We start from the raw sequence: 57,671 nt of genomic DNA on the forward strand, positions 1-57,671 counted from the left end.
TTGGATAAGAGCTTCGTTGGCGCATGAGAATCCTGGCGATAAGGGTGATCGCGTCCGCTTAAAGATAGGCGGACACCATCGCCCTTAATACGGGGATTCTGAAGGTGTGTTCGCTGGCCGCTTACGTAGAAACTCAGCGCCATTACGCTTGGTGGCGGAGTCGAAGAACGCGACGTAGGTGAACTTCGTTACGCGATCAATCGCCACGAACAGGTGCTGCTTGACGCTCTCAAGGCGTAACTCCGAGCTATCGATGTGCAGATAGCCCATCTCCGTTTTGTCGAACTTACCGCACTTGACTGCGGCTCCGCTTTTGGGTGCTGCATGTCGTCCAGGGGCATCATCATGCGCTGCCGGAACTCCACCACCATCGCCTCTCCAGAGGCTGTAAGCTTGGCGCTGCGCGGGTTGGTAGGCCCCATCCGAGCGTCCTGCGTAGTGGTTCGTGATAGCCACTTTGGCGACGCTCTTCACGTTCAGTCGGTAGCGGGCGGCGAGCTTTCGATTCGACTCTTTCGACGCTTGGAGCTCGGCTAGAATTCGTGGCGTCGTGCGGACTGAACCATGGATGCGTCCTTCCAAAATGCATCCTCCTCCTGGGGGGTTAAGGATGCACCATGACTATCTGGGACTGAACACCTAGCACTGTGTTCTTAGAACTCTTATCCCCATCCCGCGTCCTATCTAAAAAGGAAGCGTTGCTAAAATTGGATATTGATTAATGAGACGGAACCCTAACTTATACCGCCTTAAACAGAGACAGATGAAACCCTATCGGATATTTTTTTACAGTGCTGGCAGTACTTAAAAAGTTCTTCTGAGAAAAACTCTAGACTCTGGTTGAATCTATATTTCGGCAACTTGTCCATATCAACTACTGAGCTTAGCAGCCAAAAATATCTGCATTCATCAATATTGACTATATCCTTAATTTCATCTGGCTTCAGGTGGGGGAGCTGCACCAGCAGTCTTTTTGTATGACTTGAAGTACGTTCCATATAATGATTCAGGTATTGGATCCATGTACCGTTACGCTCCCCGAAAATTATTGGAGCTTGATCTGAACCCTGGATCATACTGAAAGCCGCACGAATTTCTTCTAGTTTCAAAGTGGCGACATCTAGCGTTAATCCTGTTTGTTGCGACACGCTACTTAAATTTCTTTTGCACTCTCTAACTATACCTTTAAAATGATCATCCAGGTATGGCTGAATGATGCTTCGATCTGAGACCTCTTTTGCATGAACTGCAAGCAGGTAGAATAAATAGCTAGCAATGACAGATGCTAAAATTGCTTCGACAATCAATCCAAATTCATACATGCCAGATATAGGGGCAGGAATAATGTTCAAGAATTGTTTTATTACTAGGGCGATAGATGCATAAATCACCAGTCGATTTGCTTCTGGCGATGCACTCCTCAAGAATTCCAATAGCTTCATTTTTGTCTTATCCGAGTTCCTAGCTCTGGTGGCGAGCTTGCTCTTACGCTTTAGAATTTTAGCGTGTAACTTTGAACTTTGGCAAGTTGCGGCTCATCCGCCATCTGGAAAATAGCTTCCATTCCCTTTTGCCTATACATGGTGTTGTACCCTCGACAAATGTGCTCTTTGCCTTCACGAGCCATGGCCTCCCATGCACGCTGGATCTTGCCTAGAAACATGTGAAGCCTTCGAGGAAGCCTAGCCACAGATATCTGGAATACAGGACAGAGCCAACGGGAATCGCCTCGATCAGACGATTCCCCGTCTCATGACGTGATCTATGCAGCTCAGTCGATGGAATCAACGATCAACTGACCTTCAGTCCCAACTGCTTCCTTGGTGATGAACTCTCGGATTATTGCTCGGTTAGCTGCACTAATGGAGGCCCAGCCGCTGAGCCATAGTTTATAGGCTTGCCAGGAGTAGCCAAGCCTCTTCTCCTTGCTCATAGTCATCATCGAACGCCTCACTGCCTTCAAGTAGATGTCACTGATTGAGCTATTTCCCACTTCGAACACACTACCTAAGTGAATAAGCCAACTCGCAAGGTGATCATACTGCTCCCATGCACCTGCTTCCAAAGTGAATTCTCGCTTCCGCTCCAAGAAATCACCAATGACTTCCACCACACGTGGTTCTTTCAGGCTAAATCCCTTCGCCGGCAACGAAGCGATGACACGGAAGAACGAATCCTCCAGCTTTATATAGGTGTCTGTAAAGCGTTTCCCACCTTCGATGACATTCGATATCGACTTTAAAGATTGCTCAGCAATATTCGAGGCCTCCTTGGCGCTGCGATTGAGTTCGGTGAAAAATCCCTTCACCTCCAGACCATCAACGACCCGGATGCCGAAGCTATGGAAATAGAAATCCTTGACAATCTGATCAACCTTTCTTCGTGACACAAAAAATAGGTTAGAGCCTATAACATGGTTATTCGCGAAAGCCTTATAGTCATTGATTATTCGCTTGAGATTGGTGTCACCCAGCGAGTAACCAATAATAACTACAGTGTTTTCGTGCAAAATAGTACTCAATTTTCTTGAGAAATATGAGTCACTACCCATGAAGCGAAAATAGTCATCGGATGTGACCACCATGTTTTCCGGTGAATCAATCGATCCGTGAACGTGGTAAACCTTTATTGGTGCAGAGGAACGGGGAATCGGCCTGCCAGGGGCAATGCTTTGAACCCTGTCGTTCCCCGCCAACGATTCAGACAGTTTATCGTAATTCGTTGTAACTACCCGAAACGCATATTTTTTATAGAATTTCTCTATCTCATGGACTGAATCGCCCTTGATGGAAAGAGATTCGATGATGCTCTTAATTTCGGTGTTGATGTTTTTGCTATGCCGGCTCAGCCTCAGCTCAATGACTTGAGCTGCTTCTTCAAGGCTCAGAGGCTTATCACCCATGGCTGGGAACAAAGTGGCCTTCAAGTCAGCACCATCAGGTAGGCCATCGCATACCTGCTCAAGCAAGTCCTGCCATCCCGGCGCTGCTTGGTCTGATATCGCTTTAGAGAATCCTGTTCCGGTGAATAAGCACAGACGCTGTGTAGCGGCGGCATAGGCGATCTCAAACATGCTGCTGTCCAAACTCAAACCTTTTCCCTCGCTCTGAAAGTCCCTTGGAGGGTGAATGACTCCGAAATCCAGAAAATGCCGGACGCTTACATCACCCTAGAAATGCGCCCCTGATGCTAGCATTGAGCCACTCTTGCGAGAAGATGCTGGGCTGCACGCGGTTTACGACCGCAACTGGCCTAGCCATGCTGCAGCCACTTCTGAATGTGATCTACCATGTGGAGGGCTTCCCAGTGAGCGACGGCGGTCGGATACGACTTGCCGGGAGTTCGGAGGATTACTGGGACGCCGATAATAGATTGGGGATTCGAGCTCGTAGGCTGACCAGCGGGCTGCTGACTGGCGGGATCAGCACAGGGCCGAGTTCAGTAAGGGCAAAGGGCAGGATGGGTTGTGCACCATGGTGCACCGTGAGATTTCTGCGGGAATTGCCAGTAACTGCTGGGTTCGGGGAGAATGGTAAGCTACACGGCTACACGCTTTCCGTGATTTCTGGCCAATCAGGGTTCGATTTCCTCTACCCGCTCCATACTTTTTGTTAGATTTCAACCAGTTAACCCCTCCCCCTTTCAGCCCCCATCTGACCCGATCGACTAGGCTCGTCCTGAAGCGACGCCTCAAGATCCGCCTCGCAACGTCACATCAATGCTCTGAGCGCACGTAATACCAAGGTTGCGTGGCACATTAATATCAGTAATCCTTCAGCCTAGGCGCTTCGAAAAGGCATGACTTTCTAGCGCTGAACCTATGGGATTGTCCCGCTAATGCCACTGACCTTGCCATTGACTGAGGCAGGGCATGTACAAGGCGCACGTTTGCGTTTGGGGAGTCAGAATCGATATGGCGACATGCACCGCACCGAGTAAGGGGCACCGCTCCGCAAGCGCGGCAGCCAATTGTCCTGCGTGTAGAAACCGCTATGGGGGCTATGGAGCACGCTCGTATTCCTCCCCCTCCTACTCCTCTCCGTCATCGTCATCACCCTCTTCATCTGGTGGCGGTGGGGGACGGACGTCACGTGCACTGCCCAGTGGGGTTCCGGAAATCTATCGTCGTCCGCTATCTGAGGTACCCAGCCTCGTCCGCAGCGAGGTTCCAGCTCCGGCACAGTCGAACGGGCAAACCTATGACGTGTTCATATCTCATGCGTCTGAGGACAAGGACGAGTTTGTCAGGCCGTTGGCCAATGCGTTGATTGCAGTTGGGCTCAAGGTATGGTTTGACGAAATGACACTTCGTATCGGGGACAGCTTGCGCCAAAAAATTGATAAGGGCTTGGTTAGTAGCCGCGTTGGACTTGTGGTTCTGTCCCCAGCGTTTATCAAGAAGGGATGGACGAACTACGAATTGGACGGGATCGTTACCCGCTCGGTGTCAGGCGAACAGATCTTGCTGCCGATTTGGCACAACATCACCAAGCAGCAGGTGATGGATTTCAGTTCTTCGATCGCGGACAAGGTGGCGCGCAGCACAGCGGTGCACACCATTGATGAGATCGCTGCTGAGATCGCAGATTTGCTGAAGTCTAATGATGCCCAAGCATCCTAGCGCCAACGCATCCACAGGGCAGGCTTGGAGACACCCGGATTTAATCAAGATCGATCGCGCTATGGAGCCCAGCCCTGAACAGCAGGCCCACTTGTGTTCTGTTCCGCACGGATAGAGCTCGTTAAGCCCTGCTGAATCCTGGATGGGCTGGTTATGCAGACCCTACCCGACTTCGAGACCGTCAGAACGTGATCACCCGCCTCGCCAACACCTGCGAACGCCCTTCCCTAGCTCTCACGAGGTGTCGCAGCAAAGGGCTGTGTCTGATCATCCTGAGCACGTTCCCGTTGCAGTGCATGAGTTCGTTGAGCATGCCGTAACCCATATGCAGCTTGAAACGTTCACTAAAGGACTTCACTGGACACTACCAGGCTGAGCTCCTCTGACTCGGCATGTCGAACGCCGTAATCAACCATAGCGTCTGCAAATGTCATAGAAGCAATCATTGGCTGATTTGGGGCCCGAACATACCCTGCACGTGTCAGTTCATCATAAGGAACGGATTGATTTGATTGAAATACTGAAGGCTAAGATCGGGCTGCTGCATGGGGCAGAGCTCGAAAAATTCGTGGGCCGACTGCTACCCACCGTCTCAAGCGATTATGAGAACCTCTCAGATACCTTGAATCTCTCAGGGCGAGTGACTCAAGGCCCTGCTGACCTGCTGTCCTACATCAAGGCCAACGGCAGGTATATCGCCGTACTGTGCACAGGACAAATCACTGGAACACAGGCAAAAGTGTTGGCTGACATCGAGAAACTCACGCGCGAAGACTGCCATATCCGCGACAAGATCGACCAAGTCGTCATATGCATAGCCGCCGCCGTTGGCACCGAGGAGGAAATCTATCGCAGTGCGTGTGCTAGCCACGGCTGGGCGTCAACGATCTACCCCCTAAGTCAGCTAGCCCACCTTGCCAATGAAAGCCCTGAGGTCACCCAAACGACGTGCGCGGTGGAGATTGCTGAGATTAGAAAGATGCTGGATGCCGAACGACACCAGGCCAACAGTGCAAATGCGGTCAGGTTGGCGAAACGCTTCTATGACTGCGGTGCCAGAGTCAATGCCCTAAGAGCGAGCCTTGCCATGTCGCCAAGCCGATTCATCGATCTGATTGATTACGACAGCGAGCACCGACTGGCGTATCTGGAGTCCGGTACGATCCAGATGAATGACATTGAAATCGCAAGCGCCTGTAACACGACAGGTGTTAGCGATGAGTGGCTGACCCATGGCGAGAGGGGCATGTTTGCGATCGAGTCCATCTCTACCTACCATTGGGAACAAATGCAGTGGCTGAGGGATGCATCACCAGCGTCGGTACATGTGCTCATCAATGGCACTACGCAACAGCTAGTGATACTTGCACACCTGCATTCGAAAAACTGGAAGATCTACAGTATCGCCTTCGATCTTAATTTTGCGGCTTGGTGGGGAGACCATCATCAGATCCCCGAAGTCTACGACATGCTTAAGCAGCTGGCTGATGACTACCAAGGGCGGATTTTTGGAAGGGTGATAGGCCCCGAAGAATATGCCAACATTCTCTCTGGGCAAACACACCCTGCACTGTTCATGCAGAAAACAACGGGTGGGGGCGCGCATTGGTTCGACGACATTCTTGACTACAAACACAAATATCCGATCGCGGAGAATTACGAAGGCTGGTACGGCACTTGGTTTACCTCAGCCCAAGATTTTTTCAAACGTTATGAAACCAAGATTGAGTCCATTAGAGCCGCGTCCCAGGAAACTATCTGAGCCGTTTTAACGCCACGACAAGGGTTGGTCATGCCGTTAAGACTGCAGCATGGTCACCGCGCCTCTCGTATCACCGCCATTCGCGATGCTATCTACCCAGGACTACGAAGTGGTATCGCCCTCTGCTCGAACGTCTGATGTCATCGCTTACGCCCCTCAATGATCCTGCTAGATCTGTGATTGCCCTGAGATTACCCAGTTGCTGAATCAGCGATACAGCTCAGTTCCAGCAGATACGAAAGTGCCTAAAAAAGGCGACCTGATCCGGCTCTCACCACGTGGCCGTCGACGCAACGATGACGCCCTGATTCGCATTGTGAACGTCAACTCGAATGAGCTTTTTGTGTCTCAGTCACAGACGTATCGGACGATCAAAGCGGACGAGTTCGCGGGGTACTCATGGAATGCAGGATTCGCATTGAACCCGAAGGAAGCATTGGGGGTCGAGCTCCCTCCGGCATTGGTATTTACCTCCTCTCAAGACGGTGCTGGTGGGGAAAGGACGGGGGCTGCCTCCGTCAGAAACCTGCGGGCGCAGGGTGTGCGCATAATCGAGCACTGCGTGTATGAGATTGATGGCTCTCCGAGGCTTGCGAGTCCTGGGACTTTGCAGCGGATTGTTCCGCTGGTTGAGTGATTCTGAGTTTTGGCGATAGCACTGCATTTCATTGCATCGTATGAAGGTGGTTATAGCAAAGATCGTTAGAAAGCAGCCCGAAACTAGAGATCAATGTAGCGATCTAGAATGATGTACCTCAGTAGTCCAGACCTGCCACATTGACACCTCTAAAAACCTTGATTCATATACTATTAACTCCGATTCAACAATGCCGACCAACTATAGGCGCGATATTGAAATCTTCGTGACCATCTATTATAACCTCTGGAATCAGCTTACGATAATACATATGTCTCCACAGCATACCAATAGCAAATTCTTGGGGTTCGCCCCATTCAAGATGCTGGTTTTCGTTTGTGACATAAATGTTTCCCACGGCATGGGTGACCACCCCTAGGTTCTTGGTGAAGACGTCCTGCATGGCTTTCATATCATTTCTTTCTCTGTGGAACCGCCTCAACATATCCGGCTTGTCCAGCGGATAAAGCTCATAATCTAAGTCATCAGTGTCTTTTAAGCCAAGCATCATCCTCAGATGGATCGCATGTGCTTCTTTCAAGAAAGTAATGTGCCCGTGCTTACAGCAAACATTCCATACAGCTAGCGTTGACTCATCATAAAGACCGCTCTCATTTCCAAGCACACCAACGTTATAAGACTCCGACCTACACCCTTGCTTTTTGCAAGTAATCTTGTTCAAGTCATGGGAATCGCTGAAATGGTTGATTAGATCGTAGAACTCATGCATGAACCTTTCTACAAGGGTATAATCATTTCGCACAATAACTATATTTTCGAAATGCTGCCCCGCCCTTTTAGACCAGTTGTAGCTACCCGTTATTACCGTGCACTCATCAATAATGCAAAACTTATTATGCATCAGATTCGGATAACGCTTAGTTTTAATTGGGTAAAAATTGATACCATCTAAACTCGTAGATAGGTTCTTCTTATTAATCACATCATCGTTAAATATAATATCAACCTGCACGCCATTATTGACTGCTTCCCGCAGGATCGACTCAAACGCGTCGCTGCTCAACCAAGCAACACAAATTCTGATGCTCTCGCGCGACTTACGCAGCTCTTCCTTGATCCGCTCCTGAATATTTTCAAAGTATGCCTCGGTGGAGATAGTTTCTGGCTTGCCATAATCACTGAAACTCACGATGACTTTTCCATGTGTCGTTCAAAAATATTATCTTGCTGAGAGGTATTACTTCGTACGTTGGAACATACGTGAAACTCTGCTTTCTAGATATCCTGCGCCTAATTAGGGTCACTTGATCGTACACTGGAGGTGGCTTTGGAGCACTCCGCCTCCAGCTAGCTGCCCGCCTTCGCGCCCGCATCCCAGCAGGCCTCGTGTAACCAGATCTACACCCGCGCGTCGATCTGTGCGCCGCCCCAAGCTGATCATCGGTCACACAACCCGGTGTTCAAAGCAGGTGCGAAAGACTCGACAGATCAAACCCAAATGGCGCAGCCTCCAGAAGCGATCCAACCGGATATCATTACCAATCCTACCCTGTTCGGTGCTTGGAACCAGAACCTAGAAGAAGCTTTCAGCCCGAGAGAAAGCATCCACCAGAGGCTCATAAGCATAATGGGTGCGTCGTTCACTATGGTGCACGGTGAGGATTTGGCTCAGACCCTAGAGATTCCGGGGAAGATAGAATCAACGGGGCACTACACGACTACACGCTTTTGGGCATTTCTGGCCAATAAAGGTTCGAATCCTGTCTCTCCGACCAGATTACTCAGCGATCAGCCCGCCCTCGTGCGGGCTTTTTCGTGCCCGCGATACGACAAACTGTACTGGCCAGCATTGCGCAGCGCTGCCGAGGCCAGCAGAATGCGCGCCTTTCGAACTTAGAGGTTGAAACACATGCGTAAGACTCTTGCCGCCCTGACTCTGGGCTTGTTGTGCGCGCAGGGCGCAATGGCCGGCGATGGCCAGACCGCCTTGGGTGGTGGTCTGGGTGGTGTACTGGGTAACGTGGTCGGGAAGCAGCTCGGCGGCAGCACCGGTGCTGCGATTGGTGCCGGCGTCGGCGGCGCAGCGGGTAGCGCCATGGCCGCCAAGAAAGGCAACAAGACCAAGGCGGCCATTGGTGGCGGCCTGGGTTCGGCCGGTGGCTCACTGGTCGGTGGCAAGCTCGGCGGCAGCACCGGCTCGGCGATCGGTGCCGGCCTGGGCGGCGCGGCGGGTGGTGCACTGGGTAACAACCTGGCCAATGATCATCGCAAGAAGCGCCACTGATCCAGGCCTGAAACAAAACAGCCCCCTGGACAGGGGGCTGCTTCTTACCACCGATTCAAGCCTTACAGCGCAGGCTCAGCCTGTACTGCAGCTGCCGCTTCCGGCTGCACCGGAACGTACAGCAGGCCCAGACGCGAGCTGCTCCATTCACGGGTCTTGTTGGTCAGCTCAAGGTTGTTGTTGAGCTTCTGGCCATAGGTCGGAATGATTTCCTTCAGCTTGGCCTGCCACTCAGGGGTCTTGATGCGGTCCTTGTAGGTCTTCTCCAGCACGCTGAGCATGATCGGCGCGGCAGTCGAAGCACCTGGCGATGCACCCAGCAGTGCGGCGATTGTGCCGTCCTGGGCGGCAACGACTTCGGTGCCGAACTGCAGAACGCCACCGTGCACAGGATCCTTCTTGATCACCTGAACGCGCTGACCGGCTTGCAGCAGTTTCCAGTCTTCGTTCTTGGCGTTCGGGAAGTACTCGCGCAGGGCTTGCATACGATCATCGAAGCTGAGCATCAGCTGACCCATCAGGTAGGTGCTCAGGTCGATGTTGTCGATACCGGCGTGGGTCATCGGCATGATGTTGTGAGTGGTCAGTGCGGCGAACATGTCCAGCAGCGAACCGTTCTTGAGAAACTTGGTCGAGAAGGTCGCGAACGGGCCGAACAGCAGTACTTCCTTGCCGTCGATCACACGGGTGTCCAGGTGTGGAACGGACATCGGCGGTGCACCTACCGAAGCCTTGCCGTACAGTTTGGCCTTGTGACGGGCAACGATGTCCTGGTTGTCGGTCATCAGGAACTGGCCACCGACCGGGAAGCCTGCATAGCCTTCGGCTTCAGGGATGCCGGACTTCTGCAGCAGCTTCAGGGCGCCGCCACCGGCACCGATGAAGACGAACTTGGCCTTCACGCTGCGCTCGACACCTTTGTTGGCCAGGTCAGCAACGACCACGGTCCAGGTGTTGTCAGCGTTGCGCACGATGTCGCGCACTTCATGCTGCACATGCAGCTTGACGTTGTCGTGCTTGGTCAACGAGGCGATCATCTGGCGGGTGATCTCGCCGAAGTTGACATCGGTACCGATCGACATGCGGGTCGCGGCGATCTTCTGGTCGGCGGCACGGCCTTCCATCACGATCGGCACCCACTTCTGGATCTGCGCATGGTCTTCGGAGTATTCCATGCCGCGGAACAGCGAGCTGTGCTGCAGGGCTTCATGACGCTTCTTGAGGAATTCGACGTTCTTGTCGCCCCAGACGAAGCTCATGTGCGGCACGTTGTTGATGAACGACTTGGGGTTGCTCAACACGTTCTGCTCGACCTGGTAGGCCCAGAACTGCTTGGAGATCTCGAACTGTTCGTTGACCCCGACCGCTTTGCTGATGTCGATCTTGCCGTCGGCACCTTCGCTGGTGTAATTCAGCTCGCAGAAGGCGGAGTGACCGGTACCGGCATTGTTCCAGGCGTTGGAGCTTTCTTCGGCGACCTTGTCCAGACGCTCGTAGATGTCGATCGACCAGGTGGGTTCCAGCTCATTGAGGTAAGTACCGAGACTTGCACTCATGATGCCGCCGCCGATCAGCAGCACGTCTACGCTTTTCTCTGGCTCGCTGGGCTTGGAGCAACCGATGACACTCAGGCACAGGAGCGTCAGCAGGATCTTTTTCATAATTCAATCCAATTGAGGTGAAGTAATTGGCAATGACCGCTCATCCCGTTGTGCACGCCCGGATTCTTGTTGTTGCTCGCGCAGACCAAAGCTTAGCGGGGCTCGGCGTTCAGGCAAGCGGCCTAGACGCGCGGGCGATGGTTGACGGCTGGGGTTGTTCGATGGATCGGGAACGGTCGTCACCCTGACGATGGGCGTTGTAACCTGCCGCCGGGTGCTTGCATGGCCTAGGCCTGACCGCCTTTAAGCACGAAACAGGCCAACTCATGCAAGACCAACGACTAATAGCTAGGACGAGTCGTCGCACCCCATCTTCAACGGTTTTTCTGGCGATAATCCGCCACATTGCCACCCAGGCGGCGTGCAATGTGGCGGATTTCCCCCCTCTCTTCAGGCGCTTAGCCGCGCGGTGACTTCGCCGAGCTGCCCCGACAGGCCATGCAGGCGATGCCCGGCCTGTTCGGTGTGTTGCACTGCCTGCTGATTGGCGGTGGCGATGCGGGTGATCTCCACCAGGTTGCGGGAAATGTCTTCAGCTACGCTGGTCTGCTCTTTGGCGGCCGTGGCGATCTGGCGATTCATGTCACGGATCGCCTCCACAGCCAGGGTGATGCGCTGCAGCATTTGCCCGGCACGCTGGACCTGCTCGGCGCCCTCCTCACTGCGCTGCTGACCGCTTTCGATGGCCTTGACCGCTTCCAGGGCGCCGGACTGCACGGCACTGATGATCTGGTTGATCTCGGCAATCGAGGCGGCTGTGCGCTGGGCCAGGCTGCGCACTTCATCAGCGACCACGGCAAAGCCGCGGCCGGCCTCTCCTGCCCGCGCCGCCTCGATGGCGGCGTTGAGCGCCAACAGGTTGGTCTGCTCGGCAATCCCGCGAATCACCTCCAATACCTTGCCGATCCTGGCGCTGTCGGCCTCCAGGTGGCGGATCACCGCCGCCGTGCCGGCAATCTCCTGATTGACCGTGGCAATGGTGTCGATGGTCGCCTGCATCACCTGTTCGCCCGCCTGCGCGCTGTGATCGGCATCATCGGCGGCCCGTGCCGCTTCGGCCGCATGACGCGCGACCTCCTGCGCTGTCGCAGACATTTCATGCATGGCCGTGGCCACCTGGTCGGTCCGCTGGAACTGGTCATCGGTACCGCGGGCCATGCTGCCGGCGATGCTGCGCAATTCGCCGCTGGCCGCTTCCAACTCGCCAGCGTTGTTCTGCAGGCGGGCGATGGTATCGGCAAGGAAGTCACGCACAGTATTGGCCGCTATCGCCAGACGGCCAAGCTCATCCTGGCGGTCACTGGCGACCCGTGCCTCGAAACGCCCCTGACTCAACTGCGCGACATACTCGATCAGGCCACGGATCGGCTCGATCAGGCTACGATTGATCAACCAGAGACTGAACAGGCCGATCAGCAAAGCCGAGCCGAACATCACCAGCAGCCCCAGCCACACGGTGCGTTGCGCCGACTGATTGATGGCCTGGGCGCGGGTCTGGGCATCGCTGCGCAGCTGGCTGACCAGTTCGCTCATCTGCTCACTGGTCGCCCGGTCCACCCCTTTGACCGCCTGATCTCCGGCTGCCGGATCAGCACCTGCCGCCAGGAACGCCTGACGCCCCCGCGCATAAGCCTGCCCCAACTGACGGTGGCTTTCCTTGAGCTGCTCGGCGCGGGTCTTGAGTGACCCTTCGTTGCTCTGGATCAACTGCTCGAGAATGCCCTGCACTTGCTGCTCACGGGCAAGAAACTGCTGCCAGTATTTGTCCAGTTCGGCGGGTTGCTTGCCGCGCAACAGCACGTTTTTCCACTCCTGGACCTGTACCTTGAACTGGAGATTGGCCTCATCAATCAACTGCGAGGCCTGCAATGGCCCGTCGATCAATTGCCCGTAGCCGCGCACGCTGGACGACAGCAATTGAAAGCACACCAGCGCAATCATCAGTATCGCCAACAGGCTGCCACCAAGTAACGCGAGGATTTGCACTCTGAGGGATTTACGCAACATCGGAAGGAATCTCGGAACAAGGAAAAAGAGAGCGACGCAACGCGGCATCGACCAGGCAAAGACGTCCCTGTCCTCGTTCAATGGCAGCTGGCACAGGCGAAAAAAAAGCTGCCATCATTCGATAGCAGCCAAGTTCGAGCCTTACGCAACAGCTGAGCTAGATAGTCTCAAGGCATTGCTACAGAAATGTGACAGCCTGTAAGGCGCTGTCACATTTCTGTAACGATGTTGAACTGCAAGGCCGCCAGCCGCGCATACAAGGGGCTCTGCGCGATCAATTGGTGATGGGTGCCTATAGCCACCAAGCGGCCCTGGTCGACCACCGCAATGCGATCGGCATGCTGCACCGTGGCCAGGCGATGGGCGATCACCAGGGTGGTACGTCCGCTCATCAAGGTCGGTAGCGCCTGCTGGATCAGGTGTTCGCTCTGGGCATCGAGGGCACTGGTGGCCTCGTCCAGCAGCAGGATCGGCGCATCCACCAGCAAGGCCCGGGCGATGGCCAGGCGTTGACGCTGGCCACCTGACAAGCCCAGGCCGGCATCGCCCAGGTGGGTCTGATAGCCCTGGGGCAGTTGCAGGATGAACTCATGGGCGTGAGCACTGCGCGCCGCGGCTTCTACCTGCGCAGTGCTGGCATCGGCTCGTCCGTAACGAATGTTGTCCTCGACGGTGCCGAAAAACAGTGCCGGGTTCTGCGCCACCAGGGCGAAGTGCCGGCGCAGATCCTGAGGGTCGAGCCGCCTCAGGTCCTGGCCGTCGAGCAGGATGCGGCCTTGCTGGGGGTCATAAAAGCGCAGCAGCAGGTCAAACAAGGTCGACTTGCCCGCGCCCGAAGGCCCGACCAAGGCCAGGGTTTCTCCCGGTTCGACGCTCAGGCTCAGCCCAACGATGGCCGCAGGCTCAGGCCGCGACGGGTAGGCAAAGCGTACATCCCGCAGTTCAAGGCGGCCGCTGACCCGCGCTACCGAGCGCTCCACCCCCTCTGAGGGGGCGGTGATTTCACTGCGTGCGGCCAGCAGTTCGGCAATCCGCTCCGCCGCCCCGGCGGCGCGCTGCAGTTCGCCGATCACCTCGCTGAGGGTGCCGAAGGCACCGCCGACGATCAGGCTATAGAAAACGAAGGCCGCCAGTTCGCCCGCGGAAATCCGTCCGGCAATGACATCCATGCCACCGACCCAGAGCATGACGCCCACGGCCCCGAGCACCAGCACAATCACCAGCGTGATCAGCCAGGCGCGCTGCAAGATACGCTTGCGCGCGACCGTAAAGGCCGCTTCCACCGTACGGCCGAAGCGTTGCTGATCGCTGGCCTGGTGGTTGTAAGCCTGCACTGTCTTGATCTGCCTCAGGGTTTCGGCCACATAACTGCCGACATCGGCCACCCGGTCCTGGCTCTGGCGCGACAGGCTGCGCACCCGCCGCCCGAAGATCAGGATGGGCGCCAGCACCAGGGGCAAGGCCAGCACTACGATACTGGTGAGTTTGGGGTTGGTGACGAACAACAGGACGATACCCCCCAGCACCATCAGGGCATTACGCAGGAACAACGATAACGACGAGCCGATCACCGACTGCAGCAAGGTGGTGTCGGCGGTAAGCCGCGACTGGATCTCGGAACTGCGGTTGCTCTCGAAAAAACCAGGGTGGAGGTAGATCAGGTGATCGAATACCTGTTGGCGGATATCGGCCACACAACGCTCGCCGATCCACGACACCAGATAAAAGCGGCTGAAGGTGCCAATGGCCAGGGCTATTACTAACAGCAGAAACAAACCAATGGACTGATTGAGCAAGTGCGGCGATTGGCTCATGAAGCCTTGGTCGACCAATAGCCGAATGCCCTGGCCCATCGACAGGGTGATTGCAGCGGTCGCTACCAGAGCCAGCAACGCCAACAGCGCCTGCTTGCTGTAGGGTCGGATGAAATGCCAGCCCAGTCGCACGGCCTGACGCTGTCGGGGGGAGAGCCTGTTGAACATCAAGAGTCCATCTGTCAGCTGTTTCCCGCAGCCTACACCGGACCGCTCATCCAGCGCCAAGGAACTCATGGCAATGAGCAGACGTCACCTCCTGAACCTGAGCACATAGGCGGATTAAGACCCAAGCGACTACCAACTAGACCGTTTCGGTCTAAAGTACCACTGGAGGTTTAGTTGGCTTTCTGGTGGACTGGAAAGATCGCACAGTGATAACCAAAGGAGCTGTCATAGGCCGGTCACAAGGCGACTCTAGTCTGAGCTTGCAACCTGATGAGGAGACAGGAAATGAGCTTGCAACAAGGCAATACCCAGGAAAAAGCCGCGCTGCCCCCGCAGACACCTGTCGGCGGTTCGATCATCGGCCCGGATGGTAAAGAGATCACCATCACCGAAGCGATGGTCCAGGAGGCCTGCCAAAAGCTGGAGCAAAGCCGCAAAGACCCCGCCAAGAAAGACTGAACCACCCGAATTCTTCAACCCGGCCCAAGCGCCGGGTTTTTATTGCCTGTGGTCAGACCAGCACGCCACCCAGGGCCCGGACCATCTGTGCCAGGTGTGGCGCCTCCCCGTGCAGGCGCACCGCCAGCCCTGCTATCTCGCGACGTGGCGGATAGTGCTTGCGCAAGGCATCGAAGGCAGCCTTCTGCTCAAGTGGGTCGCTGCTGAGACTGCGACGGAATTCGGCATCATCACGCCGTGGGTCGTACACAGCGCGGCACAGGGTGGCCAAGGCCCAGGCCGGATCAGATTCAGCCTGCAGACCGATCTCGGCCAGCCAGGGCTGGGGCAGCAGATCCGCCAGCTGCACCGGCGCAGGCTCGCCGCGCCAGGCACAGAAGGCCTGGTAGATCTGTGCAGTTCCGCGCTGCTTGCCGTCCAGGCTGTAGCCAGCGATGTGCGGGGTGGCCAGCACACAGAGGTCGGCCAGTTCCAGATCGACCTGCGGTTCGCCCTCCCAGACATCCAGCACCGCCAACACATCCTCGCGCTCCAGCAGCAGCTCACGCAATGCAGTGTTATCGATCACAGGTCCGCGGCTGGCGTTGATCAGCCAGGTGCCCTGGCGCAGGGCCGCCAGTTGCTCGCTACCGAGCAAGTGCCAGGTGGCTTGTTGGCCCTCACGGGTCAGAGGGGTATGCAGACTGATCACATCGCATTCAGCAAGCACCTGCTCCAGACTCACATAGTCGCCGCCCTCACGAGCCTGGCGTGGCGGATCACACACCAGCACCTGCCAACCCATCCCGCGCAGCACCTCTACCAGACGCCCGCCCACCTCACCCGCACCGACTACACCATAGGTACGGCGAGACAAGTCGGCGCCATCGAGCTCGGCCAGGGTCAGCAGGCTACCCAGCACGTAGTCGACCACCCCACGGGCATTGCAGCCCGGCGCACTGGACCACTGGATAGCGGCTTGGGCGAAGTAGTCCAGGGACAGGTGATCGGTACCGATGGTGCAGGTGCCGACGAAACGCACCTTGCTGCCCTCAAGCAGCGCCTGATCGACGCGGGTCACCGAGCGCACCAGGAGGACGTCAGCGTCCTTCACACTGGCTGCGTCAATGGCGCGCCCTGGATAGCGGCGGATTTCGCCAAAACCTGCAAAGAAGGCATCGAGCAGCGGAATATTCTCGTCGGCAACAATCAGCATGGCGCTCTCCTATCGGGGTGCGCAGTGTAGGCTTTTGCAGGGACGCTTATCCAGCCGGACACAAAAACGCCGGGCATATTTCCTGACCGATGCGTCAAAGCGTAGACTAGTCGGCTTTGCGCACCTTTTTTGTGGACACCTGCCTTGTGACACCCATGACCGCCGACACCCATTACCCTCCCCTGTCCCGCTCTGCTCGCGTGCGCACCGAACTGCGCAGCCTGTTGCTGCTGGCAACGCCGATCATCATTGCCCAACTGGCCACCACCGCCATGGGCTTCGTTGATGCGGTGATGGCCGGCCGGGTCAGCCCGCGCGACCTGGCGGCGGTGGCATTGGGCAACTCGATCTGGATTCCGGTATTCCTGCTGATGACCGGCATCCTGCTGGCCACCACCCCCAAGGTGGCCCAACGCTTCGGCGCCGGTCAACATGGCGAAATCGGTCCACTGGTACGCCAGGCCTTGTGGCTGGCAGTGGGTGTCAGTCTGATTGCCAGTGGCATGCTGATCAGCGCCGAGCCGGTGCTGCAGGTGATGAACGTCGATCCGCAACTGGTCGGGCCGAGCATGGGCTACCTGCAAGGCATTGCCTTCGGTTTTCCCGGCATCGCCCTCTACTACGTGCTGCGCTGCTACAGCGACGGCCTCGGCCGCACCCGCCCAAGCATGGTCATTGGCTGCCTGGGCTTGCTGCTGAATATCCCGCTGAACTACATACTGATCTACGGCCACTTCGGCCTGCCCGCCCTGGGCGGCGTTGGCTGCGGCTGGGCCAGCGGTATCGTCATGTGGTTCATGGCCCTGAGCATGGCCGCCTGGACCCGCTGGGCCCCGGCCTACCAGAACAGCCGGGTGTTGGTACGTTTTGAACGCCCGCAATGGCCGGTCATCAAACGCCTGATGGGCGTTGGCCTGCCAATCGGCATCGCCGTGTTCGCCGAGTCGAGCATCTTCGCGGTGATCGCCCTGCTGATCGGCAGTCTCGGCCCGACCGTGGTGGCCGGCCACCAGATCGCCCTGAACATCAGCTCGCTGCTGTTCATGATTCCGTATTCACTTGGGATGGCGGTGACAGTGCGGGTAGGCCAGGCAGTCGGTGCTGGAGAGCCGCGCCAGGCGCGCTTTGCCGCCCTGGTCGGGTTGGGCGCCGCTCTGGTGTTTGCCTGCTTCTCGGCCGGCCTGATTCTGCTGATGCGCGAGCCGATCGCCTCGATCTACACCCCGGACACGACGGTTATCCAGATTGCCGCGATGCTGATCGTGTATGCCGCGCTCTATCAGTTCTCCGACGCCATCCAGGTGATCGCGGCGGGCGCCCTGCGGGGTTACCAGGACACCCGGGTGACCATGATCCTGACCCTGTTCGCTTACTGGGGCATTGGCCTGCCGGTGGGGTATGTGCTGGGCTTGACCGACTACTTCGGCCCTGCCAGCGGCCCCAACGGTTTGTGGGAAGGCCTGATCGCCGGATTGACCTGCGCGGCCTTGATGTTGTCGATTCGCCTGGCGCGCAGCAGTGGTAAACACATTCGCCGGGCGCAACGCGCTTAGTCGAGCTTCTTGCGGATCCAGTACAGGTAGGTGCCAGCGTCTTCCTGTTGCTGGACCAGTTCGTGACCGAGGAACACGCAGAACTTGGGGATATCGCGACGGGTCGACGGATCGGTGGCGATAACCTTGAGCAGGCCACCGGCGGCCAAGTCGCGCACGTGCTGGTGCAGCATCATCACCGGCTCCGGGCAGTTGAGGCCGGTGGCGTCGAGAATGGCGTCTGGGGTGAAGTCGGTCATGTAGAACTCCGGAAACAATCAGCTATTGTCGCTCCCTCACCGTTGTGCGGGCAATAATCAACAGTTGTGGGAGCGGATTTATCCGCGAAGAACTGCATAGCAGTTTCGTCTTTGGGGCCGCGCTGTGGCCCTTCGCGGATAAATCCGCTCCCACAGGTGGTCACCGCGGTTTCAGGTCCAGGCGCCGCAGATGACAGGTCACCTCTTCCCGATCGTGATACAACTGCTTGCAACCAATCGACACCTTGACCTTGCGCGCCTTGAACCCCTCCTCAATCCGTTCCAGCAAGCGCCGCACCTCGGCATAGCGCTGCTTCATCGGTAGCTTGAGGTTGACCACCGCCTCACGGCACAGGCCCTCTCCCAACCAGGTTTCCAGCAAGGCCGCACTGCGCGCCGGCTTCTCGACGATGTCGCAGACCATCCAATCCACTGTCTGCTTGGGCTTGTAAGTAAAACCATCAGCCATCAGGTGCTGAACCAGACCGGTATCCATCAGGCTTTCGGCCATGGGCCCGTTATCGATAGCGGTCACCAGCATGCCACGCTTGACCAACTGGTAGGTCCAGCCACCCGGTGCCGCGCCCAGGTCAACGCCGGTCATGTCGTCGGATAGCCGGGCATCCCACTGGTCGCGAGGAATGAAATGATGCCAGGCCTCCTCCAGCTTGAGGGTCGAGCGGCTCGGCGCTTCACGCGGAAACTTTAGGCGTGGAATGCCCATCGGCCACATGGCCGAATTGTCCGCAGCGGCAATCCCGGCAAACACCCGCCGCCCACTGACAAAGGTCAGCAGCAGACGCGGCTTGCTCGGGTCCTCCACCAGGCGCCCAGCCTTGGTCAAGGCCTTGCGCAACGGCACCTCGAACTTGCGGCAGAATGTCGAAAGCTCCTTGCCGTCATTGGTGTCCATCACCTCCAGCCACACACTGCCACACACCGGATAATCGCCCAGGGACTCAAGCAGCACACTGATACGGTCAGTTTCCGGCAGTTCAACGAAGTTGCCACGAGCCCACTGCCGGGGAAAGATCAGTTGGGCAAAGCGCAGTTCGCGCATCAGGCGTTGAGCGCCTTCGCCATCGTTGCAGATAAATTCGGCACAGGCGCTCTGCGGCTTGGCCTTGGCATAGCCGGCGACGTCCAGCCGGGCGGCATGCTCGGCGATTTCGGCACAGACTTCGCTCTCGAAGCCGGGCCGGCAATGCATAAACAGGGTATTCATCTTCACTCCAGGACGGTTGGCGGCCAATCACCCCAACCCTGACCGGACGCAATGCACTGCGCCGGTAAATCGGCGAATGATAAAGCAAGTTCGGAACCGGCGACATGCCCCGCCGGTCCAGTACTTGGTCAGGTGTGCCAAACAGGTCTAACCTGACCGTTCAGCCAGGTCCGTGCCGTGCGGACCGTCACAGAGGCAGTGAACCGGCGACAGCAGGGAAGATCGCCGAACACCTGCGCAGAAGGAGTTGGTAATGCCCTCGCTCGATAGCCTGAAAACCCTCAAGACGCTAATGGTCGCTGACCGTCCCTATTACTACTTCAGCCTGACCGAGGCCGCCAAGCGTCTCGGCGACTTGCAGCGCTTGCCCATGTCGCTGAAGGTGCTGCTGGAAAACCTGCTGCGCTGGGAGGACGACAAGACGGTCACCCGCGCCGACCTTGGCGCATTGGCCGACTGGCTCAAGGAGCGCCGCTCCGACCGCGAGATCCAGTACCGCCCGGCACGGGTGCTGATGCAGGATTTTACCGGGGTCCCCGCGGTGGTCGACCTGGCCGCCATGCGCGCGGCCATGGCCAAGGCCGGCGGTGATCCGCAGCGGATCAATCCGCTGTCGCCAGTAGATCTGGTCATCGACCACTCGGTGATGGTCGACCGCTACGCCAGCCAAGAGGCCTTCGCGCAGAACGTCGACATTGAAATGCAGCGCAACGGCGAACGCTACGCCTTCCTGCGCTGGGGCCAGAATGCCTTCGATAACTTCAGCGTGGTACCTCCGGGCACCGGCATCTGCCACCAGGTCAACCTGGAGTACCTGGGACGCACCGTGTGGACCCGCGAAGAGGACGGTCGCACCTACGCCTTCCCCGACACCCTGGTCGGCACCGACTCGCACACCACCATGATCAACGGCCTGGGGGTGCTCGGCTGGGGGGTCGGCGGTATCGAAGCGGAAGCTGCGATGCTCGGCCAGCCGGTGTCGATGCTGATCCCCGAAGTCATTGGCTTCAAGCTGACTGGCAAGCTGCGCGAAGGCATCACCGCCACCGACCTGGTGTTGACCGTCACGCAGATGCTGCGCAAAAAAGGCGTGGTGGGCAAATTCGTCGAGTTCTACGGCGACGGCCTGGCTGACCTGCCGCTGGCCGACCGCGCCACCATCGCCAACATGGCACCGGAATATGGTGCCACCTGCGGCTTCTTCCCGGTCGACCAGGTGACCTTGGATTACCTGCGCCTGTCGGGCCGACCCGAAGACACCGTCAAGCTGGTTGAAGCCTACTGCAAGGAACAGGGGCTGTGGCGCCTGCCCGGTCAGGAGCCGGTGTTCACCGACACCCTGGCCCTGGACATGCATGAGGTGGAGGCCAGCCTGGCCGGTCCCAAGCGTCCCCAGGACCGGGTCGCCCTGTCCCAGGTCAGCCAGGCCTTTGACAGCTTCCTCAGCTTGCAGCTACGTGCCTCGAACAAGGACGTCGGCCGCCTGGAAAGTGAAGGCGGTGGCGGCGTAGCCGTGGGCAATGCCGACCAGGCCGGTGAAGTCAGCTATGAATATGAAGGCCAGACTCATCTGCTGCGCGACGGCGCCGTGGTGATCGCCGCGATTACCTCCTGCACCAACACCTCCAACCCCAGCGTGATGATGGCCGCCGGCCTGGTGGCGAAAAAAGCTGTCGAGAAAGGCCTGAAGCGCAAACCTTGGGTCAAGAGCTCACTGGCCCCCGGTTCCAAGGTGGTGACCGACTACTACAAGGCGGCTGGCCTGACGCCTTATCTGGATGAATTGGGCTTTGATTTGGTCGGCTACGGCTGCACCACGTGCATCGGTAACTCCGGGCCGCTGGACGACGCCATCGAGAAAGCCATCACCGGCGCCGACCTCACCGTCGCCTCGGTACTGTCGGGTAACCGCAACTTCGAAGGCCGGGTGCACCCGCTGGTGAAAACCAACTGGCTGGCGTCTCCACCGTTGGTGGTGGCCTATGCCCTGGCCGGAAGCTTGCGCCTGGACTTGAGCTGCGAAGCACTGGGCAGCGGCAAGGATGGCCAGCCGGTGTACCTGCGTGACATCTGGCCAAGCCAGCAGGAAATCGCCGCGGCGGTCGCCAGTGTCGATACGGCGATGTTCCACAAGGAATACGCCGAAGTCTTCGCCGGCGACGCCCAATGGCAAGCGATTGCAGTACCGCAGGCGGCCACCTATGTCTGGCAGGACGATTCCACCTATATCCAGCACCCGCCGTTCTTTGATGACATCACTGGCCCCTTGCCGGTCATCGAAGACATTCACGGCGCCCGGGTGCTGGCCCTGCTCGGCGACTCGGTGACCACCGACCACATCTCCCCTGCCGGCAACATCAAGGCCGACAGCCCGGCCGGGCGTTATCTGCGCGACAAAGGCGTGGAACCGCGCGACTTCAACTCCTACGGCTCGCGCCGGGGCAACCATGAAGTGATGATGCGCGGCACCTTCGCCAATATTCGCATCCGTAACGAGATACTCGGTGGCGAAGAAGGTGGCAACACTCTCTATGCTCCTACCGGCGAGAAGATGGCGATCTACGACGCGGCCATGCGCTACCAGGCCGACCACACGCCGCTGGTAGTGATTGCCGGCCAGGAGTACGGCACCGGCTCCAGCCGCGACTGGGCGGCCAAAGGCACCAACCTGCTGGGGATCAAGGCGGTGCTGGCGGAAAGCTTCGAGCGTATTCACCGCTCCAACCTGGTGGGCATGGGTGTGTTGCCGCTGCAGTTCATGGCCGGGCAGACCCGCAAGAGCCTGGGCCTCGATGGCAGCGAGCGCATCGATATACTCGGTTTGAGCAACGCCCGGATCCAGCCACACATGAACCTGAGCCTGAACGTCACCCGCCAGGATGGCCGTCAGGAACAGATTGAGGTGCTGTGCCGGATCGACACCCTCAATGAGGTGGAGTACTTCAAGTCGGGCGGTATCCTGCACTACGTGCTGCGGCAATTGATCGCAGCGTGAAGCACAGGCCCGTTCGAGGTGAAGGTCCGTTGCAGGCGGCAATACTGCAACTGAGCGTGTCCTGGGCAACGCCTGGGGAGTCGTAGACTTCACGTTTTCAGCGAATAATGGAATCTACATGCCTGCCTCCCAATGGATCGGACTGGCCCTGCTGGGCCTTGGTTACGTCTTCTCCCTCGTCCATGGCAACCTGGGCCTGCTTGCCCTACCCAGTCTGATTGCCCTGCTTTGCGCCGGATTGCTGGTCAACCGGCGAGCGCGCTGGCAGCAACTGTTCGGTCATGCCCTGTTCGTATTGCTGGCCCTGGCACTGGCGTTGCATTGGCTGCCGGGCTTCCAGGGTGCCAAGGTCATCGGCAAAGCGGTGTTCAGCGAAGGCGCGGTACCCTTTTCCATGTACCTGAACCTGGACAAGCCATTGATCGGCTTCTGGCTGCTACTGGCCTGTCCCTGGGTGTTGGCGATGGGCGGCAAGCGCCTCCTGCCGAGCCTGGCCTGGACGCTGCCGGCGGTGATTACCGTTTGCCTGGGCGGTGCCTGGCTGCTGGGCATGATTGCCTGGGCACCGAAATGGCCGGGGCAAGCCTGGCTCTGGGTGCTGAACAACCTGTTGCTGGTCAGCCTGACCGAAGAACTGCTATTTCGTGGTTACATCCAGGGCGGACTTCAACGCTTACTCAAGCATCAACACCTAGCCCTGCTCTTGGCCGCTGGCCTGTTCGGCCTCGCGCACCTGGGTGCTGGCTGGCAGTGGGGGCTGTTGGCCTCCCTGGCTGGCATCGGTTATGGTCTGGCCTACCGCTACGGTGGCTTGTTCGCTGCGGTACTCTGCCATTTCGGCCTGAACCTGGCTCATTTCGCCGGCTTTACCTATCCGATGCTGATACCTGGGTGAACCAGCGGTCACTCGCTGACTTTTGCAAAAATTCATTCAATAAACCCTCCACGCTGCCGATACCCCTCGAAAGCCTTGCGGATTGAACAGCTTATGCGTAATAACCAGCCGATTACCCAGCGCGAACGGACGTTTCCTGCTCAACAACGCTTGATCTCGACCACTGATACCAAGGGTGTCATCACCTATTGCAACGATGCCTTCGTCGAGATCAGTGGCTTTTCCCGCGAGGAGCTGATGCGCGCGCCGCACAACCTGGTGCGCCACCCCGACGTCCCACCTGCAGTGTTTGCGCATATGTGGAGCACGCTCAAGCAAGGTTTGCCATGGATGGGCATCGTCAAGAACCGTTGCAAGAGCGGCGACCACTACTGGGTCAACGCCTACGTCACCCCGGTGTTCGAGAACAACCAGGTGGTCGGCTTTGAGTCGGTACGGGTCAAACCCACTGCCGAACAGGTACGTCGGGCCGAGGCCCTGTACCAGCGCATCAACCAGGACCGGCCGGCGATCCCACGTCGCGACAAGTGGCTGCCCGTGGTGCAGGACTGGCTACCCTTCATTCTGGTCAGCCAGGTCGGCTTCCTGATCGGTAGCTGGCTTGGCCACTCCTGGGGCTTCGCCCTGGCGGCGGCTCTGTCGGTGCCACTCGGCCTGCTGGGCCTGACCTGGCAGCAACGCGGTCTCAAGCGCTTGCTGCGCCTGGCCGAGCAGTCCACCTCCGATCCGTTGATCGCGCAGATGTACACCGATAGCCGCGGCGTCCAGGCGCGCCTGGAAATGGCCATGCTCAGCCAGGATGCGCGGCTGAAGACCTGCCTGACCCGTCTACAGGACACTGCAGAGCACCTCAACGAGCAGGCCCGGCAGTCCGACACCCTGGCCCACAACAGCTCCTCGGGCCTGGAGCGTCAGCGGGTCGAGACCGAACAGGTCGCCGCCGCGGTCAACCAGATGGCCGCCACGACCCAGGAAGTGGCCAACCACGTGCAGCGCACCGCCGACGCCACCCAGGAAGCCAATCGCCTGACCGGTCGCGGCCGCGACATCGCTGGCGAAACCCGCGAAGCCATCCAGCGCCTCTCGGCGGCTGTCGGCGAAACCGGCTTGACCGTGACCCAACTGGCGCGCGACAGCGACGAAATCGGCGGTGTGGTCGATGTCATCAAGGGCATCGCCGATCAGACCAACCTGCTGGCGCTCAACGCTGCCATTGAAGCAGCGCGAGCTGGGGAGATGGGCCGCGGCTTTGCCGTGGTGGCCGATGAGGTTCGCCAACTGGCCCAGCGCACCAGCGAATCGACTGGCCAGATTCACAGCCTGATCGCCAAGCTGCAGCAAACCGCCAACAATGCCGTGCAGACCATGGAATCGGGTCATCGCCAGGCTGAGGAAGGCGTGGCGCGAGTACTGGAAGCGGACCAGGCCCTGGTCGGTATCAGCGAAGCGGTGGCCAACATCACCGACATGGCCACCCAGATCGCCGCGGCCACCGAAGAGCAGACGGCTGTGGCCGACGAGATCAGCCGCAACATCAGCACCATCGCCGAGCTGGCTGACCAGACGTCCGAGCAGGCCCAGCATTCGGCCTTGCTCAGCGAAGAGTTGACCCGCACCGCCACCACCCAGTACTCGCTGGTCGAGCGCTTTAACCGCTGAAAAGTCGGCGCATCCGCTTGCGGATGCGCCGACTCCGCCTTACCAGTCGAGCGTCAGCCGGCTTTCGAAAAAGCGCTCTTCACCGCTCAGCGGATCTGTGAACCGCAGGCTCTGCGCCAATAACTTCAGCGGTTTGCTGTAGTCATCCTGCTCCTGCACCACCTGCGGATAAAAGGGATCGTTGCAGATACTCGCGCCCAGCGCAGTCATGTGCACGCGTAACTGGTGCGTCTTGCCGGTGATCGGCGACAACCCGTAGCGCCATAGTTCACCGTTCTTCTCCAACACCTGGGCCAGCGTTTCGCTATTGCATGGTCCGTCGACTTCCTGCATGCGAAAGAACGGCTCGCCACTAGCCATGCGACTCTTGTGCCGCAACGGAAACTGCAACTGCGCCAATGCAGGAGCAATAGCCTGGTAGTGCTTGTCGATCTGGCGGTTGGGGAACAGCGATTGATAGGCCGATCGGCTCTGCGGGTTGGCAGAAAGCAACACCAACCCGGCGGTGTGGCGATCGATACGATGCAAAGGGACCAGGTTCGGGTTATCCAGGCGGCGAATCAGCCGACGCAACAAGGTGTGTTCAACATACTCGCCAGTAGGCGTGACGGGTAGAAAGTGCGGTTTGTCAGCCACCACCAGATGCTCGTCGACATGCAGGATCTGCTCTTCGAACGGGATAGGTTTCTCGTTGGGTACTTCACGAAAATAGTGGATGCGCAGCCCCGGTTTGTAGGCCAGCGCCACGCTGATCGGCTCACCCTGGGCATCCAGCACGCGTCCACGGGCAATCCGGTCAAGCCACTGCTCGCGTCCGACGGCCTTGAAATGCTCACTCAGACAGTCGAGCACGGTCGCCCAGTTGCCAGGAGGCAGGCAGACCGTGCTGGCTTGATGCTGGGCCGGATCGAAAGGGGCAATGGCCATGGGAACGCTCGTGACAGATAGACCGCGCATTATCCCGCAAGCCTGGCGCCTCAGCCAGTCTGGGTTGCAGCGGCCTCGGTGAACTCCTTGAGCCAGCGCAACACCTCAACCGCCTCCCAGCGACCGGGGTCGTAGAGTGCATACAACAAACCCTGATATCCAACCACATCCAGCGGACGGTGGTAGCCGGCACGCTGGAACAGTGCTTCGATCTCGGCGAAACAGGTGTTGAAATGCAGTTTGTTGAAGGGCGTCTTGCCCTCCAGTACCAGACCATCGAGGCGCAACTCGAGCACCGCCTCGCTCACCATGGCGGTGGGCATGCGATTGACGGTGTATTTCAGTTGTTCGACATTAACCATGGTTTGGATCCTCGAGGCAAACCTCACCTCAATACTGTATTTATATACAGCATATTCAGAGTTGTCGAATGCGTCAATCAAACAGCGCTCAGACCAGCCCGGAAAGGTAACCGGTACCCTTGCGGATGGTCAGCAATTGCCGTCGCTCAGGTGTTGCGGCAAGTCCCAGATGCACCCATTGGTCGTACTCCAGAATCAGCTGATCGAACATCAACGGGCTGTCCGCTACCCGCTGCGCCAACGCAAGTGGCGCCATTCCCGGTGCATTGATGTCCGCGGCCAATCCCTGGACATGAGCACTCTTAAGCGAACCACCAATGGCGCGGTTCAATTCAACGGAGCGGTAGCCGCTACTGACCAATACCGGTTTGTCGATCAACAAGCGTACTTGTTCCAGAAAAGTGCACAGGCGACGAAGATTGATGAGGGTTTCGGCGCTTGGCGTGTTGTCGATATTCAGACGCGCAGCGCTCTCCGATATCGTCATTTCGGCCAGTGTGAAATGTTCGCTCAGGTGCATGATCTGCTCCTTGGTATGAGTAAAAGCACCCAAGGATTGTCCACGCCCTCACCCTGCAGCGCACAACCGGAAATCTCTCCGCCTAAGCGGATACTTCAACGCAGAAAGGCCACCACTTGCTCGGCGTCAAACGGCCACTTCAACTCCGCGCCGCTGTCACAACGGCGCAGTACCGGAATCAGCAGACCGTAGCGCTCCAGCGTGGACTCGTCATCGGCGATATCCACCAGTTCAACCAGCAGGCCATGCTCGACGAAAGGCATCAACAGGGCTTCGGCCACTTCACACAGGTGGCAACCCAGGGTGCCGAACAATTGGCATTCAGGAAGCATTTATGGGTACCGGCAAGAGAAAGAAGGGATCATTATTCTAGGTCTGCAGTCAGGGGCCGTCGAGCGCGGAACACCAGAGCCCAAACGCTGGCGAAAGACTGACCCGGATCAGCGCAAGGCCAGCGGACATGACTCATGCTTACTGGTTTTTTGCTGCTTTCCTACATGGAGTGTTTTGTGTTTGCCAACCTATTGATCATTCTGGCCTCGTCGCTGGTCGTTATTGCCTTCTTCAGACGCCTGAAGCTGCCGCCTGTCCTGGGCTACCTGTGTGTTGGCCTGTTTGTCGGCCCCACCGCACTCAACTGGGTCAATGAAAGCGAAGAACTGCCGGACCTTGCGGAAATGGGCGTGGTGTTCCTGCTGTTCTCCCTGGGCCTGGAGTTTTCGCTGTCAAAAATGCTCGCCCTGCGCAATGTGGTGTTTGGCCTGGGCAGCCTGCAGGTGATCGGCTCGGCGACGCTGCTGGCCGGGTTGCTTGCCCTGATGGGCATGCCCGCGAACGCGGCGCTATTGCTGGGCGCAGGCCTGGCGTTGTCATCCACGGCAATCGTCAGCAAAGAACTGACCAGCCTCGGGGAGATTTTCAGCAGCCACGGGCAGAACGCCATTGGCGTGCTGCTGTTCCAGGACGTGGTAGCCGTGTTGCTGCTGACCCTGGTCCCAGTGTTTGCTGGCGAAGGTGGCCAAGCCTGGTACTGGGCCTTGCCGTTGACCCTGGGCAAAACCGTCATTCTATTTGTTGGCCTGCTGCTGGCCAGCCGCTGGTTACTCCCGCGCCTGTTCCATGAAGTGGCCAGCTCCCATTCGGCAGAGCTGTTCGTACTGCTGGCACTGGTCATCGTCTTGTTGACCGCCTGGCTGACGCACTTGCTCGGCCTGTCACCGGCGCTGGGCGCATTCCTGGCCGGTATGTTGTTGGGTGAGAGCAACTATCGCCATCAGATCGAAGCGGACATCCGCCCGTTCCGGGACATTCTCCTGGGGCTTTTTTTCGTCAGTATCGGCATGCTCATCGACCTGCAACTGTTCGCCAGCCATGGCCTGGAAATTCTCGCCTTGACCCTGGGCCTGCTGCTGGTCAAAGGTTGCGTGGTCGCAGCGCTGGTCCGGCTGCGTGGCAGCGATGCCGAAACTGCCTGGCGCAGCGGCCTGGCCTTGGCCCAGGGCGGCGAGTTCTGTTTCGCCCTGATGGCACAGATGCAGCAAACCCATCTGCTGCCAGAAGCCATTGGCAATCTGTTGCTGGCCGCCACCTTCTGCTCGATGCTGGTCACCCCTCTGCTGCTGCGTGCCGCACCCAGCATCGCCGCCCACCTGCACCGCAAGCCCAACGAGGAAATCCACCTGGAGGCAATCGAGGCGCAAAGCGCGGCAATGAACGGCCATGTACTGATCTGCGGTTATGGCCGGGTTGGACAATCGATCGGGCGTTTCCTGCGCCGTGAAAACATCCCCTTCATTGCCTTGGATGATGACCCTGTCCGGGTTCAAGAAGCCGCTGCAGGCGAAAGTTGCGTACATTACGGTGACTCACGCCGGGGCGAACTGCTCAGTGCCACCGGCCTTGAACGTGCGCGTCTGCTGGTGATTGCCGTGGACAAGACCGACATCGCCATGAGCGTGCTCAAAGCGGCTCGCGAGCGTCACGCCCAGGTGCAGATTCTGGTGCGTACCCGCGATGACAGCCAGCGTGAAGAGCTGCGCAGCGCCGGCGCAACCGCTGTTGTACCGGAGCTGCTCGAATCGAGTCTGATGCTGGCTTCCCATGCGCTGGTGATGCTTGGCCTGCCAATGGACCACGTGCAAGCGCGTATCAATGAAGTGCGCCAGACCCGCTACCGCATGCTCCAAGCGTTCTACCATGGCGCCCAGACTAGCCCTGTAGACAGCGAAGGCCTGCCCAAGGCCATGATGCATGCGGTCAACCTTGGCGCCGAGGCCTACGCTTGCGGACGCCCGCTGGCCGAACTGAGCCTGGAGCAGCTGGGTGTCGAGCTGCAGGCAGTGCAGCGCAACGGCGAAGAACTTGTCGTGACCGCCGACACCTGCCTGCATGCCGGCGACGCGGTGCTGCTCAGCGGCCCGCTATCCGCCCTTGCAGTCTGTGAAGCGCGATTGGTCGGCGGGCGCTAGTCAATCCTGGCTGGTGGCGCCGATCTTGTGGATCGACAGGTCGGCGCCGTAGTACTCCTGCTCCTGGCTCAAGCGCAGGCCGAGCAGCATTTTGATTACACCATACACAGCAAAACCGCCGAGTAGTGCCAGCAGCACCCCGGCCAGGCTGCCGATCACCTGGCTGATCAGGCTGACGCCGCCCAGACCACCCAACGCTGTCTGGCCGAAAATCCCACAGGCAATACCACCCCACACGCCGCACAAACCATGCAGTGGCCAGACACCCAGTACATCGTCGATTTTCCAGGTGTTCTGCGCCGCAATAAAGCACCAGACAAACAGGGCACCAGCAATCGCCCCAGTGGCCAGCGCCCCGACCGGGTGCATCAGATCCGAGCCCGCACACACAGCCACCAGCCCAGCCAGTGGACCGTTGTGTAGAAAGCCCGGGTCATTGCGCCCGACCAACAAGGCTGCCACCGTGCCGCCGACCATGGCCATCAACGAGTTGACTGCGACCAGGCCGCTGACGCCTTGCAGGGTCTGGGCGCTCATGACATTGAAGCCGAACCAGCCGACGATCAGAATCCACGAGCCCAGGGCCAGAAAGGGAATGTTCGAAGGGGCGAACGCCACCAGCTTGCCGTCGCGATAGCGACCATTGCGCGGCCCGAGCAGCAGAACTGCCGTCAAGGCCAGCCATCCGCCCATGGCATGCACCACCACGGAGCCGGCAAAGTCATGGAAGCTGGCGCCAAACTGCGCCTTCAACCAGGCCTGGAGGCCCAGATTGCCATTCCAGACAATACCTTCGAAGAAGGGGTAGACGAAGGCAACGATCAGTACTGTGGCACACAACTGCGGGGCGAAGCGGGCCCGCTCGGCGATACCACCAGAAATGATTGCCGGAATCGCCGCGGCAAATGTCAGCAGGAAAAAGAACTTCACCAGACTGTAACCGTGCTCACCACTGAGCACCGCCGCTGGCTGCAGGAAACTCACGCCATAGGAAATCCAGTAGCCAACGAAAAAGTACGCCAGGGTTGATACGGCAAAATCGCTAAGGATCTTGGACAGTGCATTGACCTGGTTCTTGTGCCGTACGGTACCCACTTCAAGGAAAGCAAACCCGGCGTGCATGGCCAGGACCATGACAGCGCCCAGCAGAATGAAGAGTGTGTTGGAGCCGTGAACAAGAGTGTCCACCGCACTTTGCAGATTTTCCATGGGATCGGCAGGCCTTTCGAAAAGCACCAAGACAGCGCGCAGGGACTCCTTTTTGCACCAGCCTGGATCATTTGAACGCCACCTCCCTGGCTGACCCTGCTGATTCCTGGAGTTTTTCCTTGGGTTTGTCGTGGATTGGGTTAAGGTTTATAGGTCCGCTTGACGTCAGCGCGCGGATTTAGCGCAGGCACCGGACTTGAGCGCACTATGGGACAGCAAAACCTGTACCAGTATTTTTCACTGAACCTTCGCCAGCGCTCGCGACTCGAAATAGCTACACACCATTAGGGAGAGCCCCATGACCAGCAAATCGGCAAAGACTGCTCAAGACGTATTGATGGCTGACTTCCAGGCTTTGGTTCGTGACACCGAAAAACTGCTGGAGCACACCGCTACCCTGGCCGGCGATCAGGCCGACGAGTTACGTAGCCAGATCCATGACAGCCTGGTTCGTGCCCGGGAAACCCTGCAGCAAACCCAGGATACTGTCCGTGAACGCGGCCAGGAAGCCCTGAGCGCGACTGAAAACTATGTGCAGAGCAACCCTTGGCAATCGATCGGGATCGCCGCCGGGGTCGGTTTCCTGATCGGCTTGCTGGCTAGTCGGCGCTGAGGTTCTGGGCATGGAAAGCGAATCGATCGGCGCCAATGGCGCGTCGGGCAAACGCCTGGGCGCCGCCGTACTCGGCCTGCTCCACGGTCATGTCGAGCTGTTCGGCATTGAGCTGCAGGAACAGAAAGCGCGCACCCTGAGCCTGCTGTTGTTTGCCGGCTTGGCGCTGGTGTTTGCCCTGCTGTTGCTGGTCGCCGTTTCGGGGCTGGTGCTGGTGCTGCTGTGGGACAGCTATCGCCTGGCCGGGGTCATCGGCCTGTGTGTGTTCTATGGCTTGGCGGCACTGTTCTGTGGGCTGCGCCTCAAAGCTGCGGTGTACGACGAATCGTCACCCTTCAGTTCGACCCTCGAAGAACTAGCCAAGGATCGGGAGCGTCTGTTGCCATGAGCCTGCCTGAAATACCGAACACTACCAGCCGGCGTGAATTGCGCAAGGCGCTGGTGCGTCTGCGCCTGGAAATGCACCGCCAGGAAATCCGCCATGAGTCTGGACAGTTGCTCAATCCCCTGACCCGTCTGCGCGCCATGGGCGATAGCCTGCAAGGTGGGCTGGGGATCAAGCATGCGCCGTTGTGGGGAATCGGTGCGGTGGTGGTGCTGGGCTTTCTGACCGGCAAGGGCGCCAAAAGCGGCGGCCTGAGTCGGATGATCCGCTTGGGCAGCAGCCTGCTACCGTTGCTCAAGCTGGTCATGCAGGGGGCTGCCAACAAGCGCTGAGGATCTGGGTAAGCATTCCATTAGATAGACTTGCAGCTGTTGCGCCGACACGGGAAGCTAGGCACCTGCCCCCTGTATCGGAGAACTGGCCTTGGACTGGCACACCCTGCTTACCCGCGAACGTCTCGGCAAGACCCTGCACAGCCCTGAAGAGCTGGGCCGCAGCCCCTTCCACAAGGACCATGACCGGATCATTTTCTCCGGCGCCTTCCGTCGCCTGGGGCGCAAGACCCAGGTGCACCCGGTATCCAGCAACGATCATATCCACACACGCCTGACCCATTCGCTGGAAGTCAGCTGTGTCGGCCGCTCACTGGGCATGCGTGTCGGTGAAACCCTGCGCGAAAAACTGCCCCAATGGTGCGAGCCGAGCGATCTTGGCATGGTCGTGCAATCGGCTTGCCTGGCCCACGATATCGGCAATCCGCCCTTCGGCCACTCCGGTGAAGATGCCATCCGCCACTGGTTCCAGCAGGCCGCCGGGCGCGGCTGGCTCGACGCCATGACGGACGCCGAGCGTGCCGACTTTCTCAATTTCGAAGGCAACGCCCAAGGCTTTCGGGTACTGACCCAACTGGAGTACCACCAGTTCGATGGGGGCACGCGCTTGACCTACGCAACCCTCGGCACGTACCTGAAGTACCCCTGGACTGCCCGTCATGCCGACGCGCTGGGCTACAAGAAACACAAATTTGGCTGCTATCAGAGCGAACTGCCACTGCTCGAGCAGATTGCCCGCAAACTCGGCCTGCCACAAATTGAGGAACAACGCTGGGCCCGGCACCCCCTGGTGTACCTGATGGAAGCCGCCGACGACATCTGCTACGCCCTGATCGACCTCGAAGACGGCCTGGAAATGGACCTGCTCGACTATCCGGAGGTGGAGTCGCTATTGCTGAGCCTGGTAGGTGACGACCTGCCGGAAACCTATCGCCAACTCGGGCCGGGCGATTCGCGCCGGCGCAAGCTGGCCATTCTGCGCGGCAAAGCCATCGAGCACCTGACCAACGCCGCCGCCCGCGCCTTTGTCGAACAACAGGATGCGTTACTGTCGGGGCAACTGCATGGCGATCTGGTCGAGCACATGCACGGCCCGGCCAAACGCTGCGTCCTGCAGGCCAAGGATATGGCACGCAAAAAAATATTCCAGGACAAACGCAAGACGCTCCATGAGATCGGCGCCTATACCACCCTCGAAATCCTGCTCAACTCCTTCTGCGGCGCAGCACTTGAGCAACACGGTGGCCGCACGCCGTCGTTCAAGAGCCGGCGCATCCTCGACCTGCTCGGTAACAATGCCCCCAATCCTTGCGCGCCGCTGCATACGTCGTTCCTGCGCATGATCGACTTCATTGCCGGCATGACAGACAGCTATGCCAGTGAAATGGCGCGGGAAATGACGGGGCACTCAAGCCCGGTTTGACCGGGCAACCCGTTAGCAAGGTGTGGGAACCCATAGCGGTATCAAACCTGGCTACTTGTTCTCGCACCTCGCTGTAGGAGAAAAAATACAAAATGCAGAAATATTAAACAAACTAACCAAACAGAAACACAAAGTTACCAATAGCGGCCTATACAGCAATAGTATGAAACAAGACTTGTAGTCCTCCCCTTAACTTAAGGTCGGAAATTTCCTATATAGCACTAACCTCCCTTTGTGTTCATGTGCGACCTGTTCTATCTACGTTAATGTGCCTACTTCATCTCTGGCACCTTATCTGGAACGTTCAACATGCACTCTGTATTCATCATCGACGATCACCCGGTCATCCGCCTGGCGGTACGCATGCTCCTGGAGAATGAAGGCTATCGCGTGGCCGGAGAGTCGGACAATGGCGTCGACGCCATGCAAATGGTCCGCGAATGCCTGCCGGACCTGGTCATCCTCGATATCAGCATCCCACGGCTCGATGGCCTGGAAGTGCTGTCGCGCTTCCACGCCATGTCCATTCCGCTAAAAATCCTGGTACTTACCGCACAATCGCCCGCGCTGTTTGCCGTTCGCTGCATGCACTCCGGCGCCGCCGGTTATGTATGCAAACAGGAAGACCTGAGCGAACTGCTCAGCGCAATCAAGGCGGTGTTGTCGGGTTACAATTACTTCCCCAGTCAAGCCATCAATAATCTGCACCCTCATGGTGATGAACACTGCGAGCTGGAGCTGTTCAAGCAAGTCAATGATCGGGAGTTGATGGTACTGCAACTCTTTGCCCAAGGCAGGAGCAATAAGGAAATCGCCCAGGGCATGTTTCTCAGCAACAAGACTGTCAGCACCTACAAGAAGCGCTTGATGCAGAAGCTCAAGGCCAAGTCGCTGGTCGAACTCATTGAAATGGCCAAACGCAATGCTCTGGTTTGAGCCGGGCCATGCCTAGCCGCATCCGCTTTTGTTGCCTGTGCAGCGTCCTGGCCTGCCTGTGCCTGCTATCGACGGCACGCGCCGACGTAGTTCAGGCCAGCCAGTACACGTTGCTCAGCCGTTCCCAGCCGGCGAGCATGAACCTCTCGCTGAGCGCAGCGCAACGACGCTGGATCGAACGCAAAGGGCAATTGCTGCTGGGTACTTCGGCACCGGATTATCCGCCCTTCGACATGACCGCCAGCGGTCGCGACTACGAGGGCCTGACCGCGGACGTTGCTGGCATACTGGGGAACACCCTGGGCTTGCCGATTCAGGTACGACGCTTTGCCAGCCGCCAGGACGCGGTGAGGGCCCTGACTCTGGGGCAGATAGACCTGCTCGGCAGCGCCAATGGTTTCGAGGCCGCCACACCGGGTGTGGTGCTTTCCAGACCCTACGCGGTAGATCAACCGGTTCTGGTGACCCGTGAGAACGAAAAACGCCCCCTTGATACCGGCCTGGCTGGCATGCGCCTGAGCATGGTGTACCACTACCTGCCGCTTGCAGAGGTGCGGGCCAACTACCCCAAGGCAACGATCCAGGCCTACCCCTCCTACCAGAATGCCCTCAATGCTGTCGCGTTCGATCAGGCCGATGTTTTTCTCGGCGATACCATTTCCACTCATTACCTGATCAACCAGGGCCATCTGCAGAACGTCAAGATGGCTAACTTTGGCAAACACGAGCCGGTCGGCTTCAGCTTCGCCGTACAGCAAAGCAACCTCCCCCTGCTGCAATTGATCAATGCCACACTCGACAACCTCTCAAGCAATACCCGAGAAAACATCTTCAAACGTTGGAGTGCCGGCAGCGACGTACTGCTGACTGACCGCAAACTGCAGCTCTCACAACACGAAGAACGCTGGCTGAGCAAGCACCCGGTAGTACGGGTAGTGGTCAACGAAACCGCAGCACCGCTGACATTCTTCGATAACGCCGGTAATTTTCGCGGAATTGCCGCCGACCTGCTCGAGCTGATTCGCTTGCGCACCGGCTTGCGCTTTGAAGTACAGCGCGCCAGTGGTATCAGTGACATGATCGATCGCTTGAACCATGACCGGGCCGATGTGATTGCCGCCATCTCTCCCAGCAAGCGCCGGGAAAGCACCCTGATCATCAGTCGCCCATACCTGGAAAACTCCTACGTGCTGGTGACCCGAACGGGAGCGGACCAACCTGCCTCCCTGGAGCAATTGCCGGGCCGACGCGTAGCCCTGACCCGCGACAGCCCTCTGCTCGACAGCTTGCGTGCACGCGTGGCCGGCATCGAGTTGGTGGAGACCGAAAGCACCGCTCAATCCACCTCGTTGCTCGCCAGCGGCCGGGTCGACGCTGCCATCACTGCGTTGATCAGCGCCAACTTCAGCCTGGCGTCCCAGCATGGGCTGGCCATTCGTGCCTCGGTTGGCGCCGAACCCGCGACCTTTTCCATGGCTACCGCCCGGCACGCCCAGGAACTGGCGTCGATCCTGGACAAGGCACTACTGAGTATCGCGCCGGAAGAGCTGGGCATCATCAACAGCCGTTGGCGTGGCTACAGCACCGACACCGACGCCTACTGGAGCAAGTACCATCAGCTGGTCCTGCAAGTCGTACTGGGCACCGGCGTGCTACTTTTGTTGTCACTGGCCTGGAATGCCTGGATGCGCCGCCAGATCAAGCAACGCGAGGCCGCCGAGCGCGCCCTTGGTGACCAGCTCGAATTCATGCGCGCGCTGCTCAACGGCACGCCTCACCCCATATACGTGCGTGATCGCGAAGGGTTGCTGCAAAGTTGCAACGACAGCTACCTGGAGGCGGTTCAGTTGCAGCTTGATGAAGTTCTGGGTATGCGCCTGCAGGATGGCGCGCTGGGTGACAGCTGCTATGCCAGCCAGATCCAGGCCGACTACCAACAGGTGATGCGCGAGGGCGTGCCACTGATCGTAGACCGCCCGCTGCTGCTCAACAACAGGGCAATGACCATTTACCACTGGATCCTGCCCTACCGAAACTCGCTGGGAGAAGTCCAGGGCATCATCGGCGGCTGGATCGATATCAGCGAACGGCGCCAACTGATTCAGGACCTGAGACAAGCCAAACAGCAGGCCGATGACGCCAACCGGGCCAAGAGCACCTTCCTGGCAACCATCAGCCATGAGATCCGCACCCCGATGAACGCCATCCTCGGCATGCTCGAACTGACCCTCGAGAAAGCCACTCGAGGCCAACTGGACCGAACGGCAGTCAAGGTGGCCTACAGTTCGGCCAAGGACCTGCTGGCCTTGATCGGCGACATACTCGACATCGCCCGCATCGAATCCGGGCACCTGACCCTGGCGCCGGAACGCGTCAGTCTGGCGGAACTGGTCGAGTCTGTCGGGCGGGTATTCGATGGCCTGGCACGCCAGAAAGACCTGCACCTGATGATCCGCATCGCACCCAGCGCACGTGTCGACGTACGATTGGATCCACTGCGCGTCAAACAAATTCTTTCGAACCTGGTCAGCAATGCCATCAAGTTCACCGAGCGGGGGCAGATCATCATCAACCTGACCCTGGAACCTGGCCCCGAGCCGGACCTTGCCAATCTCGAATTGACCGTACAGGACAGCGGCATCGGCATTCGCGAACAGGACCAACAACGCCTGTTCCTGCCCTTCGCCCAAGCCAACCCCGACAGCAAGCTGGCGCGCAGCGGTACGGGCCTGGGCCTGGCGATCAGTCGCGACCTGTGCCAACTCATGGGCGGTAGCCTGACCTTGCACAGTGTGTTTGGCCAGGGCACCTGCGTGCATATCCGCATGCCGCTGACGCTCATGACCAGCCAGCCCCGAGTACCCGCTTCGATCCCCGAACCCTGCATAGCCGTTGCCGCGCTGAATGTACTGGTGGTCGATGACCATCCCGCCAATCTGTTGCTACTGACCCAGCAACTGAACTACCTGGGGTTGCAGCACCGCAGTGTCGACAATGGCCTGGAGGGCCTGGAGCTGTGGCGGCGAGAGGCATTCGACGTGCTGATCCTCGACTGCAACATGCCAGGCATGAATGGCTACCAACTCGCACAGGCAGTGCGCGCTGACGAAAGCGAACTGCAATGGCCACGCAGCACCATCCTTGGCTACACCGCCAATGCCCAGCCCGAAGTCCGTGAACAATGCCAGCAGGCCGGCATGGATGACTGCCTGCTCAAGCCAATCAGCCTCAAGGCCCTGGGACAGCGCCTCGCCAGGGTACAACCACTGCCCCTGCGCACTTCTCCCACCCATTCGAGCCTATTCGACCTGCAGGGCCTGGAGCCTGTGGTGGGTAACAGCGCCGCCGATCTGCAAGCATTGCTAAAGCAGCTTCAGCATAGTTTTAGTAAGGACCGGCTAGCCCTGGAGGAGCTCGACCCAACGCTACAATCCCAGCAGTTGCAGGACGAAGCCCATCGCATTCTCGGCGCTGCCCGGATTATTCAGGCCAGCACCCTGATCGATGCCTGCCAACAGCTGGAATCAGGCTGCCAGGCGAACGCGCCAACACCCATGCTCGAATTTCACCAGCAACAGGTGGTGGCGGCCTTGGCGGCAGTGGAGCAGGCACTGGAACAACACTTGCACCAAGGTGGCTCAGCCAGCGCTACGGCACAGGCAGGCTGAAAACAAAACGGCGGCCACTGGGGCCGCCGTTTCATCTAGCATCAGGCAACCGGATTGATCGGCTGTTCTGGATGCCAGGCGTCCAGCAGCGGGCTAACCTCGACGCGGGTCAACTCGTTGCGAGCTTTGAGCCAGCTTTCAACGGTAGCGCGTTGTTCTTCGCTGACCGAGCCACGCTTGGCCAGGCAAACCAGACCGAAGTCGTCGCCACCAACATAGTCCAGGCCATTGGCGTCCATGGCTTCGGTCAGGAAGGCATCGAGGAAGGCATCAACGGCTTCGTCGGTCAGGTCTTCCTTGAAGTCCAGGTTCAACTCAAAACCCAGCTCCTGGAATTCATCCACACAGAGTTTTTTGCGCAGACGGCGGGAACGGTTAGTGGCCATGAAACAATCCTCTTGAGTAATAACGCGGCGCACTTTACCAGTTTCGCCGCAGGGCTGCCGGAATAAAAGCCGACAAGCCACCCTGTCGCACTGCCCCACAGGCCTGCGCCTTGGGGCATAATGCGCGCTATATTTTCGTACCGGGGCCTTCATCTTTCCTTGCTCCGTTTTTTTCACCCCTCGCTTGCAGGGTTTTATTGCACATGATCAGATCTTTACGCCCTCTTCTGCTTGCCGGCCTGCTCCTGCCCGTTGCGTTGCCTTCCCAGGCCGCGGCCGTCAACACCACGCTGCCAGCCAAAGTCCAGCAAGCGCTGAAAACCAATAAATTGCAGGACTCGGCGCTGTCGCTGGTGATGCTGCCGCTCAACGGTCCAGGCACGCCAACCGTGTTCAACGCCGATGTGTCGGTCAATCCAGCCTCGACCATGAAGCTGGTCACCACCTATGCGGCGCTGGAGCTGCTCGGCCCGACCCACCAGTGGAAGACCGAGTTCTACAGCGATGGCCCGCTACGTAACGGCACTCTGCAGGGCAACCTCTACCTCAAGGGCGGCGGTGACCCGAAGCTGAACATGGAAAAACTCTGGCTGTTGATGCGCGACCTGCGCGCCAATGGCGTGCAAACCATCAGCGGCGACCTGGTGCTCGACCGCAGCCATTTCGTCCAACCCGTACTCCCCCAGTTCAATGATGACGGTGGTGACGAAAACAAACCCTTCCTGGTCAAGCCCGACTCGTTGTTGATCAACCTCAAGGCCCTGCGCTTTGTCGCCCGCAACGACAGTGGCAAGGTGCTGGTATCGGTTGAACCACCGATTGCCAACATCCGCATCGATAACCAGGTCAAGGCGGTCAACAGCAAGCAATGCACAGGCGACGTGCGCTACAACCCGGTGCCCCAGGCTGACGGCGTCACCGTCGTGGTCAGCGGCCAGCTGGGTGATGGCTGCAACTCGCAGACCTACCTGTCGCTGCTCGACCACCCGAGCTATGCCGCAGGCGCGGTACGGGCCATATGGAACGAGCTGGGTGGCACCATCCAGGGCCGCGACCGGATCGACAGCGTACCGAAAAGTGCCCGCCTGCTGGCACGCGCTTTCTCGCCGGACCTGGTCGAGATCATTCGCGACATCAACAAATACAGTAACAACACCATGGCCCAACAGTTGTTCCTGAGCCTGGGCGCGCAGTTCCGCACCGATGCCGATGGCGACGACGCCCGAGCGGCGCAACGCGTGGTACGCCAATGGCTGGCGAAAAAGGGCATCACTGCACCGCACCTGATCATGGAGAACGGCTCCGGATTGTCCCGCGCCGAACGGGTCAGCACCCGGGAAATGGCTGCCTTGCTGCAAGCTGCCTGGAAAAGCCCCTACGCCGCCGAATTCATCAGTTCAATGCCGCTGGTAGGCATGGATGGCACCATGCGCAAGCGGCTCAAGCGCACCGCCATGACCGGTGAGGCCCATATCAAGACCGGCACCCTGAATACCGTCCGCGCCATTGCCGGGTACAGTCGCGACAGCAACGGTAACACCTGGGCCGTAGCGGCGATCCTCAACGACCCGAAACCCTGGGGTGCCTCAGCCGTGCTCGACCAAGTGCTGCTGGACCTGTATCGCCAGCCGAAACTGGTCAACAGCACCGCGGCCGTTGCGCCCTGAGCGCTCAGGGCAGTTCTGCCTCGACCCGGTCGCGGCCTGCCTGTTTGGCCGCATAGACGCCAGAGTCGGCGCGTAGCAACAAGGCATCGGCGCCCTCCCCCGGGCGCCAGCCGGCCACGCCAAAACTTGCAGTGACCTTCCCGACGCCCTCCACCAGCACACTGCGCACCCCCTGCCACAACTCCATGGCCAGCGAGTGCGCCTGATCGGTGTTACTGCCGGGGCACAACACCATGAACTCTTCCCCTCCCAGACGACAGAACACATCGGTACGCCGCAGGCGGTGACTGATCCGCTGGCACAGACAGCGCAACACATGGTCACCCACGGCATGCCCGAACTGGTCGTTGATTCGCTTGAAATGGTCGATATCCAGCATGATTACCGCCAGGTCCAGTTGCTCGCGCTGGGCGCGCTCAAGCTCGGCCTTCAAACGCTCCTGGAAATAGCGCCGGTTATGGATACCGGTCAGCGAGTCGGTCACCGACAGCGCCCGTAGCTCTTCTTCGACACGTTTCAGATCGGAGATATCCGTCAAGTAGCCGTGCCACAGCGTGCTGCCATCCTCGTCCGGCTCAGGGGTCGCTTCCCCCCGTACCCAGCGCTGGCCTGCCAGTGGCAGCAGCACCCGATACTCTTCACGCCAGGGTGTCAGGTGCTCAGCTGAGTAGCGGATCGAGCTGCGCACACGCAGGAGGTCATCCGGATGGATGCGCTCAAATACCGCGGTAGCATCCTGGCGCAACAGCTCAAGCTCGATCTCATAGATATCACGCAAGCCTTCACTGGCGTAGCTGAAGCAAGAACTGCCATCCGCACGCAGGCGAAACTGATAGATACCGCCAGGCACCTCGGCACTGAGCTTCTCCAGCAAGCGGTCACGGGCCGCCAAGGCTTCATGCACCCGTTTGCGCTCAGTGACATCGATACAGATCGCCAGGTGGCCGACCCACAAGCCATGTTCATCGAGCACTGCCGTCACCAGCATGTTGGCCAGCAAATGGCTGCCGTCCTTGCGCCGCAGCGTCCACTCGCCCGCCTCGTTGCCGCCCTCTTGGACGGTTTGCGCGAACATCGCCTGGGCTGGAGTGACTTCGCGACCATAACGCTGGCTCAAGTCATGGGCCCGCTGTTGCAGCTCATGGGGCCAGACCAGCGCCTCGAGCGTGAGGCTGCCCACTGCTTCGCCACTGCTGTAGCCGAGCATGCGTTCGGCCCCAGCGTTGAACGTGCTGATTACGCCACGCAGGCTGGTGGCGATAATCGCGACCTGAGTCGCGGCATCCAGCACGCTGCGCAGCTGGTTGTGGGTATCACGCAAGGATTGCTCACTGATGCGCAGCTCGCCAGTGCGCTGCTCGACCAGCGTCAAGGCGCGCTGGCGCTGACTGAACAGACTGAACAGCAAGGCACTGAGCAACACACTGAGCAGCCCGCCGAGAGACATCACAGCGGTGACTGCCGAAGACCGGTTGGCCTGCATGAAAGCCAGGCTTGGACGGATATCGAGCTGATAGTCATGATCGGCCAGGTGCAACAGATAACTGGCAGCCAGAGGCGAGGACGTACCCTGATTGTCCGACTGGAATAGCACCTCGTGCTGGCCGTCCGGCCCGGTCAGGTCGCGAATACGCACCACCAGGTTGTCCTGAACAGCAGTGGGCAAACCCTCGGCCATCAGCTGGCGCATGCTGATCACCGCCATGACATAGCCTTGCGGTTCAGGGCCGGGATCGCGTGGCGCGAACACCGGTGCCACCATCAACACACCGCGGTCATACGCAGGTTCCACATCCACAAGGTTCAACGGCGCAGATACGGCCATGCTGCCAGGTTTGGCGGCACGCTGCAGGGTATCCTGTCGCGGGGCTTGGGAAAGCAGGTCCAGACCAAGCGGTTGGCGCTGAAGGCTCAATGCCTGGGTAAACAGCACCGGGTAGTACACCGGGCGCACGGGGGATGCGTGCAAACTGCCATTATCGGTCAGTTGCTGAATTTCGTAGGGATGGCCAAGGACCTGGCTCGCGCGCTGCTCGAACGCATGGCGTGTCGGCCCCGGCACCCGCGGCGCCCAGGAATAGGCCTGGGTGCGATACAGCAAGGGCCGCGCATAACCGTTGAACTCTTCGCGGGTGATCTCAATGGCAAAGACGAAAAACCGGCGCAGCCCATCCAGGCGCTGCACCTGATCCTCGAAGCGTTCTTCGATACGACTGTAACGCTCACTGGCCAGCAACTCGAAGCGTTGGCGCAACTGTTGCTGGTACAACGCGTAGGTTGCCAGCGCCAACACAGCGGTCAACAGTCCGCCGGCCACCAATGCCACAAGGGCAGCCAGCCAGGCGGGCACTTCTTCGCTGACAAAGCCGAGCACTTTTGGACGGACGCCATGCATCGACATAGTAGATAACACTCATAACGCCAGCATGCAGCGTTTCCCAAGCCCTCTCTCAGTTATAGCTATTAGCCACTAATGAAGCAATCTGCCGCCTGAGAGAGGATTGCACTCAACGCGCTTGAAGGCGCCATGCCCGATGAATCTTGCTGTTGCGAGCAAAGTCCGGATCCAGGGTCTGCGCAGTGATTTCCTCTACCGCATAACGCTCAGCCAGACGTTCGTCGAGCTGGAACTTGCGGAAGTTGTTGGAGAAATACAGCACGCCGCCTGGCGCCAGCCGTGCTATTGCCAGATCGAGCAACTCGACATGATCACGCTGGACGTCGAATACACCTTCCATGCGCTTGGAGTTGGAGAAGGTCGGTGGATCGATAAAGATCAGCTCGAACTCGTCACGACACGCTTGCAGCCAGGCCATGACATCACCCTGCTCCAGCCGGTTCTTGTCAGAGAAACCATTGAGCGACAGGTTGCGCCGCGCCCAGTCCAGATAGGTACGTGACAAGTCAACGCTGGTGGTGCTGCGCGCGCCCCCCTTGGCCGCGTGAACACTGGCGGTCGCGGTGTAGCAGAACAGATTGAGGAAGCGCTTGCCGGCCGCCTCGCGCTGGATGCGCATGCGCATCGGCCGGTGGTCGAGGAACAGGCCGGTGTCCAGGTAATCGGTCAGGTTGACCAGCAACTTGACGCCACCTTCGCTGACTTCCAGGAACTGACCCTGAGTGCTCTGGCGCTCGTACTGGCGGGTACCGCTCTGACGCTCGCGACGCTTGACCACCACGCGGCTCTGGTCGATGCCCAGTGCTTGGGGAATCGCGGCCAGGGCATCGAACAGGCGGGCCTGGGCCTTCTCCGGATCAACCGAACGGGGTGCGGCGTACTCCTGGACGTGTACCCAGTCCTGATACAAGTCGATGGCCAGGGCGTACTCAGGCATGTCGGCGTCATACAGGCGGTAGCAACTGACCTGTTCGCGCTTGGCCCACTTGCCCAGTTGCTTGAGGTTCTTCTGCAGGCGATTGGCGAACATCTGCCCGCCTTCGCTCAAGCGCGCCGGCTCGCTGGCGACGGCTGCAGGTGAACGCTGATCTTCATTGCCTTGGGCATCACGCTCAGGCTGACGGCGTTCGCCGGTCACGAACTGGTCAGGCTGGACCTTGATCAGCAGCAGCTTGCACGGCAGAGCGCCGTTCCAGAAAGCGTACTGTTTGTGGCTACGAATGCCCATGCGCTTGCCCAGGTCCGGGGCGCCAGTAAACACCGCCGCTTCCCAGTTCAGGCACGACTGACGCAGGCGCTCGCCGAGGTTCTGATAGAGATACAGCAGACTGGCTTCATCACCCAGACGCTCACCATAGGGCGGGTTGCAGATCACCAGGCCCTTCTGGTTCTGGTCTGGACGTGGCTCGAAACTGCCCACCTCGCCCTGGTAGATTTTCACCCAGTCGCTCAGGCCGGCACGCTCGACGTTGTTGCGACCCGGCTGGATCAGTCGTGGATCGGCCTCGTAGCCACGAATCCACAACGGTGGACGGGCAAGGCCGGCCTGCGCCCGCGCCTGCGCTTCGTCATGCAGCTTGCGCCACAGCGCCGGCACGTGGCCAAGCCAGGCACTGAAACCCCAGCGTTCACGCTTGAGGTTGGGAGCGATATCAGCGGCGATCATCGCCGCTTCCACCAGGAAGGTACCCACACCGCACATCGGGTCAGCCAGCGCCCCGCCTTCGGCGGCAATGCGCGGCCAGCCGGCACGAATCAGCACGGCGGCGGCAAGGTTTTCCTTGAGCGGCGCAGCGCCCTGCTGCAGGCGGTAACCGCGCTGGTGCAGACTGTGACCGGACAGGTCCAGGGACAGGATCGCTTCACCGCGATCCAGACGCAGGTGCACGCGCAAATCCGGATTGAGCTTGTCAACCGACGGACGCTCGCCATCGCGGGTACGCAGCTTGTCGACGATGGCATCCTTGACCTTCAGCGCACCAAAATGGGTGTTGTCGATACCCGAGCCATGGCCACTGAACTCCACAGCCAGCGAACCGCTGGCCTCCAGGTGGTCCTGCCATTCGACATCGTGCACACCATCGTACAAGTCGTCGGCGTTCTTCATGTTGAAGCGCTTGAGCACCAGCAGCACACGGTTGCCCAGGCGCGACCAAAGACACAACCGGTAGGCGGTTTCCATGTCGGCCGAGCCGCGAATCGCCGAGGTGTGTTCGCGCACCTCTTCAAGGCCCAGGCCTCGAGCCTCTTCGGCGAGCAGTCCTTCAAGGCCTTTAGGGCAGGTTAGGTAGAGTTCGAAACGGTCCGACATGAGGTATCCAGTGCCTTGAGCAATAAGTGGAGGGCAAGCGCATCGCCCTTCCGATGTTTAATCGAACGCCTTTCCAGCAAGCGTTCGAATGGCACCGCGATGGGTACCGGGCCACCCGGGCAACCCGATCTTTTGCCAAGGGCAGAAAGATGTTGGATCGCCGGGCAGAATGAAAATTTCACGACTGGCAGAGGGAAAAATGACCCTTCGTCGTATTGACTGCCTTGTTACAAATTATCACCCGGCAATAGCCAAGTGACTTCAATTCTTATCAAACCCTGATCATAGCGGGCTTTGCGTCAAATCCTGCTCAGACGCATTTATTTACTTATCCTGTGACCCTAGGAAAGGTTACGTCCTTATGACAAAACGATCATTCACACTGTGTCGCGCATTGGTTAGAACTCATCTCAGGTTGTCACCGCAATGGGACAGCACTTTCGCTCGCGACGCCGGCAGCGAGCGCAAACCGGCAGAACGATTCTGCCCGGCCTCCTAGAGGCCGACGGGACATTACAGTCAACAAGTGAGGGCAACACCCTATGAGAAGACTTAAGCGTGATCCGTTGGAACGAGCATTTTCACGTGGCTACCAATATGGGGTCACCGGCAAATCCCGCGAGCTTTGCCCCTTTACTCTACCGTCTGTACGCCAGGCATGGATCAATGGCTGGCGCGAAGGACGCGGCGACAACTGGGACGGTATGACCGGCACTGCGGGTATTCATAGACTCAACGAACTTCACGCCGTTGGCTGAACGAGGATCTGAATTCATTTACCATGCGCGCCCCATCCGGGCGGCGGGCTAAGGCCCAGGGGCCCCTTCAAGGGGCCCTTTTTTATGCTTGCAGTTCAGCGTGGCATGGCGGCGATGGCGTCCACGGCTTCGCGGATCAGCGCAGGCCCCTTGTAGATGAAACCCGAATAGATCTGCACCAGACTGGCACCGGCGGCGATCTTCTGTGCCGCATGCTTGCCCTCGGTGATGCCACCGGCAGCAATGATCGGCAACTTGCCGCCCAGCTCAGCGGCCAGCACCTTGACGATATGCGTGCTCTTTTCCAGCACCGGCGCACCCGACAGGCCACCGGCCTCGTCGCCATGGGGCAGGCCTTCGACACCCTCACGGCCCAGCGTGGTATTGGTGGCAATCACTGCATCCATGCCTGACTCGATCAGCGCCGCAGCCACCAACGCGGTCTCTTCGTCGCTCATGTCCGGAGCGATCTTGATCGCCAGCGGTACGTGCTTGCCATGCTGCGCAGCCAACTGCCCGCGGCGCTCGGCCAGGGCATCGAGCAACTGCTTGAGCGAATCGCCGAACTGCAGGCTACGCAGGCCCGGGGTGTTGGGCGAGCTGACGTTGACGGTGATGTAGCTGGCGTGGTCGTAGACTTTGTCCAGACAAATCAGGTAGTCGTCCACAGCACGCTCGACCGGGGTGTCGAAGTTCTTGCCAATGTTGATACCCAACACGCCGCGGTACTTCGCCGCCTGCACCCGGTTCAGCAGGTTATCGACGCCCAGGTTATTGAAGCCCATGCGGTTGATGATTGCTTCGGCTTGCGGCAGGCGGAACAGGCGCGGTTTGGGGTTGCCCGGCTGCGCACGGGGCGTGACCGTGCCGATCTCGACAAAGCCGAAGCCCAGTTGGGCAAAACCATCGATGGCCGCACCGTTCTTGTCCAAGCCTGCCGCCAGGCCCACCGGGTTGGCGAACTCCAGCCCCATAACAGTGACCGGCAAGGAGGCCGGGGCCTTGGTCAGCAGCCCGTTCAGGCCCAGGCGGCCACCGGCGCCGATCAGGTCCAGGGACAGATCATGGGAGGTCTCCGGGGAGAGCTTGAACAGCAGCTGGCGGGCCAGGGTATACATGGGCGGGCTTAGCTCGACGTGAGTGAGGGGGCGATTATATAGGTGGCATCGTCCGGGGGACAGCGCCGCCTTGGCATATGCGTTGCTTTATTGACCCTAGACCCCGGCCACGCAAGCGGCACGGCCTGCCCTTCGATACAGGCACGACACTGTGAACAACGAAATCCCCACGACTCCGCTGGCCTGGGTCAACGGCAGCGATGCGCCGGAAAAGCACAGCTTGAACATCGGCTTCATGGCCCTGAGCGACTGCGCCTCGGTGGTGGTGGCCGCGACCCAAGGCTTTGCCCAGCCTTACGGCCTGAGCCTGAACCTCAAGCGCCAGAGCTCCTGGGCCGGCCTACGCGACAAGCTGGTCAGCGGCGAGCTGGACGCCGCCCATAGCCTGTATGGGCTGATCTATGCCGTGCACCTGGGCATTGGCGGCACCGGCGCCACCGCCATGGCAGTGCTGATGGGGCTGAACCAGAATGCCCAAGGCATCAACCTGTCGTCGGCGTTGCAGCGCCAGGGCGTGACCAGTCCCGAGGCACTGGAGCGCTTCGTGCACCAAAGCAGGTCAAAACTCACCTTTGCCCAGACCTTTCCCACAGGCACCCATGCCATGTGGCTGTATTACTGGCTGGCCAGCCAGGGCATCCATCCCTTGCACGACGTCAACAGCGTGGTGGTGCCACCGGCGCAGATGCTCGCCCATCTGCAGGCCGGGCGCATCGACGGTTTCTGTGTCGGTGAGCCCTGGTCGGCCGGTGCCGTCGACCAGGGCCATGGTTTCACCCTGGCCACCAGCCAGTCGATCTGGCCGGACCATCCGGAGAAAGTCCTGGGTTGTACCCAAGCTTTTGTCGAGCAGTATCCCAATACCGCCCGCGCCCTGGTGATGGCAATCCTGGCGGCCAGCCGGTTCATCGAGCAATGCCCGGACAACCGCCGCAGCACCGCGCAACTGCTCAGCGGCAAGGCGTACCTGGACACGCCGGTGACCAGCATCGAACCGCGCCTGCTCGGTGATTACCACGACGGTCTCGGCAATCACTGGCACGACCCTCACGCCCTGCGGATGCACGACCAGGGCCGTGCCAACCTGCCTTACCTGTCCGACGGCATGTGGTTCATGACCCAGTTTCGCCGCTGGGGCCTGCTGCGCGACGACCCCGACTACCTGGCCGTGGCGCGCCAGGTCCAGCAACTGACGCTCTACCGCGACGCCGCCAACGCCCTCAGCGTACCCTGTAATGAACAGAACATGCGCAGCAGCCAGTTGATCGACGGCACCTGCTGGGATGGCAGCGATCCCGCCGGCTATGCCCGCAGCTTTGCCCTGCACGCGCTGGCCACAGCACCTGCCGCCCTCGCCCGCCGCTGACAAGGAGACGCCAAGATGCTGCGAATCCTGCTGATCGACGACACTGAGAAGAAAGTCGGACGCCTCAAGGCCGCGCTGGTCGAGGCCGGTTTCGAGGTCATAGAAGAGTCCGGGCTGACCATCGACCTGCCGGCACGCGTCGAAACGGTGCGTCCGGACGTGGTACTGATCGATACCGAGTCACCGGGCCGAGATGTCATGGAGCAAGTGGTGCTGGTCAGCCGCGACCGGCCACGCCCGATCGTCATGTTCACCGACGAACACGACCCTGGGGTGATGCGCCAGGCAATCCAGGCCGGGGTCAGCGCTTACATCGTCGAAGGCATTCATGCGGCGCGGTTGCAGCCGATCCTCGACGTGGCCATGGCCCGCTTCGAAAGCGACCAGGCGCTCAAGGCGCAACTGCAGGCCCGCGACCAGCAGCTGGCTGAACGCAAGCGCATCGAACTGGCCAAGGGGCTGCTGATGAAGATGAAGGACTGCAACGAAGAACAGGCCTACACCCTGATGCGCCGCCAGGCCATGAGCAAGCAGCAGAAGCTGATCCAGGTGGCCGAACAGATCATTGCCATGAGCGACTTGCTCGGCTGAAGCAACTCTGGCCCGGCTCTTGCTAAACCTTCTGTACAGGTAGCCAACGGCGGTTGCCCCTTCACGACAAAGACGTCGCACCCCCACTCGCCCAGGTGAGTCGGGTGGCGACGTCTTTTTTGTTTCTGCCCTTTGAGGGCGCGACCTGCAGTGCAATGTTCAACGAGGTGTTCGATGAATACGAGTTTCTGGAAGTCCGGGCATATCCCCACGCTGTTCGCCGCCTTTCTGTACTTCGACCTCAGTTTCATGGTCTGGTACCTGCTCGGCCCTCTGGCGGTGCAGATTGCCAGCGACCTGCAGCTGACCACCCAGCAGCGTGGCCTGATGGTCGCCACGCCGATCCTGGCCGGCGCCATCCTGCGCTTCGTCATGGGCATACTGGTAGATCGCCTGTCACCGAAAACCGCTGGCCTGATTGGCCAGGTGATCGTCATCATTGCCCTGTTCTGCGCCTGGAACCTGGGCATACACAGCTATGAGCAGGCGTTGCTGCTGGGTGTGTTCCTCGGGGTCGCCGGCGCCTCCTTTGCCGTCTCCCTGCCGCTGGCCTCACAGTGGTACCCGGCCCAGCACCAAGGCAAGGCCATGGGCATTGCCGGTGCCGGCAACTCCGGCACAGTGTTCGCAGCATTGCTGGCACCGGTCCTAGCCGCCAGTTTCGGCTGGAACAATGTCTTCGGTTTTGCCGTGATCCCCCTGATGCTGACCCTGGCGCTGTTCGCCCTGCTGGCGCGCAATGCCCCACAACGGCCCAAGCCCAAGGCCATGGCCGATTACCTCAAGGCCCTGGGTGATCGCGACAGCTGGTGGTTCATGTTCTTCTACAGCGTCACCTTTGGCGGCTTCATCGGCCTGGCCAGCGCCCTGCCCGGCTACTTCAACGACCAGTACGGCCTGAATCCGGTCACTGCGGGCTACTACACCGCCGCCTGCGTACTCGCCGGCAGCCTGATGCGCCCGTTGGGCGGTGCTCTGGCGGATCGCTTCGGTGGCATCCGCACCCTGCTGGTGATGTACACCGTGGCCGCCATCTGCATTGCCGCGGTCGGCTTCAATCTGCCCAGTTCGGTGGCGGCACTGACCTTGTTCGTCAGCGCCATGCTCGGTCTTGGCGCAGGCAATGGCGCGGTGTTCCAACTGGTACCGCAACGCTTTCGCCAGGAAATCGGAGTCATGACGGGCCTGATCGGCATGGCCGGTGGTATCGGTGGTTTCTTCCTGGCCGCAGGCCTTGGCGCAATCAAACAGCACAGCGGCGACTATCAACTGGGGCTTTGGCTGTTCGCCAGCCTGGGCGTGCTGGCCTGGTTCGGCCTGCACGGCGTCAAGCAACGCTGGCGCACCACCTGGGGCTCGGCTGCCGTGACTGCGGCGCGGGTCTGAGACAGCGCCATGAGCCTACACCTGAGCTTCGCCCAAGCCAGCGCTACCGGACCACGCGAAGAGAACCAGGATGCCTTGCGCCTGGTCACGCCCAACCCGGAACTGGCCGCCAGCAAAGGCTACCTGTTCGCCATCGCCGACGGCGTAAGCCAATGTGCCGATGGCGGCCTGGCGGCGCGCGCGAGCTTGCAGGCGCTGGCCCTGGACTATTACGCCACGCCACCTACCTGGGGCGTGGCCCAGGCTCTGGACCGCCTGCTGCTGGCCCAGAACCGATGGCTGCGTGCCAACGGCGGTGGTCAGCCACTGCTGACCACCCTCAGTGCCCTGGTGCTGCGCGGTCGGCGCTTCACCCTCGCGCATGTCGGCGACTGCCGGATCTATCGCTGGGCCGCCGGGCAGTTGCAGCGCATCAGCGAGGATCATGTCTGGGATCAACCAGGCATGCAGCATGTGCTTAAACGCGCCCTGGGCCTGGATCAGCACCTGCAGGTCGACTACCTGGAAGGCGACCTGCACGCCGGCGAGTGTTTCGTCCTGCTCAGCGATGGTGTCTGGGCCAGCCTCAGCGAATCACAGATCAGGGCAGTGTTACGCGAACAGATCGACCTGCAGGATGCGGCGCAAACGTTGGTCAGTTGCGCCCATCACAGCGGCAGCCAGGACAACGCCAGCGCCTTGCTGGTGCGGATCGACCAGTTGGGCGCGAGCAACCTCGGCGACTCCCTGGCGCAATTGCAACAGTGGCCGCTGCCCGGCGCCCTGCGTAACGGCCAATTGATCGACGGCTGGACGGTCGGGCAAGTGCTCGGCCAGAGCCGGCAGTCCCTGCTGTACCGGGTCCACGACAACCAGCAAAACGCCTGGCTGCTGAAAACCCTGCCCGAGCAGCGCAAGGATGAACCTGGCGCGCTGCAAAGCCTGCTGCTCGAAGAATGGTTCCTGCGTCGGGTTGCCGGGCGCTACTTCCCCGAAGTACACCCCGCCAGCCAACGCCAGCACCTGTATTACCTGATGCGTGAATACCCGGGCCAGACCTTGGCGCAACTGTTCGCCCGCACAGGCCCCCTGCCGCTGGCGCAGTGGCAATCGCTTGCCCAGCAATTGCTGCAGGCAGTAGGCCTGCTGCACCGGCGCAACATCCTGCATCGAGACATCAAACCCGAAAACCTGCACCTGGGGGATGACGGCCAACTGCGTTTGCTGGATTTTGGCCTGGCTTTCTGCCCAGGGCTCTCCGAGGACCGCGCCCACGAGCTCCCAGGCACGCCGTCGTTCATAGCCCCGGAGGCCTTTGACGGCGAGCCGCCCAGTGCCCGGCAGGACTTGTACAGCGTCGGCGTTACGCTGTTCTACCTGCTTACCGGCCACTACCCCTATGGCGAAATCGAAGCATTCCAACGCCCACGCTTTATCCAGCCGACCAGTGCCGCGCGCTATCGCCCGGACTTGCCCGAGTGGCTGGAACACAACTTGACTCAGGCGCTGGTCGCCGACCCGCAGCAACGTTTTGAAACCGCCGAGCAATGGCTGTTGCTGCTTGAGCAAGGCGACCGCCAGCAGCTGAGCGTACGCCCGCGCCCACTGCTCGAACGTGAACCCCTGAAGGTCTGGCGCGGCCTGGCACTGCTGTCATTGTTACTCAACCTGATCCTGCTGATCTGCCTGCTCAAAGGCTGACAGCGCCCTTGCCGATGAGGAATATCCGATGAATGCGAAAGTCTGGCTGATTGGTGCGGGCCCCGGCGACCCCGAGCTGTTGACCCTCAAGGCCGTACGCGCCCTGGGTGAAGCCGAAGTGGTACTGATCGATGACCTGGTCAACCCGCTGATCCTCGCACACTGCCCTCAGGCGCGGGTGATTGCCGTCGGTAAACGCGGCGGTTGCCGCTCCACCCCCCAAGCCTTCATCCAGCGCCTGATGCTGCGCTATGCCCGTCAAGGTCGTTGCGTGGCCCGACTCAAGGGCGGCGATCCGTGCATCTTCGGGCGCGGCGGCGAAGAAGCCGCCTGGTTGCAGGCCCAGGGTGTCGAAACTGAACTGGTCAATGGCATTACCGCCGGCCTTGCCGGGGCGACCCAATGCGGAATTTCCCTGACCTTGCGCGGCGTGAGCCGTGGCGTGACCCTGGTCACCGCGCATACCCAGGATGACAGCCCGCTGAACTGGCAGGGGCTCGCTCAGGGCGGGACCACCCTGGTGGTGTACATGGGCGTGAGCAAACTCGGCGAAGTCCAACAGGGGCTGCTGGCCGGTGGCCTGGCGGCCGATACACCGGTAGCGATGATCGAGAACGCTTCCCTGCCCCAGCAGCGCGAACAGCGCAGCACGCTGATACAGCTAGGCGAAGACGCCGCCCGCTTCAAGCTATGCAGCCCGGCGATCCTGGTGATTGGCGAAGTGGCGGCCCGAGAGGCACCAGGCAGCATGCTGCTGCAGATACCGGCCTGAATCGCAGGCAAAGAAAAGCCCGGCCTAGGCCGGGCTTTTCAGTAGAGCGTCAGACCAATTACTTGGCTTGGGCTTCTACTTGTGCTTCTACGCGACGGTTAACAGCACGACCAGCGTCGGTGGCGTTGTCAGCAACCGGACGGGTTTCACCGTAGCCTACCGACTCAACGCGGCCCGACTCAACACCGTACTCGTTGGTCAGAACCTGCTTGACGGCGTTTGCACGACGCTCGGACAGCTTCTGGTTGTAAGCGTCAGGACCGACGGAGTCGGTGTGACCTTCAACGGTGGTGGTGGTCTGTGGGTACTGCTTCATGAAGTCAGCCAGGTTTTTGATGTCACCGTAGCTGTTCTGCTTGACGACCGACTTGTCGAAGTCGAACTTGACGTCCAGCTCAACACGTACGACTTCGGCAACAGCCGGGCAGCCGTCAGCGTCAACGGTAACGTTGGCTGGGGTGTCAGGGCACTTGTCGACGTTGTCGCAAACGCCGTCGTTGTCGCTGTCGGCGCAGATTTCAGCAACTGGAGCTGGAGCAGGGGCAACCTTGCCACCGCTGCCACCGAAGTTCAGGCCCAGACCAACGGTAGGACCCCACTCGGTGTTGCCGTTGTCGATGTTGTACATGGCTTCGACGCCGGCACGGGCGAAGAACATGTCGGTGATGTACCACTTGGCGCCAGCGCCAACGTTGGCGAAGGTGGAATGGTCACGGCCGCTACGGGTGGCCTGGCCCAGGCTCTCGTGCGCGAAACCGGCGGAAACGTAAGGACGCACTGCGTCGCCTACGGTGCCCAGGTGGTAAGTAGCGTCGAGCTTGGCTTTAGAGCCCTTGATGTCTTTGTTAAAGACTTCGCCACGAGCGTTGTGAGTTTCGTTGTAGCCCAGGTCCAGCGACAGGTCGTCGGTCAGGAAGTAACCGAGGCGAACACCAGGGTTGGTGCCGTCGTTCTTGAAATTGCGCTCGCTATCGTAGTACTGCTTGGTGACGTTGCCTTCGATTTCAACCGCGCCTTGGCCTTGTGCCAGAGCGCCGAACGAAGTTACGGCTACAAGAGAACCAATGGCCAAGCCCAAGGTGTTTTTCAATTTCATCCGTTAAATCCCCATCTGGTGATAGTTAAGCAGTCCCACCAAAATCCGGGGGACAACTCGACGGCAAGTCTAGCAGAACTTGCCGGTACGTTAGAGATATTTGCGTGCCACTAAGTTTCAGCAAGGCCCGCAAATTTCTCACGTAGCTTGTCTAGCGCACGCTTGTACCGCATTTTCGTTGCGCTCAGACCCATATGCATGATATCGGCGATTTCCTGGAATTCCAGTTCTGCGACAAATCGTAGCACTAGAATTTCACGGTCAATCGGGTTCACATGCACTAACCACTTATCTAGCCCACCTTTCTCTTCCGGTTTCGGCGCCTTCTCTTCCGAGGCTTCCTCAAGTGGATCAAGACTCAAGGCATCCATCAGTCGACGCTTGCGCCGCTCCTTGCGGTACTGGGTGATGCATTCGTTATAGGTGATGCTGTAAAGCCAGGTCTTGAACTTCGATTTACCCTCGAAGTTCTTCAGGCCATAGAGCACCTTGAGCATCACCTCCTGACAGACATCATCAGCGTCCCGATCGTTCCCCAAATAACGTGCACAGACGTTAAAAAGAGTCCGCTGGTAGCGGCGCATGAGTTCCTCATACGCGCGAGTAACATGAAACAGCTCCTCATGCGAACGCGCCACCAACTCCTCATCAGTGAGCTCGCGGGGGTCGTAACGCATGGGCAGCGAGTGAACTTTATTCAAAACGAATCTGGCCGACAGTCAGGTCAATGTCGCCGCTTACCCCTGCCTGGGGCAATTTTGCGGCGGCATACATTAGCAGGATTACCCGGTTAGCGGCTATTGACTCGCTGCTCGAGGAGAATCCGGTTGGACAACGAGACCAGCTCGCCGTCGTCGGTCAGCAGGGTCGTCTTGACCGTGCCGATCTCCTCGATCTGCCCTTCGACCTCTCCAACCTGCACGTGTTGGCCCACTTGATAGAGCTCTCGCACATAGATCCCGGCCAGAATCTGCCCGGCAATTTCGCGGCTGCCCAGGCCCATCGCCAGGGCAACGGCCAGACCAACGGTAATCAATCCGATGACGATTACATGGTTGAGCAGGTCGGTCTTGACCTCGAGCTGGCTGATTGCCACCGAAATACTGATGATGATGACCAGACCCTGGGCAATACGTCCAACACCGGCGGCATACTCCAGGCCGATGCCTTCGGCGGCACCACGCACCAGGCCGTTGACCAACTGTGCCAGCAGCACACCCGCGAGCAGCACCAGTGCTGCACCGAACACTTTCGGCAGATACAGGGCGAGCATGTCCAGGGTTGCCGAAACCCGCTCAAGGCCCAGGGATTCAGCAGCCGAGACGAGGAAGATCAACAACACGAACCAGTAGACGATCTTGCCGATCAAGGTCGAAATCGGCACCTGGATACCGACCCGGTCAAGCATCTTGGTCAAGCCGGTGCCGCCCATCAGGCGGTCCAGCCCAAGCTTGGCCAACAGTTTGGAGAGCAAGGTGTCGAGCAGCTTGGCCACGACAAAACCGAGCAGCACCACAACCAGGGCGCCAAACAGATTGGGGATGAAGTTCGCCACTTTGGTCCACAACGCGGTCATCGCGGTGAGCAAGCTCTGGGTCCAGAGATTAAGTTCCATATTCAATCGGCCTTATCAGCTTTACGAGCGGTAGCGCTACGGCGGACCGGCGCAATGTGCGCCGAACCATTGTTGACGGCGATCATCAACGCCTGGCTCCAGCGGCCAAGCAGGCTGAACAGATCGCCCGCGCCAACCTGACGGTTGGCGGTTTTCAGGACGCGCCCAAGGCAGGCGTTGTCGTCACGGTCCTGACCGGACGGCGAAGCCTTGAGCAGGTCCCGCAGGGATTCTTCAAACGGATCGTGCATGGGCACCTCGCGCAATATCTGTCAAAGACGAGGTCGTCTGGATGCGGGTCACATGAACCCGGCGGACAGTTAATGACTGGATGTTCACAAAATGCACCGAATTACACCCAACGCAGGCGGCGGAACAGCCACAACTGCCCCATCGCCAGACTCAGCACCAGCAGGCTGGCGAAGAGAAACCCATAGGGGCTTTCGGCACCGGGAATACCGCCGACGTTGATACCCAGCAGTCCGGTGACGAAACTCATGGGCAGGAAAATGCAGGTGATGATGCCGAACCGGAACATGGTCCGGTTCATCCGCTCGGCACGCCGGCGGTCCTCGCTCTCCAGCACCAGGGCAGCCCGCTCACGGGTCAGCTCCAGCTCTTCAAGGTAGCGGATCAGGCTGTTGTTCAGCTCGTTCCAGTAATCGCCATCGTCTTCGGCGAACCAGCTCCACTTGTTGCGCGCCAACTGCGCGTAGAGCTCGCGCTGTGGAGCGAGAAAGCGTCGTAGACCGGCGGCGCGGCGGCGAATCTGCTGCAAGGAGCCCTGCTCCGGCGCGTACCGTTGCTCGGCTTCGAGCTTTTCTTCTTCCAGATCAACCACTTCCGAGAGGTCGCTGAGCAGCGCCTGGACCTTCTCGGTCAGCAATTGTGCCATGCTCAGCAACAGTTCGGAGGCGGTTTTCGGACCACGGCCATCGGCCAGTTGCTGCAGCAGCTCGTCACTGGCGCGTAACGGCCGCAGACGTAGGGAAATCACCCGTTGCGCCTGGGCGCAGATACGTACCGAGACCATGTCTTCGGGCTCTGCGCCCGGATTGAGGTTGACCCCGCGCAGAAACAGCAGCATCTGCTGTTCTGGCAAGGCCAGCAGCCGTGGGCGGGTGTTTTCTTCGAGGAGCAGGTCGCAGGCGAACTCGCTCAGGCCACTGTCGCGGCGCAGCCAAGTCCGGGTTTGCGGATGACTGCGATCCCAGTGCAGCCAGAGGCTCTGCTCAGGCTGCAGCTGCAGGCCATCCAGTTCAGTTCGAGCAATCGAACGCGCACCACCTTTACCATCGAGCACCAGGGCATGAACCAGCCCCCACTGCGCGTTTTCTTCCTCGAACATTCCTGCTCCACTTCGCGACTTCAGTGCTTATTCCGGCATTTTAAGCGGAGTTGGCGAGACAATCACACCATTGTTGTCGGCATAGACATATTCGCCCGGACGGAAAGTCACCCCGGCAAACGTTACCACCACGTTGAGGTCACCGATGCCGCGCTTGTCGGTCTTCATCGGATGGCTGGCCAGGGCCTGCACGCCAACATCAGTCTGAGCCAGGGCATCCACGTCACGTACGCAGCCATAGATCACCAGACCTTCCCAGTGGTTCTTCGCCGCTTTTTCGGCAATCATGTCGCCAAGCAGGGCACGGCGCAGCGAACCGCCGCCATCGACGACCAGCACTTTACCCTTGCCATCGTGCTCGACCTGCTCCTTGACCAGCGAGTTGTCCTCGAAGCACTTGATGGTGACGATCTCACCACCGAAGGAATCGCGGCCACCGAAGTTGCTGAACATCGGCTCCAGTACCTGCACCAATTCCGGGTAGGCGTCGCATAGATCGGGGGTGAGATAATGCATGGGAAACTCCTGTCAGTTGCCAAGACAAAGGGATGTCACAGTTTCAATCAGTTAACGAGGCACAGCGGTCAGCTTTAGACTCAAGGCTACACGTCGGCGCCGATCCGGTCACCTGCTGCGCAGTCTGATCCAGCAAACCTGCCAAAGGATCACGCAACCAGCGCTCGACCAGCGGCCATACCTGCGCCTGTGCCGGCTTGCTGACCAGCATATCGACATGCCCGAAGTTGTCGAAGCCCTCCTCACGCCCCAAGCGAACAAACTGCTTGTGCTCGCCGCCCAACTGCTCAAACAACTTGCGACAGGCCCACACAGGGTCCTGGTGATCGCCAGCAGCAGCTACGGCCAGCACTGGCACATCGACCTCTGCCAGCCCGGCCCACCAGTCGCGGTCCTTGTCGCCAAAGCGGCCGAACAGACCAAACCAGCGCATGCTTTCCAGGGCCAGGCCAATCGGTTCGTCCTCCGGACCGCGCTTGAGCCGTGAGCCGGAAATCTGCCCGAAGCGTTTGAGCAACAGGCGCCCGCCCCACTCCACCGGCGGCAATTTCAATGGCCAGTAGGTGCGACTGACCTGGGTGCCGAAAAATGCCGCACTGGCTACCTGATCGGCCTCCAGGTACCGACCGCCGAGGGCAGCAGCCAGAGTGGTACCGCCCAAGGAGTGACCGATCCAGTGCGCGGC

Annotated in this window: 48 protein-coding genes and 1 pseudogene (1 of these 49 running past the window's edge); 22 read left to right on the top strand and 27 right to left on the bottom strand. The window is 59.5% G+C overall.

Annotated features, from left to right (window positions below; genetic code table 11):
* Nucleotides 1-84: 84 nt before the first annotated feature.
* From ACRESH_RS14125 to ACRESH_RS14135, 3 genes are all read right to left on the bottom strand, one after another.
* Nucleotides 85-582 (bottom strand): hypothetical protein, encoded by a 498-nt coding sequence (locus tag ACRESH_RS14125; protein WP_431742582.1) that lies wholly within the window; start codon nucleotides 580-582, stop codon nucleotides 85-87.
* A gap of 167 nt (nucleotides 583-749) precedes the next feature.
* On the bottom strand, nucleotides 750-1,442 hold the full coding sequence (locus ACRESH_RS14130) for a hypothetical protein (RefSeq protein WP_431742583.1): 693 nt from the start codon (nucleotides 1,440-1,442) through the stop codon (nucleotides 750-752).
* Nucleotides 1,443-1,771: 329 nt separating this feature from the next.
* Entirely contained in the window at nucleotides 1,772-3,073 is a 1,302-nt protein-coding gene (locus ACRESH_RS14135) for an SIR2 family NAD-dependent protein deacylase (protein ID WP_431742584.1), read from the bottom strand.
* An 840-nt stretch (nucleotides 3,074-3,913) separates the two neighbouring features.
* Here ACRESH_RS14135 and ACRESH_RS14140 point away from each other — a divergent pair.
* Nucleotides 3,914-4,621: a toll/interleukin-1 receptor domain-containing protein gene (locus ACRESH_RS14140; RefSeq protein WP_431742641.1), complete on the top strand. Its 708-nt coding sequence runs from the start codon at nucleotides 3,914-3,916 to the stop codon at nucleotides 4,619-4,621.
* Between the two features lie 508 nt (nucleotides 4,622-5,129).
* Nucleotides 5,130-6,383 (top strand): hypothetical protein, encoded by a 1,254-nt coding sequence (locus ACRESH_RS14145; protein ID WP_431742585.1) that lies wholly within the window; start codon nucleotides 5,130-5,132, stop codon nucleotides 6,381-6,383.
* Nucleotides 6,384-7,204: 821 nt separating this feature from the next.
* On the opposite strand, the gene ACRESH_RS14150 is transcribed toward ACRESH_RS14145, so the two are convergent.
* Nucleotides 7,205-8,170, bottom strand: coding sequence for a phospholipase D-like domain-containing protein (locus ACRESH_RS14150; protein WP_431742586.1), 966 nt, complete (start codon nucleotides 8,168-8,170; stop codon nucleotides 7,205-7,207).
* Nucleotides 8,171-8,890: 720 nt separating this feature from the next.
* On the opposite strand from ACRESH_RS14150, the gene ACRESH_RS14155 reads away from it, so the two are divergent.
* A complete protein-coding gene (locus ACRESH_RS14155) occupies nucleotides 8,891-9,265 on the top strand; it encodes a glycine zipper domain-containing protein (protein ID WP_431742587.1) in 375 nt (124 codons plus the stop codon).
* Nucleotides 9,266-9,327: 62 nt separating this feature from the next.
* Here ACRESH_RS14155 and mqo read toward each other — a convergent pair whose 3' ends face one another.
* From mqo to ACRESH_RS14175, 4 genes and pseudogenes are all read right to left on the bottom strand, one after another.
* Nucleotides 9,328-10,926 (bottom strand): malate dehydrogenase (quinone), encoded by a 1,599-nt coding sequence (mqo, locus tag ACRESH_RS14160; protein ID WP_431742588.1) that lies wholly within the window; start codon nucleotides 10,924-10,926, stop codon nucleotides 9,328-9,330.
* A 390-nt stretch (nucleotides 10,927-11,316) separates the two neighbouring features.
* Entirely contained in the window at nucleotides 11,317-12,084 is a 768-nt protein-coding gene (locus tag ACRESH_RS14165; RefSeq protein WP_431742642.1) for a methyl-accepting chemotaxis protein, read from the bottom strand.
* A gap of 123 nt (nucleotides 12,085-12,207) precedes the next feature.
* A pseudogene (locus tag ACRESH_RS14170) lies at nucleotides 12,208-12,981 on the bottom strand (methyl-accepting chemotaxis protein); the annotation flags it as partial.
* A gap of 161 nt (nucleotides 12,982-13,142) precedes the next feature.
* Nucleotides 13,143-14,915, bottom strand: a complete 1,773-nt coding sequence (locus ACRESH_RS14175; RefSeq protein WP_431742589.1) for an ABC transporter transmembrane domain-containing protein — start codon at nucleotides 14,913-14,915, stop codon at nucleotides 13,143-13,145.
* 285 nt (nucleotides 14,916-15,200) lie between these two features.
* Between ACRESH_RS14175 and ACRESH_RS14180 the strand changes: the two genes are divergently transcribed.
* Complete coding sequence (locus ACRESH_RS14180; protein WP_431742590.1) at nucleotides 15,201-15,374, top strand: PA1571 family protein; 174 nt, start codon at nucleotides 15,201-15,203, stop codon at nucleotides 15,372-15,374.
* Nucleotides 15,375-15,426: 52 nt separating this feature from the next.
* Here ACRESH_RS14180 and pdxB read toward each other — a convergent pair whose 3' ends face one another.
* A complete protein-coding gene (pdxB, locus tag ACRESH_RS14185) occupies nucleotides 15,427-16,569 on the bottom strand; it encodes a 4-phosphoerythronate dehydrogenase PdxB (protein WP_431742591.1) in 1,143 nt (380 codons plus the stop codon).
* Nucleotides 16,570-16,724: 155 nt separating this feature from the next.
* On the opposite strand from pdxB, the gene ACRESH_RS14190 reads away from it, so the two are divergent.
* On the top strand, nucleotides 16,725-18,122 hold the full coding sequence (locus ACRESH_RS14190; protein ID WP_431742592.1) for an MATE family efflux transporter: 1,398 nt from the start codon (nucleotides 16,725-16,727) through the stop codon (nucleotides 18,120-18,122).
* On the opposite strand, the gene tusA is transcribed toward ACRESH_RS14190, so the two are convergent.
* A complete protein-coding gene (gene tusA / locus ACRESH_RS14195) occupies nucleotides 18,119-18,361 on the bottom strand; it encodes a sulfurtransferase TusA (protein WP_038608848.1) in 243 nt (80 codons plus the stop codon). The genes ACRESH_RS14190 and tusA overlap by 4 nt on opposite strands.
* A gap of 160 nt (nucleotides 18,362-18,521) precedes the next feature.
* Nucleotides 18,522-19,586, bottom strand: a complete 1,065-nt coding sequence (gene rlmM, locus ACRESH_RS14200; RefSeq protein WP_431742593.1) for a 23S rRNA (cytidine(2498)-2'-O)-methyltransferase RlmM — start codon at nucleotides 19,584-19,586, stop codon at nucleotides 18,522-18,524.
* 253 nt (nucleotides 19,587-19,839) lie between these two features.
* Here rlmM and acnA point away from each other — a divergent pair, with 253 nt between their 5' ends.
* From acnA to ACRESH_RS14215, 3 genes are all read left to right on the top strand, one after another.
* The gene (gene acnA / locus ACRESH_RS14205; protein ID WP_431742594.1) at nucleotides 19,840-22,581 is read left to right on the top strand and encodes an aconitate hydratase AcnA; all 2,742 of its coding nucleotides are present in this window, start codon (nucleotides 19,840-19,842) and stop codon (nucleotides 22,579-22,581) included.
* A 118-nt stretch (nucleotides 22,582-22,699) separates the two neighbouring features.
* The gene (locus ACRESH_RS14210) at nucleotides 22,700-23,476 is read left to right on the top strand and encodes a CPBP family intramembrane glutamic endopeptidase (protein WP_431742595.1); all 777 of its coding nucleotides are present in this window, start codon (nucleotides 22,700-22,702) and stop codon (nucleotides 23,474-23,476) included.
* 93 nt (nucleotides 23,477-23,569) lie between these two features.
* On the top strand, nucleotides 23,570-25,135 hold the full coding sequence (locus ACRESH_RS14215) for a methyl-accepting chemotaxis protein (RefSeq protein ID WP_431742596.1): 1,566 nt from the start codon (nucleotides 23,570-23,572) through the stop codon (nucleotides 25,133-25,135).
* Nucleotides 25,136-25,174: 39 nt separating this feature from the next.
* Here ACRESH_RS14215 and ACRESH_RS14220 read toward each other — a convergent pair whose 3' ends face one another.
* From ACRESH_RS14220 to ACRESH_RS14235, 4 genes are all read right to left on the bottom strand, one after another.
* Nucleotides 25,175-26,062 (bottom strand): pseudouridine synthase, encoded by an 888-nt coding sequence (locus ACRESH_RS14220; protein ID WP_431742597.1) that lies wholly within the window; start codon nucleotides 26,060-26,062, stop codon nucleotides 25,175-25,177.
* A gap of 50 nt (nucleotides 26,063-26,112) precedes the next feature.
* A complete protein-coding gene (locus ACRESH_RS14225) occupies nucleotides 26,113-26,424 on the bottom strand; it encodes a transcriptional regulator (RefSeq protein ID WP_431742598.1) in 312 nt (103 codons plus the stop codon).
* 88 nt (nucleotides 26,425-26,512) lie between these two features.
* Nucleotides 26,513-26,944, bottom strand: coding sequence for a D-Ala-D-Ala carboxypeptidase family metallohydrolase (locus ACRESH_RS14230; RefSeq protein ID WP_431742599.1), 432 nt, complete (start codon nucleotides 26,942-26,944; stop codon nucleotides 26,513-26,515).
* A 95-nt stretch (nucleotides 26,945-27,039) separates the two neighbouring features.
* Nucleotides 27,040-27,276 carry a glutaredoxin family protein gene (locus ACRESH_RS14235; protein WP_431742600.1) on the bottom strand — a complete coding sequence of 79 codons (237 nt, stop codon included), beginning with the start codon at nucleotides 27,274-27,276 and terminating at the stop codon, nucleotides 27,040-27,042.
* A 177-nt stretch (nucleotides 27,277-27,453) separates the two neighbouring features.
* On the opposite strand from ACRESH_RS14235, the gene ACRESH_RS14240 reads away from it, so the two are divergent.
* Nucleotides 27,454-29,412, top strand: coding sequence for a monovalent cation:proton antiporter-2 (CPA2) family protein (locus ACRESH_RS14240; RefSeq protein ID WP_431742643.1), 1,959 nt, complete (start codon nucleotides 27,454-27,456; stop codon nucleotides 29,410-29,412).
* Here the strand turns inward: ACRESH_RS14240 and ACRESH_RS14245 are convergent, their stop codons facing one another.
* Nucleotides 29,413-30,621, bottom strand: coding sequence for an ammonium transporter (locus ACRESH_RS14245; protein WP_431742601.1), 1,209 nt, complete (start codon nucleotides 30,619-30,621; stop codon nucleotides 29,413-29,415).
* 298 nt (nucleotides 30,622-30,919) lie between these two features.
* Between ACRESH_RS14245 and ACRESH_RS14250 the strand changes: the two genes are divergently transcribed.
* The 6 genes from ACRESH_RS14250 to ACRESH_RS14275 all read left to right on the top strand — a co-directional run bounded on the left by ACRESH_RS14250 (nucleotide 30,920) and on the right by ACRESH_RS14275 (nucleotide 37,978).
* The gene (locus ACRESH_RS14250) at nucleotides 30,920-31,234 is read left to right on the top strand and encodes a DUF883 family protein (RefSeq protein WP_431742602.1); all 315 of its coding nucleotides are present in this window, start codon (nucleotides 30,920-30,922) and stop codon (nucleotides 31,232-31,234) included.
* Between the two features lie 10 nt (nucleotides 31,235-31,244).
* Nucleotides 31,245-31,622, top strand: coding sequence for a phage holin family protein (locus ACRESH_RS14255; protein WP_431742603.1), 378 nt, complete (start codon nucleotides 31,245-31,247; stop codon nucleotides 31,620-31,622).
* On the top strand, nucleotides 31,619-31,951 hold the full coding sequence (locus tag ACRESH_RS14260; protein ID WP_431742604.1) for a hypothetical protein: 333 nt from the start codon (nucleotides 31,619-31,621) through the stop codon (nucleotides 31,949-31,951). Before ACRESH_RS14255 ends, ACRESH_RS14260 begins: the two co-directional genes overlap by 4 nt.
* A 91-nt stretch (nucleotides 31,952-32,042) precedes the next feature.
* Complete coding sequence (locus tag ACRESH_RS14265) at nucleotides 32,043-33,374, top strand: deoxyguanosinetriphosphate triphosphohydrolase (protein ID WP_431742605.1); 1,332 nt, start codon at nucleotides 32,043-32,045, stop codon at nucleotides 33,372-33,374.
* A 309-nt stretch (nucleotides 33,375-33,683) separates the two neighbouring features.
* Nucleotides 33,684-34,310 (top strand): response regulator, encoded by a 627-nt coding sequence (locus ACRESH_RS14270; RefSeq protein ID WP_431742606.1) that lies wholly within the window; start codon nucleotides 33,684-33,686, stop codon nucleotides 34,308-34,310.
* 8 nt (nucleotides 34,311-34,318) lie between these two features.
* Nucleotides 34,319-37,978 (top strand): transporter substrate-binding domain-containing protein, encoded by a 3,660-nt coding sequence (locus ACRESH_RS14275; RefSeq protein ID WP_431742607.1) that lies wholly within the window; start codon nucleotides 34,319-34,321, stop codon nucleotides 37,976-37,978.
* 41 nt (nucleotides 37,979-38,019) lie between these two features.
* Here the strand turns inward: ACRESH_RS14275 and ACRESH_RS14280 are convergent, their stop codons facing one another.
* The gene (locus ACRESH_RS14280; protein ID WP_431742608.1) at nucleotides 38,020-38,364 is read right to left on the bottom strand and encodes a YggL family protein; all 345 of its coding nucleotides are present in this window, start codon (nucleotides 38,362-38,364) and stop codon (nucleotides 38,020-38,022) included.
* A 203-nt stretch (nucleotides 38,365-38,567) separates the two neighbouring features.
* Between ACRESH_RS14280 and dacB the strand changes: the two genes are divergently transcribed.
* Nucleotides 38,568-40,031, top strand: coding sequence for a D-alanyl-D-alanine carboxypeptidase/D-alanyl-D-alanine endopeptidase (gene dacB / locus ACRESH_RS14285; protein WP_431742609.1), 1,464 nt, complete (start codon nucleotides 38,568-38,570; stop codon nucleotides 40,029-40,031).
* 4 nt (nucleotides 40,032-40,035) lie between these two features.
* Here dacB and ACRESH_RS14290 read toward each other — a convergent pair whose 3' ends face one another.
* Together ACRESH_RS14290 and rlmKL are read right to left on the bottom strand one after the other, a co-directional pair.
* A complete protein-coding gene (locus ACRESH_RS14290; RefSeq protein WP_431742610.1) occupies nucleotides 40,036-42,432 on the bottom strand; it encodes a sensor domain-containing diguanylate cyclase in 2,397 nt (798 codons plus the stop codon).
* Nucleotides 42,433-42,538: 106 nt separating this feature from the next.
* On the bottom strand, nucleotides 42,539-44,740 hold the full coding sequence (gene rlmKL, locus ACRESH_RS14295; protein WP_431742611.1) for a bifunctional 23S rRNA (guanine(2069)-N(7))-methyltransferase RlmK/23S rRNA (guanine(2445)-N(2))-methyltransferase RlmL: 2,202 nt from the start codon (nucleotides 44,738-44,740) through the stop codon (nucleotides 42,539-42,541).
* A gap of 542 nt (nucleotides 44,741-45,282) precedes the next feature.
* Here rlmKL and rmf point away from each other — a divergent pair.
* Entirely contained in the window at nucleotides 45,283-45,498 is a 216-nt protein-coding gene (rmf, locus tag ACRESH_RS14300; RefSeq protein ID WP_010223328.1) for a ribosome modulation factor, read from the top strand.
* Between the two features lie 95 nt (nucleotides 45,499-45,593).
* Here the strand turns inward: rmf and ACRESH_RS14305 are convergent, their stop codons facing one another.
* On the bottom strand, nucleotides 45,594-46,616 hold the full coding sequence (locus ACRESH_RS14305; protein WP_431742612.1) for a quinone-dependent dihydroorotate dehydrogenase: 1,023 nt from the start codon (nucleotides 46,614-46,616) through the stop codon (nucleotides 45,594-45,596).
* Between the two features lie 151 nt (nucleotides 46,617-46,767).
* Between ACRESH_RS14305 and ACRESH_RS14310 the strand changes: the two genes are divergently transcribed.
* The 5 genes from ACRESH_RS14310 (at nucleotide 46,768) to cobA (ending at nucleotide 52,411) form a co-directional block, all read left to right on the top strand.
* Nucleotides 46,768-47,982, top strand: a complete 1,215-nt coding sequence (locus ACRESH_RS14310) for a CmpA/NrtA family ABC transporter substrate-binding protein (RefSeq protein WP_431742613.1) — start codon at nucleotides 46,768-46,770, stop codon at nucleotides 47,980-47,982.
* Between the two features lie 15 nt (nucleotides 47,983-47,997).
* Nucleotides 47,998-48,573, top strand: a complete 576-nt coding sequence (locus ACRESH_RS14315) for an ANTAR domain-containing response regulator (protein WP_431742614.1) — start codon at nucleotides 47,998-48,000, stop codon at nucleotides 48,571-48,573.
* Between the two features lie 174 nt (nucleotides 48,574-48,747).
* Complete coding sequence (locus ACRESH_RS14320) at nucleotides 48,748-49,959, top strand: nitrate/nitrite transporter (protein WP_431742615.1); 1,212 nt, start codon at nucleotides 48,748-48,750, stop codon at nucleotides 49,957-49,959.
* A 9-nt stretch (nucleotides 49,960-49,968) separates the two neighbouring features.
* Nucleotides 49,969-51,639: a protein kinase domain-containing protein gene (locus ACRESH_RS14325; RefSeq protein ID WP_431742616.1), complete on the top strand. Its 1,671-nt coding sequence runs from the start codon at nucleotides 49,969-49,971 to the stop codon at nucleotides 51,637-51,639.
* A gap of 28 nt (nucleotides 51,640-51,667) precedes the next feature.
* Nucleotides 51,668-52,411, top strand: coding sequence for a uroporphyrinogen-III C-methyltransferase (gene cobA / locus ACRESH_RS14330; protein ID WP_431742617.1), 744 nt, complete (start codon nucleotides 51,668-51,670; stop codon nucleotides 52,409-52,411).
* A gap of 58 nt (nucleotides 52,412-52,469) precedes the next feature.
* Here cobA and ACRESH_RS14335 read toward each other — a convergent pair whose 3' ends face one another.
* From ACRESH_RS14335 to ACRESH_RS14365, 7 genes are all read right to left on the bottom strand, one after another.
* On the bottom strand, nucleotides 52,470-53,507 hold the full coding sequence (locus ACRESH_RS14335; protein WP_431742618.1) for an OmpA family protein: 1,038 nt from the start codon (nucleotides 53,505-53,507) through the stop codon (nucleotides 52,470-52,472).
* Nucleotides 53,508-53,617: 110 nt separating this feature from the next.
* On the bottom strand, nucleotides 53,618-54,184 hold the full coding sequence (gene sigX / locus ACRESH_RS14340; RefSeq protein WP_036990388.1) for an RNA polymerase sigma factor SigX: 567 nt from the start codon (nucleotides 54,182-54,184) through the stop codon (nucleotides 53,618-53,620).
* 113 nt (nucleotides 54,185-54,297) lie between these two features.
* The gene (locus tag ACRESH_RS14345; protein WP_107022936.1) at nucleotides 54,298-55,122 is read right to left on the bottom strand and encodes a mechanosensitive ion channel family protein; all 825 of its coding nucleotides are present in this window, start codon (nucleotides 55,120-55,122) and stop codon (nucleotides 54,298-54,300) included.
* A 2-nt stretch (nucleotides 55,123-55,124) separates the two neighbouring features.
* Complete coding sequence (locus ACRESH_RS14350; protein WP_431742619.1) at nucleotides 55,125-55,373, bottom strand: CrfX protein; 249 nt, start codon at nucleotides 55,371-55,373, stop codon at nucleotides 55,125-55,127.
* Nucleotides 55,374-55,474: 101 nt separating this feature from the next.
* The gene (locus tag ACRESH_RS14355; RefSeq protein ID WP_431742620.1) at nucleotides 55,475-56,470 is read right to left on the bottom strand and encodes a zinc transporter ZntB; all 996 of its coding nucleotides are present in this window, start codon (nucleotides 56,468-56,470) and stop codon (nucleotides 55,475-55,477) included.
* Nucleotides 56,471-56,497: 27 nt separating this feature from the next.
* The gene (gene rraA, locus ACRESH_RS14360; protein WP_431742621.1) at nucleotides 56,498-56,986 is read right to left on the bottom strand and encodes a ribonuclease E activity regulator RraA; all 489 of its coding nucleotides are present in this window, start codon (nucleotides 56,984-56,986) and stop codon (nucleotides 56,498-56,500) included.
* 43 nt (nucleotides 56,987-57,029) lie between these two features.
* Nucleotides 57,030-57,671 carry the 3' portion of an alpha/beta fold hydrolase gene (locus tag ACRESH_RS14365; RefSeq protein ID WP_431742622.1) on the bottom strand. The gene runs 399 nt beyond the window's last position, so only the last 642 of its 1,041 coding nucleotides appear in the window; its start codon lies off the right edge, out of view; the stop codon is at nucleotides 57,030-57,032.

Source organism: Pseudomonas sp. (genome assembly GCF_050739775.1).
GTDB lineage: Bacteria > Pseudomonadota > Gammaproteobacteria > Pseudomonadales > Pseudomonadaceae > Aquipseudomonas.

Bases quoted from the DNA above. Each gene is read 5' to 3' on its own strand.
- ACRESH_RS14280 (WP_431742608.1), bottom strand. From the start codon at position 38,364: ATGGCCACTAACCGTTCCCGCCGTCTGCGCAAAAAACTCTGTGTGGAT.
- rmf (WP_010223328.1), top strand. From the start codon at position 45,283: ATGAGAAGACTTAAGCGTGATCCGTTGGAACGAGCATTTTCACGTGGC.
- ACRESH_RS14140 (WP_431742641.1), top strand. From the start codon at position 3,914: ATGGCGACATGCACCGCACCGAGTAAGGGGCACCGCTCCGCAAGCGCG.
- ACRESH_RS14255 (WP_431742603.1), top strand. From the start codon at position 31,245: ATGGAAAGCGAATCGATCGGCGCCAATGGCGCGTCGGGCAAACGCCTG.
- ACRESH_RS14220 (WP_431742597.1), bottom strand. From the start codon at position 26,062: ATGGCCATTGCCCCTTTCGATCCGGCCCAGCATCAAGCCAGCACGGTC.
- ACRESH_RS14155 (WP_431742587.1), top strand. From the start codon at position 8,891: ATGCGTAAGACTCTTGCCGCCCTGACTCTGGGCTTGTTGTGCGCGCAG.
- ACRESH_RS14245 (WP_431742601.1), bottom strand. From the start codon at position 30,621: ATGGAAAATCTGCAAAGTGCGGTGGACACTCTTGTTCACGGCTCCAAC.
- ACRESH_RS14270 (WP_431742606.1), top strand. From the start codon at position 33,684: ATGCACTCTGTATTCATCATCGACGATCACCCGGTCATCCGCCTGGCG.
- ACRESH_RS14325 (WP_431742616.1), top strand. From the start codon at position 49,969: ATGAGCCTACACCTGAGCTTCGCCCAAGCCAGCGCTACCGGACCACGC.
- ACRESH_RS14130 (WP_431742583.1), bottom strand. From the start codon at position 1,442: ATGAAGCTATTGGAATTCTTGAGGAGTGCATCGCCAGAAGCAAATCGA.
- ACRESH_RS14165 (WP_431742642.1), bottom strand. From the start codon at position 12,084: ATGGCCCGCGGTACCGATGACCAGTTCCAGCGGACCGACCAGGTGGCC.
- dacB (WP_431742609.1), top strand. From the start codon at position 38,568: ATGATCAGATCTTTACGCCCTCTTCTGCTTGCCGGCCTGCTCCTGCCC.
- ACRESH_RS14320 (WP_431742615.1), top strand. From the start codon at position 48,748: ATGAATACGAGTTTCTGGAAGTCCGGGCATATCCCCACGCTGTTCGCC.
- mqo (WP_431742588.1), bottom strand. From the start codon at position 10,926: ATGAAAAAGATCCTGCTGACGCTCCTGTGCCTGAGTGTCATCGGTTGC.
- cobA (WP_431742617.1), top strand. From the start codon at position 51,668: ATGAATGCGAAAGTCTGGCTGATTGGTGCGGGCCCCGGCGACCCCGAG.
- ACRESH_RS14190 (WP_431742592.1), top strand. From the start codon at position 16,725: ATGACCGCCGACACCCATTACCCTCCCCTGTCCCGCTCTGCTCGCGTG.
- ACRESH_RS14305 (WP_431742612.1), bottom strand. From the start codon at position 46,616: ATGTATACCCTGGCCCGCCAGCTGCTGTTCAAGCTCTCCCCGGAGACC.
- pdxB (WP_431742591.1), bottom strand. From the start codon at position 16,569: ATGCTGATTGTTGCCGACGAGAATATTCCGCTGCTCGATGCCTTCTTT.
- ACRESH_RS14225 (WP_431742598.1), bottom strand. From the start codon at position 26,424: ATGGTTAATGTCGAACAACTGAAATACACCGTCAATCGCATGCCCACC.
- ACRESH_RS14230 (WP_431742599.1), bottom strand. From the start codon at position 26,944: ATGCACCTGAGCGAACATTTCACACTGGCCGAAATGACGATATCGGAG.
- ACRESH_RS14180 (WP_431742590.1), top strand. From the start codon at position 15,201: ATGAGCTTGCAACAAGGCAATACCCAGGAAAAAGCCGCGCTGCCCCCG.
- rlmM (WP_431742593.1), bottom strand. From the start codon at position 19,586: ATGAATACCCTGTTTATGCATTGCCGGCCCGGCTTCGAGAGCGAAGTC.
- rraA (WP_431742621.1), bottom strand. From the start codon at position 56,986: ATGCATTATCTCACCCCCGATCTATGCGACGCCTACCCGGAATTGGTG.
- ACRESH_RS14355 (WP_431742620.1), bottom strand. From the start codon at position 56,470: ATGTTCGAGGAAGAAAACGCGCAGTGGGGGCTGGTTCATGCCCTGGTG.
- ACRESH_RS14315 (WP_431742614.1), top strand. From the start codon at position 47,998: ATGCTGCGAATCCTGCTGATCGACGACACTGAGAAGAAAGTCGGACGC.
- ACRESH_RS14350 (WP_431742619.1), bottom strand. From the start codon at position 55,373: ATGCACGATCCGTTTGAAGAATCCCTGCGGGACCTGCTCAAGGCTTCG.
- ACRESH_RS14215 (WP_431742596.1), top strand. From the start codon at position 23,570: ATGCGTAATAACCAGCCGATTACCCAGCGCGAACGGACGTTTCCTGCT.
- ACRESH_RS14175 (WP_431742589.1), bottom strand. From the start codon at position 14,915: ATGTTCAACAGGCTCTCCCCCCGACAGCGTCAGGCCGTGCGACTGGGC.
- ACRESH_RS14335 (WP_431742618.1), bottom strand. From the start codon at position 53,507: ATGAAATTGAAAAACACCTTGGGCTTGGCCATTGGTTCTCTTGTAGCC.
- tusA (WP_038608848.1), bottom strand. From the start codon at position 18,361: ATGACCGACTTCACCCCAGACGCCATTCTCGACGCCACCGGCCTCAAC.
- ACRESH_RS14210 (WP_431742595.1), top strand. From the start codon at position 22,700: ATGCCTGCCTCCCAATGGATCGGACTGGCCCTGCTGGGCCTTGGTTAC.
- ACRESH_RS14135 (WP_431742584.1), bottom strand. From the start codon at position 3,073: ATGTTTGAGATCGCCTATGCCGCCGCTACACAGCGTCTGTGCTTATTC.
- ACRESH_RS14275 (WP_431742607.1), top strand. From the start codon at position 34,319: ATGCCTAGCCGCATCCGCTTTTGTTGCCTGTGCAGCGTCCTGGCCTGC.
- sigX (WP_036990388.1), bottom strand. From the start codon at position 54,184: ATGCGTTACGACCCCCGCGAGCTCACTGATGAGGAGTTGGTGGCGCGT.
- acnA (WP_431742594.1), top strand. From the start codon at position 19,840: ATGCCCTCGCTCGATAGCCTGAAAACCCTCAAGACGCTAATGGTCGCT.
- ACRESH_RS14235 (WP_431742600.1), bottom strand. From the start codon at position 27,276: ATGCTTCCTGAATGCCAATTGTTCGGCACCCTGGGTTGCCACCTGTGT.
- rlmKL (WP_431742611.1), bottom strand. From the start codon at position 44,740: ATGTCGGACCGTTTCGAACTCTACCTAACCTGCCCTAAAGGCCTTGAA.
- ACRESH_RS14290 (WP_431742610.1), bottom strand. From the start codon at position 42,432: ATGTCGATGCATGGCGTCCGTCCAAAAGTGCTCGGCTTTGTCAGCGAA.
- ACRESH_RS14250 (WP_431742602.1), top strand. From the start codon at position 30,920: ATGACCAGCAAATCGGCAAAGACTGCTCAAGACGTATTGATGGCTGAC.
- ACRESH_RS14345 (WP_107022936.1), bottom strand. From the start codon at position 55,122: ATGGAACTTAATCTCTGGACCCAGAGCTTGCTCACCGCGATGACCGCG.
- ACRESH_RS14260 (WP_431742604.1), top strand. From the start codon at position 31,619: ATGAGCCTGCCTGAAATACCGAACACTACCAGCCGGCGTGAATTGCGC.